This is a genomic window from Alkalibacterium sp. MB6, assembly GCF_009935905.1.
In the GTDB taxonomy this organism is placed as follows: domain Bacteria; phylum Bacillota; class Bacilli; order Lactobacillales; family Carnobacteriaceae_A; genus Alkalibacterium.
On sequence record NZ_PREX01000005.1, the window covers coordinates 1 to 57,671 of the forward strand.

Consider the following 57,671-nt stretch of genomic DNA (forward strand, 5'->3'; position numbering starts at 1 on the left):
GATATGATTCCTCCTGTGTGATTGCTTACGTATTATCACACACCTTATCTTTTCTGTCTAGCTAAGTGTAACCTATCCATATTGATCAAAAAAGAGATAAAAAGGAGTCGGACTAACATGAACCCTTATGATGAGTATCAGAAATTATTGCGCTATAAATACGGCTTTCATTCCTTTTTAATCGTTGTGGTATTATCCGCTTTTAATTTCTCTATGAGTAGTATTTGGAGTATTCAATGGGCCGAGACAAAAGAAGCAGAATATTTATTTTTACTTAGCATCGCAGTCTTCTACTCTTTTATTATGTCCATATATAAAGGGGCCTATTTTCATAAAAATGAAACGCCTGCTTTGATTATTCCCTTGTTCTTATTATCTAGCCTTCTTTATCTCGTTACCTCTCTCTCTTCGCCTCTTCTATCAGAGGGTAAATTAACGATGCGAGGACTTAACCTTTTGTTTGGAATCATGTAGTTGTCCGGAGCTATTCTATATATAGTTAAAGCCATAATCGATAAAAGAAGAGATAAAAAAGATCTGGATTAACTTTTAAATAGAAAAAACAGCCTCTAAACGTGAATTTCATTCGACGTCTAGAGGCTGTTTCTCTTAACTGCCAATGTGATTAAAAAAAGCGGGGACACCTTTACAGGGTTGGTCACGAAAAAACGGCCGATGAAAGCCAAGTTGCTTCTCCAGACAACCGAACTCCCCATCAGTTCCATTCACCAAATGGTTGGGATTTTAAATAAAACCTTCTTTTATAAGAAGTTCAAAGAAGAATATGGCCAATTGCCTTCTGACGTTCGAACATCCAATACAACTCATTGGGTATGTTTATTATTATCCATTAACACTATATAAACATCCATGTGGTTGAAATCTCTTATTAGGCGAACCACATGGATGATGGTGTTTCTCAATAGTGTGTCATTAAGCAAATGATAACGCTTGTTGTCTCCATCTGTGAAAACTATAATCGCTTTCTAATTGATTTAAGTTATTTAGTAGTGTACCTTATATAATGTTGGTTCATTTTCATTGATTAATCGTGTTCTTGCAAAAGTGAAGATTACGAAACCTTTTTCTTTACATTTACGTCTTGTAAGAGACCGGTTACATAGATAATCACTAAGGATAAAAGCCAGCTCGTCGTCGTTTAGTTTAAACAATTATAGAAAGATGGAGGGATTTACATTGAATAATCAATTATTCAATAAGTTACAAACACTGGGAAGAACATTTATGCTACCGATAGCACTTCTTCCAGTAGCAGGATTGTTCCTTGGATTAGGTTCTGCTTTAACAAATGATGCATTTATTGTGCAATACGGCTTAGAAGCGCTTATGGGCCAAGGCACATTTTTAAATGGTATTTTAAGCGTCATGACAGATGTCGGAGATGTTATCTTCGGAAACCTGGCTCTCTTATTTGCTATCTCTGTAGCTTTTGGGTTAGCTAAAGACCGTAAAGAAGTCGCTGCGCTATCTTCAGTCGTTGGATACTTTACCATGTATGCTTCTATTACGAGTTCAATTCATCACTTTAGAGATATGGATAGTTTAAGAAACATCGATGGATTGATTGGCAGCGTATTAAGTTTTGAAGAAACGCTTAATACCGGTGTTTTCGGCGGGATTATTATTGGATTAGTTGTTGTGTATTTACATAACAAATTCTACCGTGTGAAATTCATAGACGCTTTGTCCTTCTTCCAAGGGACTCACTTTATTCCTATTATTTCCACAGTTGCTGGTACCGTTGTCGGATTCTTATTCGCGTTCGTCTGGCCATACGTTGGTGCGGGTATCGCAGCACTAGGCGGTTTAATTGTTGAGTCTGGAGCGATTGGGTCATTCTTCTACGGATTCATTTACAGAGCGTTAATTCCATTTGGGTTACACCACGTGTTCTACTTGCCATTCTGGCAAACGGCATTAGGTGGATCAGCAGAAATCGCTGGTCAAATGGTTCACGGCGCACAGAACATTGTCTTCGCTCAAATTGCTGCTGGTGAAGCCGTCGCACCTGAATTTGCTAAATATTTCTCTTTCCAATTCCCACTAATGATTGGTGGTTGGCCAGCAGCCGCTTTAGCTATGTACCACGCTGCTCGCAAAGATAAAAAAGATGACGTCAAAGGATTACTATTTGGTTCATCTATTACCTCTATCATTACAGGAATTACTGAACCAATCGAGTTTACTGTATTATTCGCTTCACCATTCCTATTCTATGGTGTGCACTCCATCTTAGCAGGTTTGTCTGTTATTATGGTTGAATGGTTAGGCGCTGGCGTTGGCTTTACATTCTCTGGTGGTTTAATTGACTTTATTATCTATGGTATCTTACCAGGTAATGACCGTACAAACTGGACTAGTTTGATTTTACCGATTATTATTTGGGCCGTTTTATACTACCTCATCTTCCGTTTCAGCATTAAGAAATTTAACTTGAAAACACCTGGAACAGAAGAAGATGCACCGGTTGAATTGCGTTCTAAAAATGAATACCGTGAGAAACATGGTATTGGTATATCAGCTAAATCTTCTGGTTTATCAAAAGAAGACGAGTTATCTTACCAGATCACTAGAGGTCTTGGTGGATCGAATAACATTGATACATTCACTAACTGTGCGACACGTTTACGTGTAACAGTAAAAGATGGCAGCAAAGTGAACGAAGGCCTTCTTCGTCAAACAGGGGCTGCTGGTATCATGGCAAGCGGTCAATCTGTTCAAGTGATTTACGGAACAAAAGTTGAAGGCATTGCTGGAGATTTAAATGATTTCTTAAAAGCAAACCCTGACAGCGGAAACGAAACAACTCAAGAAGTTGAAGCTGTTCAAGAAACGGCTTCAGTCGATACCATCGCTGATTCTTCCGATGACATTGTTGAAATGAACGGTGAAATCGTTGTGTCTCCAATGACTGGTCAAGTGGTGACATTAGAGAAAGTTAACGATAACGTGTTTAGTTCTAAAATGATGGGAGAGGGTATTGCCATCTTACCTTCTGACGGAAAAGTTTACGCACCAATCAACGGGGACGTAACAGTCATGATGGATTCCAACCACGCTGTCGGTTTAACGAGCGAGAATGGAAGCGAATTGTTGATTCACGTTGGGTTAGACACTGTCGAACTTGCTGGAGAAGGATTTGTCAGCCATGTTAAAAAAGGCGACAAGATCTCAGCAGGTGACTTACTCATCGAAGCAGACTTAGACTTTATCAAATCAAAAGGCTACGATACAACAACCATGATTATCGTAACCAACACTGCGGAATATAAAGAAGTTAAGCCAACGAACAGTGAGTCAATCTCACATTCTGACGAACTACTCGAATTAATTCCTTAAGCGAATTGAAAAAGAAGACTCCCAATTTTTGGGGGTCTTCTTTTTTGGTCTGCTGACCACAAGCTGTTTTTATCTTGACTTAATTCTTGTTTTACCACGATGGTTTTCTTCTGGTACTTCTACTCTGGTATAATTATCTTCGGACACTTCCACCCTAGTTTGACCATCATCAGGTACTTCTACCCTAGTTTCATTCTCCGGTACGTTTCTATTTCTATCTTGGTTTGAAGCTAATTTTGCATTTAGTCGTTGGATTTCAGCTTCTTTTTTCTGTAGTTCGATTTGAGTATCTGCGTCTTTTCTCACTTTGTCAACCGATTCTCTTCTTTCTGCCTCAGCACGTTCCATTTCTTTATCTTTATCTCTTAAAGCTTCTTTGTTACGCGCAATTACAGTACTTGCTAACAGCCCGGCTATAACCATACCTAACAACAGTGTACCGACAATCACCAACCATAATGGAATATCAAAGCTCGTTAAATAAAGATCAAGCATGACCATTTCCATATTTAAAAATGCTACGACACCCACTAATAACAATAAAACTATCGCTACTATTATCATTTCATACTCCTCCAAGAATTATAATGAATTGCAAATGTTTTACAAATTAATTATAAATCTTAACTATAGAAATAGATACTGATACGCATGAAACGCATGCATCACGTTACCAATAACTTATTAAAGACAGAACAAAACACCAAGATAATGGCATGTATATGAGTGAGTTGGACGGATCAGACGTTCAGCAAGTAGCACTCGGTCAGCTCACGGACAGGCTGATTACAACCGAGGAAGCCATATTCTATAATACTGGTCAGGAAAGCTTTCATAATTTTGAAATAATCGATTTGGGTGACAATCAGAAGTAATCGATTTTTTTAATTTAGATTATAAAATAAAATAGAATATACAAGTAAGTCTATCTAAAAACCCTCAGATAAGTGGTGAATCCACAGTTCGGAGGGTTTTTTGATGGGTATCAGTGGCTAAATTTATATTTAACTCAAGTTTCGCACCCTAATCAGACCTTGGAAAGCCTATCGGCTTAAGGTTAATCAACGAGATCAAACAGTGCTGTATGCCTGATTGGGCTGGTTTCCAGATAAAATTTCTTTAAATGAAGTCGGTAATGTCTCAATTAATTGATCCAGCACCTTCGTCACCTGTTGTTCAGATAGTACAAATTCACCTTCTAACAGCTCTTTTAACGCATGCAATAAAAGAGAGAGGGATTTTGTGAAGCGAATATTTTCGAGTTCATCGCATTCCATATAAAACAGATCTCCGATCGTTCGTGGATCCTGTTCATTTCGTGAAGCAAGGGCGAAGAATATATAGCGCATAAAGACAATAGTAGTGTGAGCGATCATGATATCATACTTTCGTCCGTATACTTCTTTTCCGAGCTGCAGGTAGGATTTACAGTATTTAAAGAACGTTTCAATGTCCCACCGTTTGCCATATAAACGAATAATTTCTTCATTTTCCAGTTCAGTGTCGGTAGAAAGTAACGCTAACCAATTACGCTTACCTTTACTATTTCGGTTTTTAACAAATATAATTTTGGCATGAATCTCATCACCCTTATCATTTAGCCCAAGGCTAACGATAGCTTCTGCTTTGATAATGGCGCGTCCCCGTTTTTTCTTCAAATGGGCATAGAGCTCTTTAAGGGTATAGCGCTGTCCTTGATAGCCGTAGGTTGCACGCATGGGTTTGATCATGCAGATGACCTGTAAGGGATAGTCTGTTACAACTTGCTTAATGACTGCAGCGTGACCAAACCAGCTATCAAAGAGAATCGTGCTTGCCTTTAAACGGTTTAAAGGTAGAGCATTTAGTAAATCAAACATTGTTTCTGTTGCTTTCTTTTGAGCTTCTTGACGGCGTTTATATCCAACGGTCCGTTTGTCTACTCGCTCATCTGCTTCACTTAAGCGATTGGCTTTCTTTTTGGAGCTGAGAAAAGATTTTGCCAACGGAATAAAGGTGAGACCATCACTCCAACCTAGAGTCAACATACGAAAGCCTTTCATATATTTTCCGCTCGCATGATCATAGTTTTTAGCTAACAACTCGACTTTTTTGCTTCGATTACGGCTAAACATGGAATCATCCAGAATAAGTACCCGTTCATTGTCCTCTTGGACATAAGGGATTAACGTCGCAATCACTTTTTCAGATAGTAATAGCAGGAAGGTTCGCCAATTGAATCGTTCATTCTTCAAGAATCGATTCACTGTATCTTTTCCAAATCCCGGCTGTCTTTCAGAATCATTCACTAATTGATTCATACTTTTTCCACCATGAAAGGCAACAGTAAATAAGAAGGTAACGATAGCGGTCACACTTACTCCTTCTTCTTTTTTGATATTGGACCGATTTAACAGGGTTCCGACTGTGAATTGTTTGATAAAGTGATCAATACTCGAATAAAACTCGTTTTTTTCTGAATTATTTGGTAAAATGTTAGCCATAAGACAACTCTCCTTGGAATGTTGGTAGTGGTACTCACATTTTACCAAAGAGAGCTGTCTTTTTCTTTACTTTTAAGCTGATTAATCTAAATAATCCTTATAATGTAAAGGATAGAACGGAGTTCTTAAGGGTGCGAAACTTGAGTATTTAATCTAAATGAATAAATTTGAAATTCATAGTACTCAATTTATAAATTATTTGCGACCCTATTATAAAAAAAGAATGCGGGGTTCATTTTATAATGGATGATTAACTTGACACAGTAAATTTTAAATCTTATAATTAGTTCAAAATAAAACTGTTCTGTAGTAAACTAATTTCAAAAAGGAGTAATTCAATGGATCGAACTAACTTATTATTAAATGGGCACTATCTTCGCAAACTACATGACAAATATATACAAGTGGTATGTGAGAAATTTGACATGCCTAAAATTGAAATTGACATTCTTCTTTTCTTACACTATAACCCCACGCTTGATACAGCTAAAGATATGGTCAAATATCGATTTTTTTCTAAATCTCACATTTCAAAAGCACTGGATCATCTACAAGAAAATGGTTATGTATCTACCCAAAGGGAGGAAAACGATAGAAGAAAAGTACACTTAACGATACGCTCCGAAGCCCATCCGATTATCGAAGAAGCTATAAATCGTCAAGAGATGCTTAAAAAAAAGCTATCAGAGAATTTTACAGATTATGAAAAAAAACTTATTAATGAATTGATAGATAAATTTATGCTCAATGTACAAAAAGCGTTAGAAGAGTCTGAAGAAAGCGAAATGAAATAATGAATTGAAAGGATGAATGAGATTGAAAAAGTGGATTATATCTACATTAATTAATATAGGTGTTGTAGTGACCATTTCATTTTATATAGAAAGTATAGGTATACTATTTTTTCTGATAGGCAAGTTGATGTTAGCAGATGTAATGAAAGAGAAAATATTAAAAAGAGTATAATAGTTGTTTTAACTAGTACTTATTACCAAGTTTAAAAGGGAATAGGACGAGCAGGGATATAATGATTACATGCGATTATAATAGCTAAATACCCTTTTCCTTATGCTCACATAACAGCTGACTTTTTATATAGATGATGTCTTAAAACTATTGTGAATATGAGAATGAGTCGATTAAAGGAAGTTCTTCGTCTGAGTAGAACAAAGTAATTTAAGAATATAAATAATGTTAGTACAGTTGAGTCATCAAGATAGACATGTTATGATTAGGTCACCAAAAAAAGGGAGGAATGAAAATGGCTTCGATGAGATTGCGACTTGTGGCTTTGAATCGTTAATTAAATAACTATTCAAGGTCCTGTTTATATGACAGAAACAAGGGAGCAGTCCGTCCATTTTATTCCACAACGGAAAAGCTTATTTGTCGAAGAGATAGCAGGTCTATCTCTTTTTGTTTTGCAATAAAATAGCGAGGATGCTTCCTCTGATATATAGAACACGGCCTGTAATAAAGGAGTGTTCACAAATGCAAGAACTAGTATTAGAGTTAAAAAATATTGAAAAGTCATACAACGGAAAAACGATTCTTTCCATAGATGATTTGAAAGTATATCAAAATGAAAGGATCGGTATAGTAGGGGATAACGGGCAAGGGAAGAGTACGTTGCTGAAGCTTATCAACCAGTCCATTGAACCGGATAAAGGTCAAGTCAGAATGTTGACTGATTTTCAATTTTACAGCCAGATCGAAGAGGAAACTGGACTCTTTAGAGACCAAGTTGATCCTGAGATGCTGTCCAGACTGAACGTGCCAAAGTATAGTACAGATGTCTTCAGTGGAGGGGAAAGAACGCGCGCCAGACTGGCCAGATTGTTCTCCCGTTATACACTGGGGATGCTGATGGATGAACCAACGACTCATTTGGATTCAGAAGGCATCCAGTTTCTGATAGACGAACTGACTTACTATTACGGCACGCTTTTAATTGTCAGTCACGACCGGTATTTTCTTGATCAAGTTGTTGAAACAATTTGGGAAGTGAAAGATGGAACAGTTGCCGTTTATCCGGGAAACTATACAGAATACGTGGAGCAGAAAGCACAGAATAAATTAGAAGCTGAACGGAAACAGGAAGCTGTTCGAAAAGAAAAAGCTCGACTGGAATTGGCTGTTAAAAAGAAGCATGAACAAGCTCAGAAGATGAGCAAAGTCAGTCACAAGCAGAAAAACAGGAATATAAGGCCGAGCCGCCTGTCTTCTTCCAAACAGAAAGATACCGTTCAGAAAGCGGCGCATAAGACGGCTAAATCGATTGAAAAGCGAATGGAACAAATCGAGGACGTCGACTTGCCTGCTGTACAGAGAACGATTCAGTTTCCTGAAGTTAAAACGGTGGAAATTCATAACCCCTACCCAGTGATGCTTGAAAACGTCACGATTATCAGAGGGGATCAGATACTGTTAGAAGAAGTAGATGCTCAGTTCGAACGAGGAAAACGTATTGCAATTACCGGGCATAACGGAGCTGGCAAGTCGAGCCTGCTCTCTCATATACTCAACAAGGAAGAAGGGGTTCGTTTGTCTCCAAAAGTGCGCTTTGCTGTGTATAGACAAATGGACTATAAGTTGGCAGAGTCAACAGGTATATTGGATTATCTACTGTACGAGTCCGAGTATTCAGAACCACTCGTTCGGGCCGTATTGAATAATTTAGGTTTCGATCAGTCAGATACAGATCGAGCTGTGTCGAACTTGAGTGGGGGAGAAGCTACTCGTCTGGCGATTGCCAAGCTGTTTACTGATCCGAGCAACATCATCGTGCTTGATGAACCAACCAATTTTATCGATCTCTCGACAATCGAGGCACTAGAACATTTATTGAGAGATTATAAAGGCACCGTGTTTTTTACCTCTCATGATAAATACTTCGTGGATAGAGTAGCGGACCAAGTATGGGAAATTAATGACCAGAAGCTGTATTTAAAATAAAGTGAGAATGTAAACAATTATTGTCTGAATAAAATTAAAAAAAGCTCGGGCAAAGCCCGAGCCCTTTTAGTTCCCACTTAGCTTTTTCTTTTGAGGTGCCTATTGTCATAAGTGATTCCTTGTAACCCTTCATAATACAAAGGGACCATTGAACCATCACATTGTTCGCAACTGAATCGTGGGGGATCCATCGGATCTCCACTATCCATAAAATCTAATTGTTTGACGACATCTTTTGGTATTTTTTCTGTTACTTTACACTTCTGGCAGATAAATGCTATGTTGTTTTCTTTCGATTGCTTTTGCGAGTGCGTCCCAACTGAACCCATATTCCTTAATAGCTTCTCTCGTTGCTTCTTTTTTCTTAACTTTATACGCCCTTGATTCAATTTTATCAATCTCCCGTCGTATATATTGGTGTGCTTCTTTATCGTTCGCATATGCCACTTCTAAACTTCCGTTTTTGCGCACAGCTATCCCTCTGAACTCTAAGTAGTTCCCGCATTCCGAACATTCCAATGGATCCCTATCAAAGGTTTCTTTTATTTGCTCTCGCCACTTTTTTCCTTTTATTATCTTTTGTGCATTTATCAATAATCGTTTTATCTCTTTTTGGAAATGTTCAACGACTTTTTTCATGACCTTCTTTGTTCGACGAGAATAGATGCCATAGTGACGAATCATTTTAAATTGGTCATCGGGAATATGACGAATCAATCGTCCAATAAAATCCTCTACAGAAAGTTCTTCTATCTTCCACTCGCCATCACGCTTATCTTGATAAGCAAAGGCCACAAGCTCTCCATCATACATTTTTATGCGATGTAAGGCGATTGGTCCTCGCTTCATATACCGACCAATGTAGCTTAGAGTAGCTTTTACATCTGTTCGACTTTGATTTGGCGCATGGATGTAGAATCCGTCCGGATTATTTTTGAAGGCAGCTTGAAGCAAGGGTTGCACTTTCGCTTTCGCTCGTTGCGACAATGTGCGTCGAATCAATTTTAAAACCACTGTCTGCCAAACCTTGCGTAATTTTACAAAGGGTAAAAAATTATACTCTTCCCATTTCCCATCTTTTGTAATGCCACCCATCGTTACTAAAAGATGGACATGCGGATTGAATTCTAACTTTGATCCGAAGGTATGCAAAGCGACGATAGCCCCAGCTTCTTGTTTACGAAAACAGTTTGTGACAACCTTAGCGGCTTCATCCATCAATCCCTTTAACAAAGTTTCTCGATACTGATGATGCGCGAAAATCGGACGCAACCCTTCATCTATTGTTAGGATGACATGTCTATGCATGGTGTGATACATATCGTTTGCTTGAACCTCTGCCCACTTTTGTGCTTCACCAACCGCACAGGTTGGACAAAACTTTCCCTTGCATCGAATAGGGAATCTCTGCACGTTAGGACAAGCTTCGCATTTAAACACGCGAAAACCATTCGATAAATCGCCACAGTGCAAAAACTTTTCTACCTCTCTAATAACGATTGGCCGAATCTTTTTCTTATGTTTCTTTTTGAATCTTTCCCAATTGTGATTATCAAGGAAGATTGCTTTTAGTTGATCCATATGAATACGAAGTTTATCTTTCATATAATCAAACCTTTACCGTTTAATATAGTTTCACTGTACCCAAACTATCCTTGTCACGTCAACTCTTATCCACATTAAAATCTTATACTTTCCTATACGATAAAAAAAGCCCCATTTAAGGGGCAAATCTTTCAATATGAGTAAAAACGTACGTAAAACCAAACCTAAAAAACCTTTAGTACACAAGACGTTAATGTAGTGCAATGGTCCCTACTGGGCTCGAACCAGCGACCCCTACCTTGTCGAGGTAGTGCTCTCCCAACTGAGCTAAGGAACCGTTAATGGGGTGTTTCCTTTAATAGTATACTAGACTAATCTTCTTTTGTAAACATCATATTGGCTTATTCAGGTCTTCCTTTTCTTTTCTCCTCTAATCCGTCATAATAGAGGAGAGAGAAACAGGAAGGAACGAGTGAAATGGATACGAGTCAATTAGCTAAATTTTACAAAAAGAGTCATTTAGAAAAGATTAATGCTTTGGAAGCTGCTGGAGTGATTAATGCGGAAGATGCGGAGAATTTGAGACGTGATCAGCTTGATCTATCTAAAGAAACGGGCGATCATATGATTGAAAATTACCTCGCCAACTACTCCCTTCCTTTTGGAGTGGCCATGAATTTCATTATCGATGAGCAAGAAATGGTTGTGCCTATGGCAATTGAGGAACCTTCCGTGATTGCGGCCGCCAGTTTTGCGGCTAAAATTATTGCGTCGTCTGGCGGGTTTACGACTGCCGTGTCCGACCGCTTGATGATTGGTCAAGTCACGTTGAAAGGCATCGATGATTTGCCTGCTGCAGCTGAAACAGTCCTATCGCACAAAGAAGCCATTTTAAGTCGAGCAAACGAAGCTCACCCCTCCATTGTTAAGCGAGGCGGTGGAGCGAAGAATATGGACGTCCGCCTATTATCAGAAGACGATTCGGACTCACCTACTTTCTTGTCTGTTCACCTTCATGTTGATACGAAAGAAGCGATGGGTGCCAATATTATTAACACGTTGATGGAAGGCATTGCTCCTTATATAGAAGAATTAACCCGCGGAACAGCTTTATTGCGCATTCTTTCTAATTACTCGACAGAATGTTTAGCTACTTCAACATGCACGATTCCTGTTAGTAAATTAAGCACGCCTCAATTTTCTGGTGACGTAGTAAGGGACCGCATCATTGAAGCGACCCAAATTGCGACCGTGGATCCTTACCGTGCGGTGACTCATAACAAAGGCATTATGAACGGAGTTGATGCAGTCGTTGTCGCAACTGGAAACGACTGGCGAGCTGTTGAAGCTGGCGTTCATGCTTATGCTTCACGGTCGGGGCAATACCGCTCGCTCACCAAATGGACCAAGAATGAAGCTGGTGACTTGGTCGGTACATTAACGCTCCCTCTTCCCATCGGAACAGTAGGTGGATCAATTGGTATCCACCCTGGCGCAAAGCTAGCACACGCCATATTAGGCCATCCAACAGCTAAACAGTTGGAGAGTGTCTTAGCCTCCGTTGGATTGGCTCAAAACTTTGCAGCTGTCAGAGCCTTAGTAACGGAAGGAATTCAAAAAGGTCATATGGGACTGCATGCCCGTTCCCTTGCGATTAGTGCCGGTGCTAAAGGCGAACAAGTCCAACGGGTTGCTGATCGATTAAAAGAAGCACCTCATAAGAATTTAGCCGCAGCTAAAGACATATTAAACAATCTAGATAAATAGTAAAACGAACGACCATCATTGAAAGTGAGAGCTTCTTCTCTTCTTCGATAATGGCCGTTCATTTTTTTAGTAGGTTAATTGACGACTCAGATACTCAAACCCTTGCGAGTGGGCAGTTAAGCCCAGTTAATTGACCACTCAGATGCTCAAACCCTTGCGAGTGGGCAGTTAAATCCAGTTAACTGACCACTCAGATGCCAAACCCTTGCGAGTGGGCAGTTAACACAATCGTCCCTACTTAAGCCACTCAAAATAAGAATCTCATTTCAAAGTTTCCTACTCTTTATCCGTTTATTCGGATTCATTCGCCACACAATAATGACCAATACAATCAACTCGGTGAGGACAAAGGATAGCCAGACACCGGTCATTCCAAACAATCGGCTCAACACTACGACTAGAGGCAGGATAATGATGCCTCCTCTTAAAAGGGAGAAAAACAAAGCGCGTCTAGGCTGATCGGTAGCACTGAAGTAAGTAGTCAGTACCGTATTCATGCCTGCGAAAAAGAAGCCAAAGAAATAAATAAGCAGGCCAATCGCCGCCATTTGAGCGACATGTTCACTTTGTTCTGTATTAAAGGCGGAAATAATTTCATCTGTAAAGAGGACCGTAGTCGTATACACAAGGATACTTAACAAGCCAGACGTCAAAAGGGAGAGCTTCAAGACTTGTTTCATTTGTTTTAAATCGTTGTAGCCGTAACTTTCTGAAAGCAGGGGCTGGGTTCCTTGGGCTATACCGGTAAAGAGTGACAACACCACAAATCCTATGTTTGCGATGATGCCGTAAGCCGCAAGTCCAGCATTTCCTTCCAAAGAAAAAATAATGATATTGAAAGTAAAGATAACGAATGCCGCAGCTACTTCATTGATAAAGGCTGTGGAACCTAAATACATCACATCTTTTAACACTCGACTCTGAAAAGCTTGTAAGGTCAACTTTAACTGGTTGTACGGTTTAAAGTAATGAATGGACAAGATGGAGATACTGATAATTGGCGCAATACTGGTCGCCAAGGCGGCCCCAAACATTCCCATTCCCAGGAGAAACATGAAGACATAATCCAAGAGAATATTTAATAAACTTCCTACAACCATCGCTGCCATGGATAAAGACGGATCTCCATTGTTTCTGACAAATGACTGCAACACACTATTCAAAATGAAGAATGGTGCAAAGGTCAGAATCGTTCTTAGATAAATGGCCGTATTGGAAAACGTCTCTGCGTCTGCACCGGATAACCATGCCAACTGATTGGAGGCTACCAATCCTAACAAGACAAAAACTAAACTGAGTAATATGGCGAAAAGAAGCGTTTGTGAATACACTCGTTTCGCTTGTTCTTTATTTTGTTGAGACAGTAAGATGCGAAAACGAGTCGCTCCACCAAGTCCTAGCATTAAGCCAATCCCTTGCATGACTCCAAAGGCAGGGATACTTAAATTAAGAGCTGCTATGCCCGCTTCTCCAAGGTCTTGGGCAATAAATAAGGTATCTGCCAAAATATAAATGGATAACCCCAACATGCCGAGCATATTTAAACTCACATACTTTATAAATGATTTCGTGCTTTGCCTCATAATAATCCTCCATACTAACGATTAAACTCTAAACCACTTTACTGAATGGAACCCGATTAGTCAAACCTCTTCTCGCAAAAAGACCCTTTTCCCTATTGCACAGAAGCGGCAATGAAGAAAAGGATCTTCTATATAGTATACTTACCCTTTAACCAGTCTAGAGCGTAATCTATTGGAGAAGAGTTCAACGATTAGAATCAAGACGACCAGTCCAATTAAAATGGACCCGACTTCACTCCACCGGTATGAATTCATTGCAAAGATTAAAGGTGCTCCAATCCCCCCGGCTCCTACTAAACCAAGGATAGAGGCATCACGTAAATTCATATCGTAGCGGTAAATAGTTGTTGATAAGAAACTTGAGAATAGTTGCGGTAAAATACCGTACCTGATTTTTTCAAAGGTGGTACACCCCATAGACGTCATGGCTTCTAAAACGCCTCTGTCTAAATTCTCTATCACATCCACGTAGAGTCTGGAAATCATCCCAATCGAGGTCAGAGACATCGTTAGTACCCCTGCATAAGGACCTGGTCCGGATACTCGGATAAACATGAGACCATAAACCAATGAGGGAATGGTCCGAATGAAAATAACAATGAGTCGCGTCACATAAGCGACAGGTGCACTGACGACACTTGGTGACATCAAGAACGAAATTGGAATCGCTAAAAATGATCCGAATATCGTTCCTAAAAAGGCAATGGCCATGGTTTCAAATAATAAGTAAGGCACACCTGCAGAAGTCAGGTTAAATAAAAAGTCGAGGTCCGGATTAATGATTCCTCTAATAATGTTGGACGCAATTTGTGTTCCACGCTGATCGAACCCGCTTAAGTTCACTCCGTATACAGACCATACAAGAAGAGCAAGCAAAATCAGGGCAATCGTTGATAAATAAGCTTTGCGGTTAGGTGCTTTTTCCAATTGAAGTTGGATCGATTCATTCATTTTATACTCTCCTTTACGTCAATTTCATTCTGAAGTATTCACTGATGCGTTCAATGACAAACACAACGAGCATCAAGGTTAATAAAACCATCCCTACACTAGGGTAATCTCGCCATGACAAGCGCTCGTCTAGCAGCAAGCCGACCCCGCCTGCTCCAACGTACCCTAAAATAGAAGCGTGACGAATGTTTCCTTCAAAAGCATACAGGGAAACAGATAGATAAGTCGGTAAAATTTCCGGAACAATCGCATAACGGAAGGCTTCTACTTTGGTTAAGCCCATGGATTCGTGTGCTTCAAATGCGCCCATGTCCACGTTTTCGATGTGTTCATACATTAGTTTTCCGATGTATGAAAGAGTAAAGAGGAAGATTGCCACCGTTCCAGCCATTGTTCCTAAGCCAAAAAGGAAAGTCGCAATTAAAGCCATGACGATAGTAGGCAAAGTTCTCAAAACACTTAAAAAGAACTTGAACAGGCCGTTGATGAAGACATTGCGAATGATATTACTTGACGAAAGTAATGCTAACGGGATAGCCAGCACTGCGCCAAGAATTGATCCAAGCAGAGACATTTGAATCGTATCAAACAAAGGTCCCCATATACTGCTGAAAAAATCTGCATTTGGCGGAAACATAGCCAATAAGATAACAAAGAACTGATGGCCTCTCGTTCTTAATAGAGATAAATCGACACCAGTTACCTCAAAGGAAATAATCGTGACAAGCAAGACAACCACTAGCACAATCGGCGTGCGAGAGGCGCGTTGCTTCACTTCTTTTCCATTTGACAAGGTATAGGTTTTTGGTTTAAATACTTTGTCATACCAAGTTAATTTCATGATTCTCTCTCCTTACACATCGGCTTCTTCTGGGTCATCCATACTAGGTACATTCTCTGGACTACCATAAATCATATCCAACTCTTTTTGAGTGACGTCAGTTGCTTTGCCGTCAAAGACGATTTCCCCTTTGCGAATGCCAACCACTCGATCAGCATATTCTAAAGCCAACTCGACGTGGTGAATATTAAGTAAAATAGACATATTGGTTTCTTTATTAATTCGTTTAAAGTCATCCATGACGACTTTAGCTGTAACTGGGTCTAGTGATGCGACCGGCTCATCCGCCAAAATAATATCCGGGTTTTGAGCGAGTGTTCGAGCAAGGGCTACCCGTTGCTGTTGCCCACCTGATAATTGATCTACTCGGTTATAAGCTTTGTCTAAAATCCCCACTTTATCCAGTGCTTCTAAAGCATCTACTTTATGTTGCTCTGGGAAAAGACCCAATAATTTTCTCCACCATGCCAAATCAGGCACAGCTGAAATCAACACATTATTCAAGACACTGGTTCGAGTGACCAAGTTAAAGGACTGGAAGATCATCCCTACTTTACGACGAAATGCTCTGATTTGTTTGCCTCTTAATTTACTGACATTCACTCCGTTGACATTTAATTCTCCATCGTTAATGTCATGCATACGGTTGATGCATCTGATAAGCGTTGATTTTCCGGCTCCGGATAAACCAATAATCGCAACAAATTCACCTTGTTCAATGCTTAAATTGATATTTTTTAAGGCGGTGACACCATTCGGATAAGTTTTATTGACCTGTTTAAATTCAATCATTCTTTCTGCTTTCCTTTCTCAGCTCTAGCTTGACTACATAAAGAAAGCCGGGAGAGTTTAGCTCCCAGCTTTTCATTTTAAACTAACAAATTAATTCGATGCATCACGTAGGATTTGTTGGGCTTCTCTTTCTACATCATAATCGGCACTTGTTGCTGGCTCATAGCCTTCGTGATTGTAGATAGAAATAACCTCTTGTCCTTCTTCCGTTTCTGCAATGTTCATAAATGCTTCTTGTAAAACATCTCTCAGTGCATCGTCTACCACATCTGAAGCCATACTCACACTGATGGTGTCGTTATAAATACCTGGAGTCACGCCGACTACGTTTGTTTCATCCCAGATGCTTGCATCGCGGCCATATTCACTTTCCCAAATATCTTCGTAGTCACGACGAGCATCTGCGAAAGCAACAACCAAGTCGACTTGTTCTGAAGCTAAGCGGGCAAAGGAGTTGGCATAAGAGTCTGCTTGTACAATCTGGCTTAGATCAGTTAAAGACTTGCCGAAACGGTCTTGAAGCCAAATCGTTGGATAAATGTATCCTGCAGAAGAAGATGAATTCATCACACTCCACGAAGCAGAGTCCAAATCTTCCCACGTCAATTCTTCTCCATTGTTTACTTTATCAGCTAATTCTTGTCCTTTTGCTGACGGTCCAGCAATAATTAGTGAACGATAGTAAGTTACTTGATCATCGGTTGGTTCCGTTGGTTTGTTGGCATTCCAGTCTGCTGGGTCTTCTGAATCGTTATTCAATCCAGCTCGAGTAGCGGTTAATATAACTTCTGCTGAGTCGTCATATAAGACATAGGTTCCGCCTGGAATAAATCCAACGTCTAATGTTCCAGCGGACATCGCTTCTCCGACAGCTTCATAACTCGTTCCGACAGAAATGTCGACCGTGCCAACGTCATAGCCATGATTAGCTAATTCATCAATTAACAATTGTTCTAAAGGTTCAGTTGCTGTGACAATTTCGTCGGGATCTCGTGAAGGCACAAACCCTACGGATAACTCATCAATCTGTATCATTTCGCCATCTGCTGTTCCACTATCGGTTGCATCATCTGAACCTGCATCACCATCTCCACAAGCGGCTAGCACCAATACAGAAGCAAAAGCAATTCCTAATCCTTTAAACCATTTTTTCGACAACGTAACTCCTCCTAATTATGTTCAAGCACACAGTCGTGCACTCAAAAATTATGTAACTTTAACTCTATTAACGATAATAACATTCGTCATTAGACCTGTCTATTCTTTTTTTGTCATTTTATTTAATAAACAGTTGAAAACACGAACATTAAACTCAATCCCTTACACCCCTTGATGTGGAACCAGTTACAAGTATACCCTCTAGTATGTTGGATTTTCATTGACTTTATGTAAAGATAGTGTAAATGTTCATTTTCTTCTCCCACAAGTGTATTTGTTATATAATGAATATATAAAAATTAAAGTAGAGAGGATTTATTATATGATTAAAGAATTTAAAGAATTTATTATGCGAGGAAATGTGATTGAATTAGCCGTTGGTATTGTGATGGGAACTGCCTTCACTGCTATCGTTACTGCTCTAGTCGAACACATTATTACCCCTATTATCGTTGCTGTATCAGGAAACGCCAATATATCAGATTTAAGTGTGCAAATCGGTACGGCTACTCTTACTTATGGAGCTTTCTTACAAGCTGTCATTGATTTTCTTATTATTGCATTGGTGCTGTTTATTATTATTAAAGCTTTAAATACAGTGCTCCGCAGAAAAGAGACCGAGCCTGAGGTCGAAGTGGAAGCCCCCACAGTTGAACACTATTTAGAAGACATTCGGGATCTACTTGCTAAATCTGCTACTCTTCCGTCTGAAGAGTTGAATCAATTGGACAAATCGGAAGAGTATTAATCGAGTGATAAAACACGACCTTCTTGTATACAGCGGGTCGTGTTTTTATATTTAACAAAGATTGTATCTTTATGCACCGTATTACTCACTACTTGATTGCGCTTTCTCGTTTTCTATTATATTATTAAGTAATACACAAATTATACTCGTTTTTTAGCAGTATTCAGGAGGATGTTATGCAAATTGAACAAATTCAATACACCGTGGATGTTCATCATTTAGGGTCATTCACTAAAGCAGCAGAAAAAAACAATATTACTGTTTCAGCTATTAGTATTTCCATTAAGCGCTTAGAAAAGGAACTCAACTGTCAATTGTTTATTCGAAGTAATAAGCGTGTGTCCTTGAGTAAAGACGGTCATAAAGTCATTCCTTATCTTGAATCGATTTTAAAAGAGATTCACTTATTGGAAAAAGCGGTTCAACGGCATCAGTTATCTGGAAAAGAGATTATTAGTATTGCCACTACCCCAGGTATCACGGACTCTATACTAGATTATTTTAATGATACAATAGACGAACCGATCCATTGGCAAATTATTGAAGGCAGCGCAGAAGAGTCAATTAAACGAGTCAATTCCAAACAAGCACAAGTAGGGTTTTTACTTTCTAATGACCCGGTTAAAGATCCGACATTGAATTGGGAGCACATAGGACAAGAGGCTATCGTCTTTATTACCTCTAAATGCGCTCCAGAAATGGATTGTGATGACATAGAAGGATGGATGAGCAAATTCCCTTTGGCGCTCTATAACGAGCCAGGAATTGATAAGTTTTTATCTGAAACGTTCTCTTACGATTATGCATCAACCATTCTTTTGAGAACCAACAATATCAATGCCTTAATCAGAATGCTCCGTACGGAAAACGCTCTGACTATTGCTACACCAGCCATTGTCCACTCTTTTTCGCCAGAGGTACTCGATGAGTTAACTGTCCATACATTGCCGGCTGAACTATCCGGATTTTCTTCTTTATGGAAAGTAACACACAAGACGGTATCCCTTTCACCTGGCTTGGATGAGTTCATAAAGTATGTCATTAAACAATGGCAACAAGCAAACACGGTGTCTTTCTATAGTGAGACTTCAAACTAAATATGATTTGTAAAGGAGTCGTCATATGTTTTTGGGAGTGATTGTTAACGCGCTAGCTATTTTAACAGGCGGAACGATTGGCCTAGTTGTCAATAAAGGCACCCCCGTTAAAATAGAAGAAGCGATCATGAAAGCATTGGCATTGAGCGCCATTTATATAGGGGTAACCGGACTCTATTCGGGTGGGAATACCATTGTGATCATTTTATCCATGGTTATCGGAACCGCAGTCGGTGAGTGGATAGATTTAGATGACAACATTATTCGTCTAGGCAATGCCTTAGAAAGCCGCTACCCTAGTAAAAAAGAGGGAGCTTCCTTATCTAAAGGTTTTGTCATGGGTAGTTTAATTATGGCTGTTGGTGCCATGTCTATTGTCGGATCCTTGGAAAGTGGCTTGTCAGGTAATCATGAGATTTTATTCACCAAAGCAGTGATGGATGGCATTACAAGTATTATATTGGCCTCCAGTCTCGGTGTAGGGGTCATATTTTCTGGCATATTGGTCTTTATTTACCAAGGAGCTATCACCTTATTTGCTGGCGGCTTAGATTTAATTTTGACTGACGTGATGATTCAAGACATGAATGCTATTGGCTCTTTATTAATTGTCGCACTAGGTTTGCACATGTTGGATGCCGCTAAAATAAAAGTCATGAACTTTGTCCCTGCTTTATTTATCCCTATATTATTTTTCTTTTTATATTAACTGACCAAAACCCTACCCCAGAGTATGTTTATCCGGTGGGGTTTTATTGCATGACTCAACTATATTCTTCTCTTGAGTATAGAGATAACCGACCTTTATCTATAGACTCACCTGTCTTTTTCTGACGAGTATAGAGAATACACAGGCACAAAAAAAGAAGCGACATGTTTAGCCGCTTCTTTTTAACTATTATTTAATTGACATACTCTCGAATGTGGGACTTAACGGCTGCTAAATAGATGGTGCCTTCTTTGACTTCTTTATGATCGATGTCGATGTCTGTGCCGTCTTTTGGCAAGGCCAATTCTAGTATCTCTTCATATTCTGAAATGCTCAACTCAGTTCTGCTTTCTAGTAACGCTTCATGAGCTTCTGTTCTAACCTGTGACTTGTAGCCTTCTTTCAACGTACCGCTGAAGAATTCGCCAACTGCGCCTGATCCGTAACTAAACAGACCAATTCGTGCGCCAGCTTCCAATTCTTTTCCTTGTTCTAAAAGAGACAACAAGCTCAAGTAAAGCGAACCAGTGTAAATATTTCCAACTTGCTTATTATAGTAAACACTGTCTTGGTAATAACTCATCAAACGCTCTGTATCGGCTTCGTCAGCGTCTTCAGTTAAAACCATAATCGCTTTTTTACCCATTTTTGTATAAGGGACGTGGAAGCACATCGCTTCAAAATCTCTTAAGTCGCGATTTGTTTTCTCTTTATAAATTCCCCATACATCACTTAAGAATTCAAGGTAAGCTTGATTTGAGAACTTTCCGTCTACAAAGGCGTAATCTGAATAAAGAGGGCGCCAGAAATCCGAAATGTCTTTTGTTAAGGCCGCACTGTCGTTATCTAATGAAAGAATGCGCGGGTTTTGAGACAAGAGAATGGCTACAGCTCCTGCTCCTTGAGTTGGTTCTCCGCCAGTGTGTAAGCCGTACTTAGCAATATCCGTACCTAAAACCAATACTTTACTTTCTGGATTTAATGCAATGTGGCCCATTGCCATTTTGATTCCCGCTGATGCCCCGTAGCAAGCTTGTTTTAATTCTATGCTTCTAGCACCTTTTTGAATGCCTGTTAATTGATGGACCCATACGGCCCCTGATTTCGAGTGGTCAACGCCTGATTCTGTTCCAAAAAGAACAAAATCGATCGCTTGTTTGTCTTCTTCATCTAAGATGGATAGTGCGGCATTAGCTGCCATGCTGACTGCATCTTGATGAAGAGGAGCAACCGCCATTTTTTCTTGGCCAATACCTATCGTGTATTTCGCAGGATCGACACCTCTAGCTTCTGCTAATTTTTCCATATCTACATATACATTAGGCGTGTAAAAACCTATTTTATCTATTCCAATATCCAATCGCTAGTCCTCCTAAGCATTTAGTCTCTTCTGATTCTACTTCAGTATAAATGAGCATGTTTAAAAAAGAGTTAAGAATCATCTCATTCTTTTATTTTTATAATGATTTTCCCTCTCACATGTCCTGTTTCACTTAATTCATGAGCGTCCCTTACTCCTTCTTCTGTAAAAGGAACGACTTTTGACAGAATTGGTTTTAACTTTCCATCGGTTAACCAGCGATTCAATGCTTCTAGTCCTTCTCTCGTCGGACTCATGGAGAAGAAGTCAGCATTTATCTGTTTTTCTTCAGCACGTTTTTGATCAGGTTCTTCTGCAATAGATAACAGGTGACCCTTCTCTTTCAATACCGAAACGCTTTGTTTTAAAACATCTCCTCCGAGCGTATCCAAAACGAAATCGATGTCGGAGAGTTCTTTCGCAAACTCTTTTTCTCTATAATTAATCGGGTGATCGACTCCAAGCATCTTTAATAATTCTTGATTGTCCGGCCCAGCTGTCGCTGATACATAGGCTCCTTGTATTTTTGCCAGTTGAATAGCTAGAGATCCGACTCCCCCGGCTCCTGCATGAATGAGAACACGATCACCTTCGGACACCTGACCTCTTTTAATAATGGCTTCATAGGCTGTTTGCCCAGCTAATGGAATTGCCGCAGTTTCTTCAAAAGAAACGTGATCAGCTAGTTTAACTGCCCGATCAGGATTAACCGACACGATTTCAGCATAGGTGCGGGCGCCGTTGGCCATGATTCGGTCGCCAACTGTAAAACCGGTCACTTGTGAACCGACTTCTACAACGACACCAGCTACGTCGCCGCCAACAATCATAGGTAATGTTCCACCAAATAAGCCTTTTCTGCGTTTCGTATCAACCGGGTTAACTGATGTTGCATGAACCTCAACCAACAGTCGATTATCTTTAAGCACGGGTCTGTCTATTTCTGTCATCACTAATTGATCAACCGTTCCAAACTCTTCAATCACTATTGCCTTCACATTCTCGCCTCCTTACCAGATTGACCTTCAATTATATGGTATCACAGTACTGAGGTAATTACTTTCTCATATGCTTTTCTCTTTTTGATGAGAAAATCCGCTTGAAATAAAGTCTGTAAGCTATTCTCTTTTCAAATTCTAGAAAAGTGTTCTATAATAGAGAAAGCAACGACATTCATTCATTAATGAGGAGGAAACCAACATGGGATTTATTAAAGGCGTATTAATCGGTGCAGCACTAGGCGTGTTATTTGCACCAAAGAGTGGGAAAGACACTCGCGAGGATTTATCTAAGAAGTTTGATGATTCAAAAAAATCAGCTTCACACTATGCGGGTAAAGCAAAAGAGAAGTCCGGTGAAATGTATCAGACAGCAGGAGAAGCAACTGAAAACATCAAAATCACGTTAACAAAAACAGCTTCAGAATTACGTGACCAGTTGCATCATGCTTCCGATGAGATCAGAAAAGACGCAATGAATCTTAAAGACGAAGTGAAACACACTGCAGAAGATGCGTACCTAGATGTAGCAAGTGAAGTTGAAGGCGCTTCTTCAAAGATGCGTAAAAGTGATGACTCTTCAGAAGACCAGTCAAGCGGTTCTGAATCAACAGTATAACCACACTATCCCTTAAAGACGTCACTGTCTTTAGGGGGTTTTTTGCCTTTACCCCTAAAGGGTTGACATGCTTACATATGTAGGTTACTATATTAATGCAAGTATCTCGAAATAGAGATACACGAATCAAAACTATTCAAAGGGAGACGATTGATTATGACTAAAGTCAAATTAGCCATTATTTACTACAGTTCAACAGGGACAAACTACACGTTAGCTCAATGGGCGAAAGAAAAAGCTGAAGCAAACGGTGCAGAAGTCCGTTTAGTAAAAGTACCTGAATTAGCTCCAGAAGTAGCTATTGCAGCTAACCCTGCTTGGAAAAAGCACTATGATGAAACACAAGACGTTCCTGAAGCAACGTCTGATGATATCACATGGGCAGATGCTTTATTATTCAGCATGCCATCACGCTTTGGTGTCATTCCTTCTCAATTGAAACAGTTCATCGATTCTCAAGGTGGATTGTGGGCAAGTGGAGCAACGGTAAACAAAGTTGTCAGCGGAATGTCTTCAGCACAAAACCCACATGGTGGACAAGAAGCAACGATCCTTTCTCTTTATACTCAAATGTTCCACTGGGGTGCGATTATTGCAGCACCTGGTTACTCTGATCCAGTATTATTTGGCGCAGGCGGAAACCCTTATGGTACCTCTGTAACAGTTGACCAAGACGGTAACATGCTTGAAGACGTTAGAACTGCCGTTGAGCACCAAGTGACTCGTACACTTGATATTGCGTCAAGAATTGTTAAAGGGAATGACTAATTCACTTTAACCAACCATTTTTTGGATAAAAAAACACGAACCGTTATGAAGAGATGGGTTTTTACCTGTCTCTTTTTAACGTGTTCGTGTTTTTAATTTTCCGCTTCAAATGTATCTGCTTTTTTTGTTTGCTTTTTTAAATTGGCTTGAGCAATTTTCAATAAAAGGGTGAACTTCTCGTTTTGCTGAATATCAAATAGAGTATAGGCTTTTTCATAGGCATCTATTGCTTCTTCTTGTTGATACAAGTGCTCCAAGCAGTGGCCTTTGTAATAGAAAAAATCCCCTAATAAATAAAGCATACCGTGATTAACTAATAAATCTAAGCCTGAAAAGACAATTTCCAAGCTTTTCTCATACTTAAGCTGGTTGAACAGACACATCACGTAATGCAAAAGCAACAGGGCTTTGGTTTTGACATCCATCCAGTCTGTGAAGGATAGTACCCCTTCTTTATAGTATGTTTCTGCTTTTTGATATTCTTTTTTCCTCATATATAGTTGACCAATACTGTCAATAATTTCCAGACGTAAATCCCCGTGTTTAACGCCCTTTTCAATTTCTACCAATCGAAGGAGTGACTCTTCTTCATCCCCATCTTGGTAACACAGCAGCAACGCATCAATCCAATTAAAAAAATACTTATGCTCACCTGACGACTGTGCAATCACTGTCTCATTCTCTTTCATTAAGTAAGAGACACTGTCGTATTCTTTTCTTTCCATGTGCTTTCTTATCATCTTATTCAATTGATCAAGCTTGGAATACCGACTGTCGACTGAATCTTCTCCGTAGAAGTAGTGGACTGACACGTCAAGACGTTCAGCTACTTTCTCGATTAAGTCGCGGCTCGGTCGAACTTTCTTTTTTTCAATTCGACTTATCATTGCTTGAGTACAAATCCCCTCAGCAAGTTCAGCTTGAGTCATCTTGATTTCTTTTCTCCTCTTTTTTATCTTCTCCCCTAATCGCATACCCTATTCCTCTCATTATATTGCCATTATAATTTTAGTTATACCACCACATTATACACAAGTAGGTAGGCTATTGCTATAGCTTATCATCGAAAACCCTCTAATCTTAACATAAACAATGAAAAAAAGACTAGAGAATGTCCACTCTAGTCTTTAATCTCTTTATCATATCCTTCTCATTAATCAAGGTCATGATGTGTATTTAATTCTTTTATCTCACCTGTATTAAAATATAAAATCCATTCAGATATATTGGTTATATAATCACCCATGCGCTCTAAATATGTGCTAACTAAAATGTAGTCGGTCGCTCCAAGAACCAAATCAGAATCTTTCTTCATTTCTTCGATACTGTCTTTTCTAATCTGAGTCGCCAGTTCATCAATGTCATTATCGCGTTTAGCAATTTCTAACGCTTTTTCAGCATCGTACTGAATATAAGCATCAATAATGTCTTGCCCCATTTGTTTAATTTTATCCCCTGCTAAGGAAATTTTATCTTCAATTGGTTTGTGCCGTCTCGTTCCTTTTACTCGAATCGTTGATTTAGCAATACTGACAGCATGGTCACCAATTCGCTCTAAGTCAGCACAAGCTTTCATTACTGTAATGATTTTACGTAAATCTCCCGTAACCGGCTGCTGTAAAGCAATTAACTCGATACTGTCCTGCTCCAACTGGTGTTCGATTTCATTGATTTTTAAGTCTTCCAAGATAACTGTCTTAGCCAACTCTTTGTCATGCGTCACAAAGGCTTTAATTGATTTATATATTGCTTCATTAACCATATTCCCCATTTGAGAAAACAGGCGGTGCAGTCGTTCCAACTCTTCATCATACGCTCTTCTCATTCTATTTCCCCCTTATCCGTTTTAATGGTTTAACCAAATCGACCTGAAATATAATTTTCTGTTTCTTCTTGATTTGGATTAGTAAAAATTTTTCTTGTCTGATCGGTTTCGATAATGTGCCCATTTAAGAAAAAGGCTGTTCGATCTGAAATCCGAGAGGCTTGTTGCATATTGTGAGTAACCATGACGATAGTATACTCTTGTTTTAATTCAGACACCAATTCTTCGATTTTTGCTGTTGAGATGGGGTCTAAAGCACTTGTCGGCTCATCCATCAACAACACTTCCGGTTCAACTGCCAAAGCACGAGCAATACAGATACGCTGTTGCTGTCCCCCAGAAATCGATAAGGCATTACGGTCCAAGTGATCTTTCACTTCATCCCAAATAGCCGCTTGTCTTAAACTTCTTTCCACAATCTCATCCAGTTCGCTCTTCTTTTTTACCCCATGCGTACGAGGCCCATAAGCAATATTGTCATAAATACTTTTTGGAAAAGGGTTCGGCTGCTGAAACACCATTCCGACTTTTTTACGCAAGTTATTTAAGTCCATTTTTTTACTGTAAATATCTTGACCGTCAAGCTCCACTTTCCCTTCTACTCGGGCGTATGGAATCAAGTCATTCATTCGGTTCAATGTTTTGATAAAGGTTGATTTCCCGCACCCGGATGGTCCGATAAAAGCAGTGACTTCATTTTCATTAATATCCAAATCCACCCCATGTAAGGCTCGGAAATCACCATACCATAGTTTTAAATCTTCCACTTTAATTTTTGGTTGAGTAACCACTATTATTTTCCTCCTTTAGATAACCGTTTACTGATAAAGGTTGAAAGGCCGTTTATCACTAAAACGAATAACAATAACACAACGGCTGTAGCATAGGCTTCATTGACATTGTGCCCTTCTCCAGACAGAATAAACATGTGAAGAGACAAGGTTCTTCCTGAAGCGAGTAAACTTTGTGGCAATAACGTAGCGGTACCCAATGTAAACATCAAAGCCGCTGTTTCACCAATCACTTTACCTGTAGCCAAAATGACACCGGATAAAATACCGGGCATAGCCATAGGTAGAACAACTTTAAATAAGGTCCGTAATTTGCCGGCACCTAACGCATAACTGGCTTGTCTAATCGGCATACCTGTTGCAATTAGCGCTTCTTCCGTTGCACGAATAATCACAGGTAGAGTCATAATCGTAACGGTCAGAATCCCTGCAAGTAAAGAGAACTGCAAGCCTAAAAAGATAACGAAAAATAACATACCGAATAAGCCGTAAATGATTGATGGAATACCAGCTAAGGTATCAGTTGCCATACTGATGGCTTTAACAATTTTATTATCTCTGTTAGCATAATCGACAAGGTAAAAGCCGGTAAAGACACCAATGGGAGTCGCTATAAATAAGGTTCCCAATACAACATACAGTGTCGTAATCAAAGCGGGCATCATCGATACGTTTTGAGTTGTATAGGTCCATTCAAACAAAGAAGGCGTTAAATACTGAACACCATTAAAGAGAATGTAAAGAACAAGAAAACCCAGAGCTCCAAACGTTAAAATGGTTGATAGATAGACTAACCCGTTTAAAATCTTACTTCCCATGTTTATTTGGCCTCCTTATTCTTAATATACAAAAAGATCCCGTTGATGAGCATGACGAAAACAAAGAGAACGACACCTGTTGCCACTAAAGCATCACGGTGTTGACCTGAAGCATAAGCCATTTCCATCACAATATTGGTTGTCAGCGTTCTGACCCCTTGCGTTAATCCTCGAGGCATAATCGGCTGATTTCCTGCAACCATCACAACAGCCATCGTTTCACCAATGGCACGTCCCACGCCTAAAACCACACTGGAAAAGATACCAGATTTTGCAGCTGGCACTAAAACAGCAAAAATACTTCTTTCTTTACTTGCTCCCAATGCGATACTGCCTGAGTAGTAAGAGCGCGGAACAGAGCGGATGGCCGATTCAGACAAGGAAATGATAGTTGGTAAAATCATAATCCCTAACAGCAAAATAGCTGCCAACATACTGTTTCCTGGCCCGCCAAATGTATCCCTTACCCAAGGAACAATGATACGTAAAGCAAAAAATCCATACAAAATAGACGGTATCCCAGCCATCAAGTTCACTGCCGGTTTTAAAAATCGATAGACACTTGGCGGGCAAAATTCAGCCATGAAAATGGCCGTGAATATTCCTACCGGCACACCTATTAACACAGCTCCAATGGTGACTACAATCGAGCCAACTATCATTGGTAAAATACCAAAGGTTGTTCGATTCCACGTTGTACCAAGTAAAAAGTCAAATACGCCATAATCAATCATCATGGGTAAGCCATTTGTAAAAATAAAAATGACGATGACCACTAAAGAGAGTATAGAGGTGATGGCGGCCAGTAAAAACACACCATGCGCTACTTTTTCTTTTAAATCATTCATATATGCCTTCCTTCCTACGCTTTATAATCAGATAAATGGGGCAAAGAATGTCTACATCCTTCTTTGCCCCATCTCTATTTATTTAGTTAGGTTAAATTATTTTCTATTAATTAGATACGTCGTCCCACGTGCTGACGTTTCCGCTGAAGATGTCTGATACTTGATCAACTGTTAACGATTCAAGCGGGTTGCTTGGGTGAACAATAACGGCAATACCGTCTAATGCAATAGGAGCCACTTCTGTTACTTGGTCGACTTCATCATCGTTTAAGTCACGAGATGCCATACCAATATCAGTTGTTCCGTCAATGGCAGATGTGACACCTGCTCCTGAGCCGGTTGAGTGGACAGAGATTTGAACATCAGGATGGATATCGCCGAACGCTTCAGCCATCGCTTCGACTACCGGATAAACAGCTGTCGATCCGTTCACATCGATATCGCCAGACAAATCAAGATCGCTTCCTTCATACGCTGGAGCTTCCGTGTCAGATTGGATATAGCCTACTTCTTCTACGACTGCTTGTCCTTCCGCAGAAAACATGAAGTCCCAGAAAGCTTGAGCTTGTTCGCTTAACTCGTCGCCTCTGATAACGTTGAAGTTACGGGCAATACTGTAATCACCAGCTAAAATGTTTTCCGCTGTTGGATCGACGCCATCAATTTGAACCGGTTTGATGTCATCATTTAATGCACCAACTGATGTATACCCAATCGCATACTGGTCATCAGCAACCGTTGTGTTGACAGCATTGGTTCCTTGTTGAGCTGTTGCAGCTGGATCAATTAAATCGTTATCTCCATCAGTTAAGTTAATCATTTCTGCAAAAGCATCACGAGTTCCAGATCCTACCTCACGGGTAACCAAGTGAAGTGAGCTAGATGTATCAAACTCTTCAGATGCAGAATCGTTCGACCCAGTTCCCTCTGCGTCCCCATTTCCACAAGCCACCAAAGTAGCAGTCGTTCCTAAAATAGCTCCCCATTTAAACAATGTATTCATGTAATAGTCTCCTTTTAACAAGTGTTAGACATCTCCTGTCTTCAGTACTAACTATAGTCTTGTTTTATTAGGGTATTATATATTTCATGTATGGAATACGTAAAGGAATGTAAATTTAATGTAACGGGGGCAGATTGATGCACGTTCGTTGGCTACTTTTGCTTTAAGTTGTTACTAAGTCGGTTTGGGTACAACTTACTTCTCGTTTTTCGATTTAAGTTGTTACTAAACCGATTTGGGTACTAGTTACTGAACAAATTTCATTTTAACTTGTCACTAAACCGATTATTTCTGGATAGTCTTCTCTTAGATAAGGTAAACTAGACTTAAACACTATTAAAAGAAGGTGCTTATCATTTTAGCTTTATTTATTTTAATGCTCGAGCGTGCGGGATTGATTATTATTCTGGCATACTTATTAGTTAATATTCCACACTTCCAAAACTTACTCAATCATCGCCAGCGTATGAATGCAAAGGTTCAACTCATCATTGTCTTCAGCTTATTTGCCATCATTTCTAATTTTACAGGGGTAGAAATTTTTGAAAATGATATTATTATCGAGCAATTGTTCTCTCCTCTTTCTCCCGGATCGTCACTTGCCAACACACGTGTGTTAACGATCGGTGTATCAGGTCTTGTGGGTGGCCCATTTGTAGGTGTTTTTGTAGGTGGTATTTCCGCAATCATTCGGTATACCCAAGGTGGGGCAGAGCCGTATATTTACGTGGTCTCCTCTTTACTAATAGGGTTACTTTCCGGTTTATTTGGAAAACAATTTATCCGCAAAAACCAGTTCCCGAATTTTAAAGAGGGAGCTATTGTTGGGGTATTGATGGAAGGAGTTCAAATGTTTTCTATCTTGCTACTAGGAAGTCAATTTCAGAACGCCCTTTCCTTGGTTACTTTTATCGCCTTGCCGATGATTTTGATTAACAGTTTAGGAACAGCCATGTTTTTATCTATCATAGAGTCGACTCGTAGAAGAGAAGAACAAACTCGAGCTGTGCAAACTCACGACGTTTTAGAATTAGCCAATAAGACTCTACCCTTTTTTCGACTAGGCCTACACGAACAATCGACAAAGGAAGCCGCCACTATTATAAAGGAATTTATAAAGGTCGATGCCGTTTCCATTACTAATCACGAACGTATTTTGGCCCATGTTGGGGCCGCAAGCGACCACCATCAATCAGGCGAAGAAATCATCACTGATTTATCAAGGGAAGTCATCAAGTCAGGCCAGACAAAAGAGGCCCATTCTCATGAGGCTATTGGCTGCCAAGTTCCTGGTTGTCCCTTAGAAGCAGCTGTAATCATTCCTTTATATACCAAAGATCGAATCGTTGGCACATTAAAATTATATTTTACTGATAAAGAGGCGCTAACGTTTGTTGAGAGGCAGTTGGCTGAGGGTTTGGGGAATATTTTTTCAAGTCAGCTTGAACTGGGCCAGGCGGAAGAAGAGGCACGATTGCTTCAAGATGCTGAGATTAAGTCACTCCAAGCCCAAGTGAATCCTCACTTTTTCTTCAATGCTTTAAACACGATATCAGCTTTGATTCGTGTAGATAGCGAACAAGCTCGCTCCTTACTCATTCATTTGAGCCATTTCTTTCGAGCCAACTTGCAAGGGTTTCGGACCAACTTGATTCCTTTGCATAAAGAACTGCATCAAGTCACGGCTTATTTGCAAATTGAACAAGCTCGGTTTCCTGAGAGAGTGAGTGTTCAAGAACAGATTGATGAGTCTTTGAAATCTGTTTTGGTTCCTCCATTTTTAATTCAGGTATTAGTGGAAAATGCGTTTAAACATGCCTTTAAAGAGCGAAAAACGACTAATGAGATTGTGATTTCTGTTTGTGAGGAATTAAATCATATACTTATAAGCGTGAAAGATAATGGGGCAGGAATTGTTCGGGAAGACAAGTCGGATTTAGGGAAAACCCCTGTCACTTCGACTGAAGGGACTGGCTCTGCTTTGGAAAATTTAACTAAGCGGTTAGTTAGTTTGTTTGGTGAAGAGGCCAAGTTACATTTTGAATCTGACGAGAATGGCACACTCGTTTGGTGTCGACTGCCCAAAAAGGAGGACAACTAGATGACATTACGCATTTTAATTGTGGATGATGAACCGCTAGCTAGAAATGAATTAACTTATTTACTGAAGCGAAATGAAGAAGTTGGCACAGTGGAGGAGGCTGATTCGATAGAAAGCACTCTGGAGCGATTACTTCGACAATCTTTTGATCTTATTTTTTTAGACATTCACTTAACTAACGAAAGTGGGTTAGATTTGGCAGAAAAGATAAATCGAATGCCAAACCCACCCCTTATCATTTTTGCCACAGCATACGATGACTATGCGATTCAAGCTTTTGAACGCAATGCTAGAGATTATGTATTAAAGCCTTTTGAAGAGGAACGAGTGAAACAAGCGGCCAAACGCGCAGCAGAATCTCTGAAGTCTACAGCTTCGTCTTTAAGTGAGAGTGAGATAGAAGACCGAACGGTTCCCATTCAAGCAGAAGAACGTATTTTTATGGTGAAACTCACTCATATCTTAGCTCTTGAAGTGAATCAAGGCGAAACGACCATTTACGGGAAATTAAGAGAATACACCGTTCCCGACTCTCTTGCTTCTTGGGAGGAGAAACTCAATAGTCCCTTTTTTATGAGAGTCCACCGATCTTATGTTGTGAATATAAATGAAATAGTCGAAATCCAACCGTGGTTCAATCAGACCTATCAATTAACATTAAGTAACGGTTTAAACGTGCCGGTCAGCCGATCTTACATGAAGGCCTTTAAAGAAAAGATGAATTTGCTTAACTAATCTCTTGTATCTTAGCCCAAGGAAAAAGCAACTGAGGTGATGTATCCGGCATCTCGGCTCCTTTTTCCTCTTTTTTGCCTAGTATTTCCTATAATGAACCTATAGAAAACGATTACAAATGGAGGAATCATTATGGTGACATTATTAGGCGGTATTGCGCTATTAATTATTGGGTATTTCACTTACGGTAAGTTTATTGAAAAGAACTTTTCGATTGAACCTGATAGAGTAACACCTGCAGTGGCATTAAAAGATGGGTATGACTTTGTGCCAATGCCTAAATGGAAAAATTCACTTATACAATTATTAAATATTGCAGGCACCGGACCTATTTTTGGTCCCATTATGGGAGCCTTATATGGCCCCGTTGCTTACCTTTGGATTATTTTTGGGTGTATTTTTGCTGGTGCCGTGCATGATTACATGATTGGTATGATCTCTTTACGTAATGATGGGGCACATTTGCCCGAGTTAGCCAGTCGTTACTTAGGCAAACCGGTTAAACATGTGGTAAATATATTTTCAATGCTATTATTGATATTAGTTGGGACCGTCTTCGTCACAACGCCTGCCAACCTGATTGCTAGTATCACGCCTAGTTGGATGACGATCGGCATTGCGATAGCCTTAATTTTTATTTATTATATTATTTCCACTATTTTACCTATTGATAAAGCGATGGGTAAAGTCTACCCACTCTTTGGAGCAATCCTTATTACAAGTACGGCCGCAATCGGAATTTCCTTACTGTTTGGCGGCTATTCTATGCCTAATTTAAGCATCGATACATTGCAAAATTTCCACCCTGGCGGTTTAGCTATCTTCCCAGGTTTGTTTTTCACCATATCTTGTGGAGCGATGTCAGGATTCCACGCTACTCAGACACCAATGGTTTCTCGTACGAGTACCAATGAAAAAGAGGGCCGCTTCACTTTTTACGGTATGATGATTGCAGAAGGTGTGATTGCTATGATTTGGGCAGCAGCTTCAATGGCTCTATTTGGTGGTCAAACATTGAGCGAAATGATTAATGCCGGAACAGCATCATTGGTAGTAAATGAAGTATCCATTATGCTCCTCGGCAGTACTCTTGGAACAATTGCCATTATGGGTGTTATCGTCTTGCCTGTATCTTCTGGCTTATCAGCTTTCAGAAGTTTACGGACTATCTTGGCTGACTATATCAAAGTGAAGCAAGATTCAATTCCAAAGATTTTAATGCTTACTATCCCCTTGTTCGCTATCTCTTTAGCTTTAACCTTTGTCGATTTTAATATTCTATGGCGATACTTCAACTGGGCTAACCAGGTCACTGCAGTGATTTCTTTGTTGGTATCCACCCGTTACTTGTATTTGAAAGACCGTAACTACTATGTGACCTTGCTCCCTGGAGTCTTTATGCTATACGCTGTATCGGTTTATATTTTCAGCGAACCGATCGGCTTCGGTTTAGGTCTGACCCCTGCCGCTTACATTGGTGCAATGGTTATTTCACTCATCATCTTAGCAGTCTTTTGGGAAACAGGTAAAAAACAAAAAGCTCGTCTTTCTCCTGGCGATTCATTATTAAATGACCAATTGCCAATAGAAGTAGCCTCTTATTCAAATTAACGCATAGAAAAACGACCTCTATCAAAAAATGATAAGGGGTCGCTTTTTTTGTTCTTCGTTATGTGCTGAGTGGCAACCAAACGCTAAAGGTAGAGCCTTTTCCTTCTTCGCTTTCGAGTTCGATTCGGCCTCGACTGGTTTCAACTAGCCATTTAACAATAGATAAACCGAGTCCTGTGCCTCCTGAATTGCGGCTCCGTGCCTTGTCTACTCGGTAGAAGCGTTCAAAAATTCTTACTTGTTTGTCAGCGGGTATACCAATACCGTTGTCTTCAAAAAGGATTAATGCTTCATTCTTATCTTTTTTTATTCTAACAGTTACTTGTCCCTCTTCAGGAGTATAAGAGACGGCATTCCCAATGAGATTCAATGCAATCTGTTTGAATTGATCACGGTCGACTTCCGCTTCTACACTGCCTTCTTCATGAATAGTGAACGTAATGCGTTTCAAGTCCATTTTTTGATGCAGAATATTGGCAACTTCCGTGATGACATCTTTTACTCGAACAGCTTCCACATGAGTGATCGCCTGTCTTTGTTCTAATTTAGATAGATGCAAAATATCTTCCACCATCCGGTCGAGCCTGATGGATTCTTTGTAAATGATTTTCAAAAATTCAACAAGGACATCTTCTTCATGCATCGCACCGTCTAATAAGGTTTCGCTAAAGCCTTTTAACGCCGTTATGGGTGTGCGCAACTCATGAGAAACATTCGCAACGAAATCTGACCGTACTTTTTCCAATCGCCTAATTTCTGTAATGTCGTACAGTAACACGATAAAATTAATCGGTTGCCTGAATTGACCAAAGATGGGCACCACATTCGCATCCACGATCTTTTCTTCAGGATAATACATGGTGATTTCTCGGTTTTGAAGGGTTTCTTCTTCAAATGCTTTTTCAATCATTTCAACCAGACTAACACTATGAATGACCTCATTATAGGGCTTACCAATGTGCCCATAAAGATTATCTTCCAACATTTCATTCATGGCTAAATTTACCATATCAATGTTTCGATCATTATCGACAACCAGTACACCGATGACCAAATGATTGATTAGCTCACGCAGTCGGGTATCATTTTCTTGAATTTCTTGCATTTGATTATCCAAATTACTAGCTAAGGTATTAATCGACATACCCAACTCATCGATATCGTCAAATGAACTTAAATAATAGCGGGTATCATAATCTTGCTTGGACAGCTTTTCCGTTACGTCTTTCATATAATCCAGCGGTTTGCTTATTTTTCTCGTCCAATAACTAATAAATAGAAAGGCAAGTCCAATGGAAATCGTCATAAATAAGGAGATAATGAGCACGGTTTGTGTTGTCAAACCGGCCATATCTTCTACATTTTTCGATAAACGCAAGTACCCCAGTAGGTCGTCAGTTTCAGAGAAAATGGACGTGGCAACATAATATTGCGTGTCACCGGTGCTGGAACTGCGTCGGTTAAAAGAACTAATCTCTTCTTCTTGTATCAGCTGCTGAATTTCCGGCCGGTTTATGTGGTTATCTAGTTCATTTATATCTGCATGAGAGTCGTACAAAACCTCTCCAGAAGGTAAGATAAACGTGAGACGTTCTGAAACAATCCTGGCTGTCCGGTCGAGCCGTTCTGTTAAACCCGCCTCGTTAGTGTCGCTTAAATCTGTCAACTGACTGGATAGCGTTAAGAGTTGCGATTGCAAATGCTCACCCTGTTGGTCGACTGATTGATTTTCAAGCGTGGATGATACGATCATAAAAAACAGTAAATTAAATAAGATAGTCATGATAGTAAAGAATACCATGATTCGGCTTCGTAACTGTTTCATTTTGGCGCCTCAAATTTATAACCGAAACCTCGAGCCGTTTTAATATACTTCGGTTCTTTTGGATTGCTTTCAATCTTTTCCCTTAAGTGACTGATATGCACATCAACAATTCTCGTTTCTCCTGCGAAATCAAAGTCCCATATGGCTAAAAGGAGCTGTTCTCTGCTGAGGATACGGTTGCTGTGGCGGGCAAGGTAAAGCAAGAGTTCGAATTCTTTCGGTGTGAAATCAACTTTTTCTCCTTTGACAATGACTTCATACTTGTCAGGGTAAATAGCTAAATCCTCGAATAAGAGTTTCGTTTCCTGTTCTTCTTGTTTGGTGTCTGGCGAGGACTGCTTGCTCAAAAGTCTAAAGATAGCTTTCATTCGAGCAAGTACTTCTCTAGGACTAAAGGGTTTTGTAATGTAATCGTCGGCACCAATTTCAAGACCAACAATTTTGTCTATTTCAGAATCTTTTGCGGTTAACATAATAATCGGCGTCTCTATTTTTTCCTGTCTTAACTCACGGCAAACATCCATGCCGTCTTTTCCAGGAAGCATAATATCCAACAGAATAATATCGTAAACACCTTCTTTAGCCATGTCAAAGCCTTCTTGGCCGTCCATGGCGACATCAACTTCATAGCCGTCTTTTTCAAGATTATATTGAAGGAGCTTTGCGATTGACAGTTCATCTTCCACTACTAAAACTTTTTTCATGTGATCCTTCCTTAACTACTACATTTTATTTTGACTCTCTTTGCTATCATTCTAACAGATTATTTTCTGTTTAACGACTGGCCATGAAAAGTTACGTGTCTAGAATGATGAAATGAACTTATTTCGTATGGGGGTCTCATCATACTCTATTTTGATTACAGCTCATTCAATAATTTCCTTCCGAGTCGACATCATCTGCCGTTTTGATTACAACTCATTCACCAGCTTCCTTATGTAAAAGGGGCTGGGAAATAACTAGCTGAATTAGAAGACACCTTCAAATCTAGGAAAAATGATCCTTGATTTGAAGGTGTTTTTAATTACTCAGATTTATAAATTATTACTAAAAGGTGACTTTTTTCCCAGCCCCTCCTTCTATGATTTAGTTCTTCACTCGTTTGTGGTCGCCTTGTTCTACGTAAACCATCAAGATAGAAATATCAGACGGGTTTACCCCGCTGATACGGCTAGCTTGGGCGATGGTTTCCGGGCGAATTTTAATGAATTTTTCTCTTGCTTCAGTTGCTAAGCTATTAATGTCATTGTAATCAATGTCTTCAGGAATACGTTTGTTTTCCATGCGTTTTACTTTTTCAGCTTTACGGATGGACTTGTTGATGTACCCTTCATATTTGATATGAATTTCGACTTGCTCTTTCACGTCTTTTGGCATCGGTTCTTCTGTTGGCGCATAGGGAATAATGTCGTTGTACTTCACATATGGGCGTTTGAGGAAGTCATAGAGTAGCATGCCGTCTTTTAATTGAGATTCGCCTTTTTCTTCCAAATAGGCTGCAACGTCTTTTGGTGTCACTCGAATGGTTTTCAAACGTTCCAATTCTTTTTCGACTTGTTCTTTCTTAGTCAAGAACGTTTGGTAACGGTCTTCAGAAAGTAAGCCAATATCATAACCCGTCTGGCTCAATCGGAAATCTGCATTATCGTGACGTAAAAGCAAACGGTATTCTGCACGAGACGTTAGTAAACGGTAAGGTTCGCTTGTTCCTTTCGTAACCAGGTCATCGATCATCACGCCGATATACGCTTCATTACGTTTGAGAACAATCGGCTCTTCGCCTTGAACCAAACGCGCCGCATTGATACCAGCCATTAATCCTTGTCCACCTGCTTCTTCGTAGCCTGATGTCCCGTTCATTTGACCCGCTGTAAATAAACCGCCGATGCGTTTTGTTTCTAAAGACGGACGCAACTGATAGGGTTTCACGACATCATACTCGATTGCGTAACCCGTACGCATCATTTTGGCATTTTCCAACCCTTCAACTGATTGTAAAACAGCTAGCTGAACGTCCTCTGGTAAAGAAGAAGACAGACCTTGGACATAAATTTCATCTGTGTCGCGGCCTTCTGGCTCTAGGAATAATTGGTGACGCGGTTTATCGCTGAAACGAACCACCTTGTCTTCGATAGATGGGCAGTAACGAGCCCCTACCCCTTCCACAATTCCTGTAAACATAGGCGCACGGTGTAAGTTTTCACGGATAATGTTGTGAGACACTTCACTGGTATACGTCAACCAGCAAGAAATCTGCTCATCCAAATAGTCTTCGTCTGGGGTTTCAAAACTAAAGTGATGAGGCTCCACATCGCCTGGCTGCTCTTCTGTTACAGAGTAGTCAATGGATCCTTTGTGAATTCTTGGAGGCGTTCCGGTTTTGAAGCGCTCCAGTTCAAAGCCTAATTCAAGTAAGTTTTCAGATAATTTGATGCTCGCCTGCGTGTTATTCGGTCCGGATGAATACTTCAATTCACCAATAATAATCTCTCCACGAGAGGATGTGCCTGCCGTTAAAATAACAGCTTTCGAACGGTAAATGGCACCAGTATTCGTTATAATGCCCTGAACTTGGCCCTGTTCTACAACCAATTCTTCAACAATACCTTGTTTTAAATCCAAGTTCTCTGTGCGCTCAATGGTTTTTTTCATTTCATTTGAATACATGTACTTGTCAGCTTGAGCTCTTAACGCACGAACAGCTGGCCCTTTCGCTGTGTTTAACATGCGCATTTGAATATACGTTTTATCAATATTCCGGCCCATTTCTCCACCGAGAGCATCGATTTCACGTACAACGATGCCTTTTGCCGGTCCGCCGATGGACGGGTTACATGGCATATGAGCAATCATGTCTAGGTTCATAGTGATAAGCAAAGTGCTGACGCCCATTCGAGCTGCAGCCAAAGCCGCTTCTGATCCGGCGTGTCCCGCTCCTACTACAATAACGTCGTATTGTCCAGATTCATAAGTTTGCATAGCGTGTTCCTTTCTATTTCGATAGTCAGTTTATTTTCCTAAGCAGAATTGGCTGAATAATTGAGTAATCAGTTCGTCTTGCACACTGTCACCCGTTATTTCACCCAATAGATCCCAAGCTCGCGTCATGTCAATTTGTACCAAATCAACTGGCATGTCCATTTCAACGCCTTCGATGACGTCGTTAAAGGCATCAATCGTTTCATTTAATAAAGCGATGTGGCGGACATTCGATACATATGTTGCATCTTTTTCGCCGGTGTTTCCAGAGAAAAAGAGATCTGCGATTTTCGCTTCCAACTCGTTTAGTCCTGCTTGAGTCACTAGAGACGTTTGGACAATGCTGTCAGGATCTACTTTTGTTTTCAAATCATTTAAGTCTAGCTGATTGGCTAGATCTGTTTTATTTAAAATAATAATGCGGTTAATGCCGTTTGTTGCTTCCAAAAGAAGCTCGTCTTCTTGTGTCAGCGGTTCGCTTTGGTTTAATACCAATAGAATTAAATCTGCTTCGCCTAATGCTTTACGGCTTCGCTCAACCCCAATGCGTTCAACGATGTCTTCCGTTTCACGAATACCTGCTGTGTCAATCAATTTTAACGGAACGCCTTTAACGCTGACGTATTCTTCAATCACATCCCGTGTCGTTCCAGCAATATCTGTTACAATCGCTTTTTCCTCTTTTAACAAGACATTCAGTAAACTTGATTTTCCAACGTTAGGACGGCCGATGATAGCTGTCGCTAAGCCTTCTCTTAAAATTTTACCTTGGCTGGCTGTTTCAAGTAAAGCCTCTACTTGCGCTTTAACATGACTGGCTTTTTCAATTAACAAGCGAGACGTCATCTCTTCCACATCGTCGTATTCAGGGTAATCAATATTCACTTCCACTTGAGCAAGGGTGTTCAGTATATCCTGGCGCAACTGTTTAATGAGTCGGGATAAATTTCCGTCCAGTTGCGTCACAGCCATATGCATCGCCTTATCGGTTTTAGCACGAATCACGTCCATTACTGCCTCGGCTTGAGACAAATCAATGCGTCCATTTAAAAAGGCACGTTTAGTAAATTCACCCGGTTCAGCTAGTCGAGCACCATTGTTTAAGACGGTTTTCAAGACTTTATTAACCGACACAATGCCGCCGTGTGTATTTATTTCAACAACGTCTTCTCTTGTATAGGTTTTTGGTGCACGCATAACCGTGACCATCACCTCATCAATCGGTTCATTCGATTTCGGGTTAACCACTCGTCCATAATGAATCGTGTGAGTCGGCTGATCGGATAGCTTTTTCGTTCCGAGTTGGTAGATGCGGTCGGCAATCTCCAACGCTTCATCTCCACTGATTCGAACAATCCCAATCCCGCCTTCTCCCGGTGGGGTAGAAATCGCTGCAATCGTATCAAATTCAATAGCCACTTGTTTGTCTCCTTTCTTATTCCATTAACGGAATGCGTTCGTTTCGTGTGTTTTTCTCCATAAAAAAAAGCGCCCGGTCCACTCCACAAAAAGTATACACTGCTACTGTTCGGGGTGGAAAAGCACTTTCACTACTTTTACCATAATAGTAATTTTGAGTTTTCTTTATTTCTTCAACAAGTAAAATAATATAAGTAATAGCTTGAAATGTCAACCTTTTCCCACTTATTTATTATAAGTAAATTTGAACAAAACGTTACAAGAACCGTTTTCTTGAGCTGTTACAGGGACAAATACAGAAAGATTAGTTAGTTTTACATTTTCAGCATTTAAATAAAGCGTTTCATTAATGAATATGATAGACTATTGAGTATGATTAAGTAGGTGTTTTTTAATTTATTTGGACTCAAGGAGTTGGAAAGATGTATAGGATAAAAAAAGCTAGCGATCAAGACATCAAAGACATTACTCAACTCGCTTTATTGTTATGGCCAACGGAGGATTTAAAGGCTTTGCAAAAAGAGATGCACCATTACCCTTCTGACAGTACGGCCGAACTATTTATTTGCGAAGCAGACAATCAAGTCGTCGGGTTTGCCCATGTTCAGCTGCGTTATGATTATGTCGAAGGAACTGAATCGAGTCCGGTAGGTTACCTTGAGGGCATATACGTCAAAGAGGATTACCGCACCAAAGGAATCGGCAAGGACTTAGTCTGCGTTTGTGAAGATTGGGCAAGATTTATGGACGCCAAAGAATTTGCCAGTGATGTCGAACTGACGAATGAAACAAGTGCTCATTTTCATCACTCCCTCGGTTTTAAGGAAGTGAACCGCATTATTTGTTACGCTAAAAAACTAGATTAATTAGTCTACATACTGCTCCCTTTTCAATAAATAAAGCGAGCTTTTTTGTGTCATCTTCGTGTAACATTTGTAACTTGTGTGTTATAATTAGGTGAAGATAATTGGCCTCTTTTTTACATAGCTCAGTTGCTTTTGAAAGAGGTGAGTTCAATGAAACGTCAGACTAAATTATCTCTTCATAAAGCTGTGATCAGCTTATTGATTGGTTTATTGCTTCTTTTCACTGCTGGTTTTTCTGCCGTATCCGCTGCACCTACTCAAACCGTTACCAAAGGTCAGACAACTGAAAAAGTTGTTGCTTTAACTTTTGATGATGGCTCAGATGGCACCAATATCACATCTATTCTTAACACGCTTGCGACTCATAACGTCAAAGCCACTTTCTTCTTAACAGGTTCTGGAGCAGCTAATCATCCTACTAAGATTCGAGACATTGCCAATCGTGGTCACGATATTGCTAACCATTCCTATTCTCATCCTGATTTTACAACGATCTCATCTACCAAAATGAAAAGTGAATTACAGCGTACGGAAGATCTCATTCGTCAATTGACCGGAAAATCAACCAAACCTCTCTTCCGACCACCTTTTGGAGCTTATAATTCAACTGTTTTGAAGCATATTGGAGACGCTGGCTACCGCTATAATATTATGTGGACCATTGATACAGTTGACTGGACCGGTAATTCATCCAATGATATTGTTCAGCGTGTGATGAATCGAATCACACCGGGAGCCATTATCTTGATGCATACTGGTGCTGGCGCATCCGGTACACCAAAAGCCTTGCCTACTATCATTTCACGACTCAAAAATATGGGCTACCGTTTTGTGACTGTCAGACAATTATTAAATTTAACTTCTTCTACTCAACGAACTTATACCGTTCGTTCCGGAGATACCCTTTACCGTATTGCTTTGAGACATGGAACAACTGTCCAAAAACTAGCTGCTGCCAATAATATCACTAATGTTAACCTCATCCGTGTGGGACAAGTGCTTGTCATTCCTGGAAGTGGTGGATCAACTCCTGCCCCAACCCCACCTCCTTCTACAACCAGACGCTATACCGTCAAAGCTGGAGATACACTTTACTCTATTGCACGACGATACGGAACCACTGTTCAAAAAATAGTTTCCGCAAATAAACTTTCCAACCCTAATCTCATTCGTGTCGGTCAGGTTCTTGTTATTCCTTAAATGTAAAACAAAAAAGGCTCAGTCAGACTGAGCCTTTTTGCGTGTCCCCTTATACTTAGCCAATTTCTTTTTCTAATTGGTCTATTAATCGCTTATTCACTTCTTTATCAGCTAGGTTGGTCGAGTGTTTTAAAGCATGTCTCGCTTTTTCGATCCATTTGACTGCTTCTTTTCTGTCGTTATCCTTAAACCAAGCTAATGCTGCTTTCATACGGTTAGCTTCTGTATTAGTCGCTTTAAGGTAGTTTTGGAATACTTTGCTCTCTAAAGCCTCGTCAATTAGTCGCTCGTCTACATTTCCAAGAATCATATTGCAAAAGATGTATTCTCTTATGACTTCTGTTTGGTAAGGGCCAATAATATCTTCTTTGTTTTCCCATAAGGGCTGAAGGCAAAAAAGAGCTTCTGAGTACATGTCTCTATCCAAATAATGGTACACCTCTATGAGAGTGGCATACGTATTGAATTGCTCTGTTATTGGTTCTTTAGGGTTATGAATAAATTCTTCTGGGTTAACCTCTTTGAATGTCAGCCCCGTTATAAATTGATCGCTATAGTCTAATTGTTGCATCAACTGTCTTCTTGCTGTCACGCTTTTAGTTAACTTTCTAATTGTCATTCCATCATTAAAGCCGGCTGGATAAATATTTATAACAGCTGATATAAAGCCTGCAATAGCAAAAATAAGCCATAAACTAGATGGACGACTAATGTAAAATAAAAGTGCCGGGATAGCTGCAACCACATTTGCCAATGCCCCTCCGGATAAATACAAGCGGTAAGGTGGGTTATCATTGTTTTCCGGCGGCAACATCAAGCACTGACCTCCCGTGCCGGCGATAGAGAGTTTGGTAAATCGCAACTTGCCGTTATCATTAACCACTGTCCATTGGAATATGCGAAATAAAGAAAAACGGTAGCCGGAGATCAAACCTGTTATTAAGTGACCTATTTCATGGATGATAATATGTAAAAATAAAAAAAGGAGTAAGAAGAACATAATCAGTCCTGTTATAAGAATAAAGGTAAATACACTACCTGTATAACCGCCGTATAAATCCAGTTCCATTTGATAAAAAACAACAGCCATCGCTCCTACTAATAATAAATAAAGCCCGAGCATGCCCATCTTTTCGCCAAACGATTTTTTTGCCATGTCACCCTGCCCTCTCTACTAACTAATTGATTCTAATATACTTTAGTTTACTCTTTAATCTTTTTTTATCAATAGGTTAAGGCACAATAAATACTGAATAGATTGCAAGAAAGTTGCATGCTTTTTTATTGAGAAATCTGGTATAGTGGGAATAGAGAATGTGTTGTTCACGCTTTTGACTAGGACAACCCATTAAGAATGTATAGATAAAGGACTGTATAAACATGAGTCGATTTCAAGAGATTTTTTTGGACATTGAATCTGATATTTTAAATCAGCACTATAAGCCCGGTGATTTGCTCCCCAGTGAAAATAAATTGGCTCAAGAGTATGATGTCTCTAGAGAAACCATTCGAAAAGCCCTGACTTTACTTACGGAAAGTGGCTACATTCATAAAAAACAAGGAAAAGGTTCCATTGTGTTGGATGTAAAGCGCTTCGACTTCCCTATTTCTGGCTTAACCAGCTACAAAGAATTGCAAGAAGCACAAAACATTAAGAGTGAAACCATCCTTGTTGAAAATAAGGTCATGACAATCCCTGAATACATTGCAGAGTTTTTGAAAGTATCAAAAGAAACTGAAGTGCATTGTGTTATCCGAGCAAGAAAAGTGGATGGTGAAATCATTATTTTAGATAAAGATTACTTGTTTACTTCCGTTATTCCAGACCTGCCTGATGAAGAAGCTAAGCATTCTCTTTATCATTACATTGAAAAAAAACTAGGTATTGAGATTGGCTTTGCCCGTAAAGAATTTATTGTAGAACCTGCCACAAAAGAAGATAAGGAGATTATGACCCTTCACGGCGATACCCATGTGGTGGTCACACGTAGTGAAGTTCATTTGGAAGACACCACCTTATTTCAATTCACTGAATCCAGACACCGATTGGATAAATTTAAGTTTGTTGATTTTGCTAGACGTCGGGGACCAAATGGATTCTAAAAATATAAAATTGGTTTAATGACCTGAAAGGAATAATTATATGGAAACAGGGCAATTAATAAAGGAATTGAGAAAAGCCCGCCAATTAACTCAGGACGAGCTGGCTAAAGACATTACTTCGCGCACAACTCTATCAAGTATCGAAAATCGTAACCAAAACATTCCCTTTTACTTACTAGAAAAATTATTAGATCGATTAAACATAAGACTAGAAGAATTCAGTTTTTTATTAAATGAAGGACTGCCAAACGGCATGGATAGTTATCAAGAATTTAAATCCTACGGTGATTATGCAATTCCTACGAATTTAGGCCAATTGAAAAATAAGGTAAGTGATATAGTTTATGTCAAAATGATTGAAAACAATGATAATTACTTTCGAAATTTTAAGGAAGATGTAGAAGAATCTTAAAGATATACAAAAATACATGAAAGTCCTTGCAAAACCTAGCAAATAGTATATAATAAAAGTGTATAAATATAACTGTTTTAAATAATATGGATGTAAATTTCAAGTGGCTAACTTAAACTTGAAATTTACATAAACTAATTTTTATATTATTAGATAATTTAATCACAAAAAAGCTGCCATTTCTCCATAACGGCAGCTTTTCATCTATTCTTTTTTAATTGTTAGTTTAACAAAAACGCGGCGGTTTCAAAGGGTCCCATTTTAAAAGTAGATGTTAATTCTCTGTCACCACTGTTTCCGATGAGGTAACTTGACTCCATATCTAGCAATTCTTTAGGGATATCAATCGAGTCCTCTTCAGCATAGAAATGATTCAAGACAAGTAGTTTCTCGCCTTTGTAGGTTCTTACGTAAGCAAAGATGCTTGGGTGATCCAACTCTACTGCTTCGTAATCCCCTTCTTGAATAATTGGCATGTCTTTGCGTAACTGTATCAGTTTCTTGTAGTAGTCTCTAATTTTCTTACTGGTTTCTGAAGTGGTTGTGTTGATTGTCTTATAATTTTCAGGCACTTTCAACCAAGGTTCGCCAGTGGTAAAGCCAGCATGTTCAGAGTCATCCCACTGCATCGGTGTCCGCCCATTATCTCTGGATTTTTCTTTAATAATTTCGATGGCATCGTCTTCTGACAGACCATTTTCCAGTAGTGACTTATACGCATTATGCGTTTCAACGTCCACGTAATCATCAATCGTAGCGTAATTCGGGTTAGTCATCCCTATTTCTTCACCTTGATAGACATAAGGGGTTCCTCTTAGCAGATGAATGGTTTGAGCTAACATGGTTGCTGTTTCGACTGGATAATTTTCTGGATCACCGAAACGATTATTGGCTCGCGGTTGATCGTGGTTGTTCCAGAACAAGGCATTCCATCCGCCGCCTTCAGCCATGCCTGATTGCCATTCATCTAAAATAGTCTTCAGTTCGTTGAAATCAAACGGCATTGTAGTCCACTTGTCTCCATCTTTGTAATCCACTTTTAAGTGGTGGAAACTGAAAATCATGGACATTTCTTTTCTGTCAGGATTTGAGTACTTCACACCGTGTTCAACCGTAGTCGAACTCATTTCCCCAACGGTTATAATGTCCTCGTACTGCCCATAAGACTTCTCATTCATCTCGCGAATAAAGTCATGAACAATAGGCGTATCGGTATAATGAGCTTTTCCTACTCCATCTTCGGCGTCTTTCAGTTCTTCATCTTTACCAATAACGTTTATCACATCAAAGCGGAAGCCTTTGACTCCTTTTTCAAGCCAAAAATTGACGACTTTAAAGAGTTCTTCTCTTACTTCAGGGTTTCGCCAGTCTAAATCCGCTTGCGTAACATCATATAAGTGAAGGTAATACTTATCCGTCTCTCCAAATTTAGACCACGCTTTACCGCCGAATTTCGATTCCCAGTTAGTCGGTAAGCTACCATCTTCCTGTGCTTCTCTTAATATATAAAAATCCTGGTACTTTTTTTCTCCAGCGAGAGCTTTTTGAAACCAAGTGTGTTCAGTCGATGTATGATTCAATACCATATCAAGCATTAACGATATGCCGTGTTTATCTGCTTCTTCTACTAAAGCATCAAAGTCATCCCACGAACCAAACATCGGATCAATATCAGTATAATCAGCTACGTCATAGCCGTTATCATTTTGAGGTGATGGATAAAAGGGATTCAACCAAATCATATCGATACCTAAATCAGCTAGGTAAGGCAGTTTCTCCCTTACTCCATTTAAATCACCAATCCCATTTCCAGTCGTGTCTTTATAAGACTTCGGATAAGCTTGGTAAATGACTTTATCGTGAAAGTTATTCATTATCTTCTCCCTTTCTTTTTTTATTACTATCAACAGAAAAAGGGTCTTCCACTAATTAGTTCCTTTTCCAGTCTTTTCAGTCTAGAAATGTACAATTAAGTGGAAATACCCTTCCCCCATAGAGTAACCTATTTCGTTTAATTAATTAGCTGATCCTTAACGTCCCAATTTTGGAATCGGTAAGTTATCATTTTCCCAACTCGTCATGATATTGTTTTTCTCAAAGACAATAACTAAAACGATTGGAACCACTATAGCAACGGCCATAGCCACTAAGAACCATAGCATGCCAGACTGGATACTTAAGAATCCAGGTAATCCCCCAACACCAATATTAAAGGCTGTCACATCCATCGCAACGGAAATCATGCCTGCAAATGCAGAACCGATCATGCCTGCAACAAATGGGTAAACGTATTTAATATTGATACCGAATAAAGCGGGCTCTGTTACACCAAGGTAAGCAGAAATGGCTGCTGGTACAGATACAGCTTTTTCTTTTTCATCTCCACGGTGCAACCAAATGATACCCATAACGGCTGATGCTTGCGCAATGTTGGATAGAGCAATCATTGGCCACAAGTTTGTTCCGCCAAAGTCAGACACTAACTGTAAGTCGATCGCGTTAGTCATGTGGTGCAGTCCGGTGATAACAAGCGGTGCATACAAGCCACCAAACACAAAACCAAATACCCAGTTAAAGGTTCCGCTTAATCCCCAGTTTACGCCTTGTGATAACCACGTACCCAACTGCCAACCGATTGGCCCAATAATAGCGTGAGCAATAAAAATAGTTGGAATTAATGCAAATAATGGAACGAAAATCATAGAGACGGCTTCCGGTATCACGCGGCGCAGCCATTTTTCAAGGAAGACGAGTAAGAAACCGGCTAACATCGCTGGAATAACTTGAGCTTGATACCCAATCATATCCATTTGGAAGAAACCAAAGTCCCATACAGGTACATCTCCGGCTATAATATTTTCTACACCGTAAGCATTTAGTAACTGCCCAGATACAAGAGTTAACCCAAGAACAATACCCAGTATTTGGGTAGTTCCCATTTTTCTAGTGACACTCCATGTAATCCCAACTGGGAGCATGTGGAATATCGCTTCACCTGGGAGCCATAAGAAGGAGTTTACTCCTGCCCAGAACTGTGAATTTTCAACAATGGTTTGGTCATTCAAGAATCCCATCGGTACGGCTTCTAATATATTCCTAAATCCTAAAATCAAACCACCGATAATGATTGCTGGAATTAATGGAGTGAATATTTCTGCCAAAGCAGCCATTGTTCGTTGTAGAGGATTCATGTGCTTTTTACTTGCACCTTTTACCTCGTCTTTTGAGACGCCTTCCAAACCTGAAACACTTGAAAATTCATTGTAAAAATCGCCTACGCGGTTTCCTACAATGACTTGGAACTGTCCAGCCTGTGTGAATGTCCCTTTTACAGATGGAATATCTTCAATTCGATCTGTATCAGCAGCTGACGGATCATCTAACACAAAACGCATACGTGTTGCACAGTGAGTTACGGCATTGACGTTTTCTTTACCGCCTATGGCTTCTAGTAACTCTTCTGCATCTTTTCTAAAATCTGCCACTTGTCTTCTCCTCCTTCATTGTACTTGTCTATACAAGTTCTTTCGTTTTTACTATATACTATTATATTAAAAAATGCAAGCGGTTTATTCTATATTTTATCATCCTTTCTTTTGATGTCCCCAAAATAAGTAACAGCCACTTAATCTTTATGTGTTTATCTTACCACTCAAGGTTTCTGACTTGATAATAAAAACCCTCATACACCGAATTATCTTAGTGAGGAGCCCTTGCTTAGTCTATATAAATTCCTTATACTGGTAGATAGTTGTCTTAAACACTGACTATAAAGGAGGTACACGCAATGAAACAATTGGCTTACTCTGATATTAATGAACAGCAACTCATCGATTGCCGCTCACAACATGATTTCCAAGGTGGTCATCTGAAACAATCACTCAACCTCACTGCAAGTAACTTTAAAAAGTATGCGACTTATTATCTAGACGTCGATCAACCCCTCGTCTTTATAGTGGGTTCCAAAGAAGAAGCAGAACTGGATAATCTGTCTGATTCAGCTGACGACTTGGGCTTTAATCAAGTGAGTGGTTATATTCATGTAGAAGATATCCCTGCGGAAGCATTAGAAACGCTTGGGACAACCGCTCCAAAAGACTTTTTAAGCAAAGAAGATGATTATATCTTGCTTGACGTGAGACACCCTGACGAAATCACTCGTCCAGCTCCCAAGAAGAACTTGATTAACATTCCCTTTGAAGATTTAATCACTGACTACTGCTCATTGGATAGTGAAAAAGTGATTTACACCCTATGTGGATCCGGAGGGCGTAGTACTGCCGCTGCTTCTTTCCTTAAAGCAAAAGGATTGAACCCTCATGTGATTGAGGGTGGAATGAAAGCCGTACAAGAACTAACCGATTAATTATCATAATGAAGAAGAACCCGAGGAGAGATGTTATCCTCGGATTCTTCTTTTATCTATTCCACCCTGTTTTTATGTCCCCTATTAAATACAAAGAACCAAACACAATCACTTTATTAGAAGGATTGTCATTCTCTTTCAACTTGATGATAACTTTTTCTACTGAGTCAAAAGCTTCTGCTTTTACCTGTTTGTCGCTTATCTGCTCAGCAACTGCTTTTGCATCGAATCCTCTATACGGATCAGGGGAAACAGTATACATGGCATCGGCGAGCGGTAGCATCTCATCTATCATGGCCATATAGTCTTTATCTTTCATCATACCAACGACAAAGGTAAAGGTCTCATTAGGGAAAAGAGCTTGAATGTTGGCTTTCAAGGTTTGAACCCCTTCAGGATTGTGTGCCCCATCGATTAATATGAGTGGCTCGTCTTGAATCCTTTCCAATCTGCCAGGCCAATAGGCTTCTTTCAGCCCGTTTCTTATATGATTTTCTTCAATCGCATAGCCTTTTTCTTTAAGTACCCAAGCGGCCTCAATAGTCAAAACAGCGTTCATAATTTGGTGCTCACCTAACATGTGTAAGGTCAAGTCAGTTAAGTGCTTGTACGAAAAGTGTGACCCTTTATGGGACATAGCCGTGATTGCAATATCGTTTGGTTGAATGTTTATTGCTTTAGCCTTTACAGTTGCGGCCCGTTCTTCAATGACCTCATCAATATCTTTACCCATTGAAGGATAAACAATAAAGCCATTTCCCTTTATAATTCCCGCTTTTTCATAGGCAATATCTCGTTTCGTGTTGCCCAGGACTTTCATGTGATCCATACCAATAGACGTAATAATTGCCACTTCTGGAGTCGGAATTGCGTTAGTCGAATCCAATCTGCCTCCAATCCCTGCTTCCAGTATGACCAATTCGCATCCTGCCTCCGCAAAATAAAAGAGCGCTAAAGCAGTCAATATTTCAAAAGAATAAAGACGCTCATCCAATTCTTTTTCTACTTCCTGAACAAACGGTTCAATGAATTTTGCTAAACGAATAAAGTCTTCGTCTGAGATGTCTTCAGAACCAATGCGAATGCGTTCATTGATTTTTTCCAAATGAGGTGAGGTATACAGGCCTGTTTTAATGCTTGTTTTTTTCAAAATAGCTGACATAAAATTGGCAGTCGAGCCTTTTCCATTCGTGCCAGCGATATGTACGACAGATAAGTTACGTTCTGGATTATCGATTTTTTCAAGTAATGCATTCATTCTATCTAAGCTTTCTTTTTTCCCATTGCCTCTATTGGTATTCACCAATGCAATGACATCATTCATATCCATCTTATTCCATCCCTTAACCTTATAAATTTGAAGATCCTTACCCATTTTAACACTGCACGAGGGTTTTGAATAATGAAAAATGATAAACCGAAGGACTCAGTGGCGACTCACTCTATTCATGCTATAAAAAAGACCGCTACTGGCTATCAGCGGCGGTCTTCCATTTAGTGTTTATACAGTGAACTGATCTTCTTTTGAAGGTTCGACAACGAGGTAACGGTGTGGTTCTTTACCTTCGGAATGGGTTTGTACCCCTTTAAATTGATTCAAGTATCGGTGAATTTGTTTTCGCTCATGAGCAGGCATCGGTTCTAAAATGACTGGACGATTCGTACGCTTAACCTTTTCAGCTGTGCGGGTAGCTAACTGCTCAACTGTTTTTTGACGGCGGTCGCGGTAATTTTCGGCATCCACTTTAGCGTATAGTTTATTGGCTGCTTCTTGGTGCAATTGCACTTGAGCTAATGTTTGAAGACTGTTTAAGACTTTACCGTGACGACCAATAATCAAACCAGCATCTTCTGTCTCGATGGTATAGAGTACGCGTCGATCTTCTCTAGTAACCTCAATGGTCACATCGTCATCAACCATCTTCGACGTGATCGTTTCAAGGTAGCGACGCACTTTTTGAATGGCTTTTTCGTCTTTATCATTAGCTTCTTGACGAGCGGCTTTCGCTTCTTCTGAGTCGGTAACCACGTCTTCTTCTGTCACGTTACTACTTTTAAACTCATCTTCATCCGTTTCTTCTACTTCATTTATATCGGAATCAGCTTCTGTTTTATCTGGTTTCGACGGTTCAGACATAGGTTCGCTGTCTGTAGCTAAAAATTGCTCAATGCTTTCCGCAGACTCTTTGCGTGTCACAATCACGACGGCATCTTTTTGTCCAATACCTAAGAATCCTTTTTTGGCTTCCTGTGTAACCTCAATATTTGCTTCTTCTGTTTTGATTCCCAAGGCATTGAGACCCTTTTGAATCGCTTCTTCCGTTGTTGGGGCCTGTGCGGTATATTTCTCCATCATCTAACTATCCTCCGTTCACAATCTTTCAATCTCTTCTTCTTCATTTTACCAAATTACATACAGTCTGTCAGATGTTTATTATTTTTTGATATTTCTTCTTAAGCGCTGTGCTTTTTTAAGAGCTCGTCTTCGTTGACGTTCTTCTTCAGCTTGCTTCTCTTCTTTTTCCAACTTCTCTCTTCTTGCTTTGAATGGATTTTGGAATAGTAGCGTTTGTACAACTGAGAAGCCGTTAGATACAACGAAGTATAAAGCTAATGCACTTGATAATCTAAATGTAATAAAGACGATGAACAAAGGCATCACGTACGTCATCACTTTTCCGCCTGCTTGATCTCTTCCCATACTCATTAAGTAAGAGTGAGCAAAGGTAAAGACACCGGCTAGAATCGGTAAAATGAAATAAGGATCCGGCTCGCCTAAGTTAACCCATAAGAAATTACCTGTTACTAAGATTGGCGTACGGTTTACTGCCCCATATAAAGCAATAAAGACTGGCATTTGAATCAGCATCGGTAGACAACCCATGTAAGGATTAACCCCTGCTTCACTATACAAACGTGATTGTTCTTCTTTTAGTTTTTCTTGCGTTTCAGTATCTCTAGCAGAATAGCGTTCTCTCAATTCTTCTAATTGAGGATTCAATTCACTCATTTGTTGCATATTTTTTTGTTGAAAATGAGTAAAGGGAATGAGCAATGCCCGGATAATGATTGTTACAATAATAATACCTATACCGTAGTTGCCACCAAATAAATTGGAAACCCAGATAATCGCTTGCGCAAAGTTGTAAATGATATAGCGATCAAAAAAGCCTGTACTGTCTTCTGTTACTGCCCCTGTTCCACAGGCAGACAAGAAAACAACTAGTCCAAGCATGCCCAGGATTAAGAGCAATCGCTTACGTTTCTTTAAAAAATTCACATGTGTTCCCTCTCTTCTCTTCTTCATAAACAGTCACCCATTATGGATAACTGCTGTAGCACTTTAATTTAATTAAGTAATTTAGCTTTTCCTAATACATGTTGTAAACTTTTCTTTATTTCATGATAGCTCATTAGTTGAACCGGTTTTCTAGCAATGATAATGAAATCAAAGTCGTGTTTTAGTTCGTCCTCTTGATCAAATTCAATCAGCACGTGTCTTATTTTACGTTTAATGGCGTTTCTTTCCACCGCATTTCCCATCTTTTTGCCCACAGACAAGCCGACTCTGAAATGCCGTTGTTCAGGTTTATGGTACGCATAGACAACAAATTGGCGATTGGCCATTGATTCGCCTTGATGAAAGACTTTTTGAAAATCCGCTTCTTTTTTTACTCTATAAGCTTTTTTCATTTATGTCCCATCTTTCTATAAATCAAATGATCTCTATTTTAAACACTCATAGCAGATTAAGTACAAAAAAAAGGCAACGTGCTCTCACTATAGCTATCAGTAAGGAGCTTTCGTCGCCTATCGTCATTAAGCAGAAATTCTTTTTCTTCCTTTACGACGTCTACTTTGTAATACTCTACGTCCGTTTTTAGTACTCATACGTTTGCGGAATCCATGAACTCTTTGACGTTTACGTTTTTTTGGTTGATATGTTGTTCCTTGTGCCATCTGCAAAACACCTCCTGAATCTTTGCTTTGTCCTCTGTATCTCACAATAAAAAGTGAAAAACAATTTCCAATTTACTATATCTAGACAGACTATGTCATTTTAGAAGATTTATTCGTCAATGTCAAGCTTTTCAGAGGTAGCATAGACTAATTTATTCCTCATTTTAATTAAATGTGACTATTTTTTCATTTTTTTTATAAATGTTCACATATCTTTTACTTCTTGTATGAGACAAAGATAAAATTGGGGAAAAGATCGTATGTTGATTAAACATTATAAATTATCTTCATCCACAGTTAAAGTTGCCACTTCAAACTATCCACATACTTTTATAGTGAAACTATCCCATAAAGATATCCACAGGACGGGTATAATTTTTCTTTAAAGTGAACTGTGCACATCTTCTCCCCTGGATTGTCCACAGATTAACACCCTGTTCACGTAAGTCATACACACCCTCTTTTCAATTGTGAATAACTCTGTTTAGCATTGCAACCAAGCTGTTTGTGAGCAACAACTTATCCACATTACCTGTCTAAAAAGTATGCGCTAAAATAATTGTACACACTCTATTTTTGCCTGTGGATATCTTTATAGACAAGATGTTAAACATTTATCAACAATCATAACCTGTTGTGGAAAACTGTTTCGATACGTGATAAAATAAAAAAGCACACTTACCGGCGAGGAGGAACACTATGGAAGATTTACAAACGGTCTGGACTTATTTGCAAGAAAAGTTTAAAGAAACTCTGTCTAAAGTCAGTTTTGATACATGGATAAAAAGCGCGTCCCTCGTCAGGCTAACAGACCAATCGATTACAATAGAAGTTCCGTCTACCTTACATAAGGAATATTGGAAAAATAATTTATCAACTAAAGTAGTCGAATATTTATATGAACTGTTTCAGCGAGAGGTAACTCCTGTCTTTGTCACGTCTGAAGAACAGGCTGCTGCGGCCGATCAAGATACATTGTCATCCGTTAATTCTCTTAGTACCCCTACTGTTTCGAGTACACTTAATAGTAAGTACACCTTTGACACCTTTGTCATTGGTAAAGGCAACCAAATGGCACATGCTGCTGCGTTGGTTGTTTCTGAAGAACCCGGAACGATTTATAACCCCCTCTTCTTCTATGGAGGAGTTGGACTTGGAAAAACTCACTTAATGCATGCGATTGGCCATCAGTACTTGCAGATCAATCCCCATGCCAAAATTAAATATGTATCGAGTGAAAATTTTGCCAATGATTTTATTAATTCGATTCAAAACCGGACGCAAGAGAAGTTCCGCCAGCAATATCGAAGTGTGGACTTACTCTTGGTGGATGACATTCAGTTTTTTGCAGACAAAGAAGGAACTCAGGAAGAATTTTTCCATACCTTTAATGCGTTATATGATGACCGCAAGCAAATTGTATTGACGAGTGACCGCTTGCCTAATGAAATTCCAAAACTTCAAGAACGATTGGTCTCACGCTTTGCCTGGGGATTGTCAGTAGATATTACGCCTCCAGATTTGGAAACGCGTATTGCTATTTTGAGAAAGAAAGCCAATGCTGAACGGTTGGAAATCCCAAATGATGCACTGAGCTACATTGCTGGCCAGATTGATTCGAATATTCGGGAACTTGAGGGTGCTTTGGTGCGTGTTCAAGCCTATTCAGCCATTCAACGCAGCGATATTACTACAAGCTTAGCTGCTGATGCCTTGAAGAGCATGCTAAAAAACGATCAGAAGCAAAACGTCTCGATTGCATCCATTCAGCAAAAGGTTTCAAAATACTATCAAATATCACTAGCTGATTTAAAAGGCAAGAAACGCGTGCGTCAAATTGTCATGCCAAGACAAATAGCCATGTATTTGGCTAGAGAATTGACGAGCACTTCCTTGCCCAAAATTGGTAAAGAATTTGGTGGGAAAGATCACACCACAGTTATTCATGCTCATGAGAAAATCAGAAAAATTCTTGATAGCGAAACAGATGGCGAGTTACGAGAGCAAATAGCTGAAATTAAAAAGAGTCTATAAAAAAAAGACTGTGGATAAAATAAGGAGTCACCCACATCTTTATGCACAACTTGTCCACAGGTGGAAAACTTGTAGGTCTAACGTATTTATTCGTTATCCACAGTATACACAGGCCCTACTACTATTACTATAGTTCTTATATATAATATAATTAGGGTTCTGACTATAAATGATAATGGAGGATGTATATGAAATTCACTGTCAACCGATCAGCTTTTTTAAAGAAATTAAAAGATGTACAACTTGCAGTTTCCCCTCGTTCAACCATTCCTATATTGACAGGGATTAAATTAATCGCTAATTCAGATGGGGTTAAACTGACGGGTAGTAATTCAGATATTTCAATTGAAACCTTTTTGAGTATTCATGATGAAAAAGCTGAATTAACCATAGAAGAAGAAGGGCAGGTTGTTTTGCAACCCGCTCGTTTCTTTAGTGATATTGTCAATAAATTACCTGATGATCAATTTACTGTTGAAGTGAAAGACCGTATTCAAACAGCAATTACATCTGCTTCATCTTCATTTTTGATTAATGGATTAGATGCTGATAATTATCCACACTTACCTGAAATTAATACAGATCAAGCCTTTGTCTTACCAGTTAATTTGTTAAAAAAAATTGTCAGACAAACCGTTATAGCTGTTTCGACTCACGAAAGTCGACCAATTTTAACAGGAGTCCATATGACAATTAAAGAAGGTAAACTAAAAGCTGTTGCCACAGACAGTCACCGATTAAGTCAGCGCGTCATTCCTATTGAAGGAACAGAAGGTTTGTCTCACAGTTTAGTTATCCCAGGTAAAAGCTTGCAGGACTTAAGTCGCTTACTTGATGATTCCTTAGACGAAGTTCAAGTCGCTGTTGCTGAGAACCAAATACTCTTTAAAACAGAAGACACGTATTTCTATTCACGGCTCTTAGAAGGTAACTATCCGGAAACCGATCGATTAATCCCTCAGCAAGCCACAACAACAGTCACACTCGATGCCCAGAGTCTACTTGGTGCGGTTGAACGTGCGTCGCTTTTATCTCATGAAGGTAAAAATAACGTGGTTAAATTGTCTGTCAAAGACAACCATATCGAAATAACAGGAAACTCACCGGAAGTCGGACGAGTGAATGAACAAGTGTCTTATAAAGATATTAGTGGGGAAGAGATGGATATTTCGTTTAACCCGGACTATTTAAAAGCAGCTTTAACTACATTTGGTCCAGTTGACGTCACGATTAAACTGATATCAACTTTGCGTCCATTCGTATTGGTACCAACTGAAGATACGAATGACTTTGTTCAATTGATTACACCGATTCGTACATCAACGTAAAATCACAACCTTTATAATAGTCAATCCCACAAAGGACTCTTTTAATAGAGCTTTTGTGGGATTTTTATTTTTTAAGTGATAAATAAACTTGAAAAATCTTAAAACAAGTAAATTTCACGTTTTTAAGCTCATTTGTATAAAACAATCTATTTAATCAAAAAGGACCTAAAAACGATGAGAGGCTATTTTTCCCTATAAAAATTTGTTTTATCCTTCAATTTAAGGTATAATATTAAGAGGAGAAACTAGTTTAACGTGGATTCAATTATCCACGTCTTTACTTTTTTAAGGAGTCGATTTAAATGGCCGAAAATATAAAAATTGAAGAGTCTTATATTACTTTAGGGCAGTTCTTAAAACATGCCAACATTATTTCAAGCGGTGGAATGGCTAAACCGTTTCTAATGGACGTTCCCGTTTGGATAAATGGCGAACGGGATAACCGTAGAGGTAAGAAATTACGCCATGGTGACATCATTGAAGTGGAAGATGCAGGAAGCTTTGTCATTGAATCCAGTCATGCTGGAGATCAGTAATGTACTTGAAAGAACTGAGCTTAAAAGGGTACAGGAATTATGATATAGCAGAGGTCCCGTTTTCTAAACGCATTAATGTGTTCTTGGGAGAAAATGCACAGGGCAAGACCAATATGATGGAAAGTATTTACGTTTTAGCAATGGCCAGAAGTCATCGGACAGCGAATGATAAAGAGTTGATAGGGTGGAATAAAGACTTTGCCAAAGTCAGTGGCACCGTTCAAAAAACCAATAGCTCTTTCCCTTTAGAAATTATTTTGTCTAAAAAAGGCAAGAAAGCAAAATTAAATCATTTGGAGCAGAAAAAGCTAAGCAATTATATTGGCCATCTGAACGTTATTTTGTTCGCACCTGAAGACTTGTCCCTTGTCAAAGGGTCACCATCTGTCAGGCGTAAATTTTTAGATATGGAAATGGGCCAGATGAGCACGCTGTATCTGTATCATTTGGTTGAGTACCAAAAAGTATTGAAACACCGTAATGCTTACTTGAAGCAGCACCGTCCGAATCGTTCACTCGATGAGACATATTTAACCATTTTAAACGAACAACTAGCGGCTGAAGGGGCTGAGGTATTGGCTCAGCGCTATTTTTTTGTGGAACGCCTTGAAAAGTGGGCTCAGCCTATTCATCAGGCTATTTCACAAGGAAAAGAAACATTGACCATGACTTACGCGTCAAGCATACCGGTGACCTCTCAGACCGATAAAGAAGTCATCATGTCTGATATTTTAAACCAATATGGCCATCACAAAAAAAGAGAACGCGAGCAAGGAACCACTCTGATTGGTCCTCATAGAGACGATGTGCGTTTTTATGTCAATGAAAAGAATGTTCAAACCTATGGATCGCAAGGCCAGCAGCGAACGACGGCTTTAAGCTTGAAATTGGCTGAAATTGAATTGATGAAAGAGATGACGGGGGAGTACCCCGTTTTATTATTGGATGATGTGTTGAGTGAGCTGGATGATGACCGACAAACCCACTTGCTGCAATCAATTCAAGATAAAGTTCAGACGTTTTTAACAACAACTAGCCTTGACGGTGTAAAAAAGGAATTGCTTGATAACCCCCGAATTTTTAGAGTAACCAATGGACAGATTGAAATGGAGAGTGACTAACTAGTGGCAAATGAACAATTAACACCAAAAGAAATTGAACAATTAAGAGAAGAATA

General features: G+C 39.5%; 52 protein-coding genes, 1 tRNA gene and 1 pseudogene. 24 read left to right on the plus strand and 30 right to left on the minus strand.

The features are described 5' to 3' along the window. The first annotated feature begins 117 nt into the window (after nt 1-117). The 3 genes from C3945_RS03100 (at nt 118) to C3945_RS03110 (ending at nt 3,360) form a co-directional block, all read left to right on the plus strand. Nucleotides 118-474: a hypothetical protein gene (locus C3945_RS03100; RefSeq protein ID WP_161878230.1), complete on the plus strand. Its 357-nt coding sequence runs from the start codon at nt 118-120 to the stop codon at nt 472-474. Nucleotides 475-621: 147 nt separating this feature from the next. Continuing rightward, nucleotides 622-864 (plus strand): helix-turn-helix domain-containing protein, encoded by a 243-nt coding sequence (locus C3945_RS03105; protein WP_272928077.1) that lies wholly within the window; start codon nt 622-624, stop codon nt 862-864. Between the two features lie 333 nt (nt 865-1,197). Further along, nucleotides 1,198-3,360, plus strand: a complete 2,163-nt coding sequence (locus tag C3945_RS03110; protein ID WP_161878231.1) for a PTS transporter subunit IIABC — start codon at nt 1,198-1,200, stop codon at nt 3,358-3,360. A 69-nt stretch (nt 3,361-3,429) separates the two neighbouring features. On the opposite strand, the gene C3945_RS03115 is transcribed toward C3945_RS03110, so the two are convergent. Continuing rightward, entirely contained in the window at nt 3,430-3,924 is a 495-nt protein-coding gene (locus C3945_RS03115) for a LapA family protein (protein WP_161878232.1), read from the minus strand. Between the two features lie 152 nt (nt 3,925-4,076). Here C3945_RS03115 and C3945_RS03120 point away from each other — a divergent pair, with 152 nt between their 5' ends. Further along, complete coding sequence (locus C3945_RS03120) at nt 4,077-4,235, plus strand: hypothetical protein (protein ID WP_161878233.1); 159 nt, start codon at nt 4,077-4,079, stop codon at nt 4,233-4,235. 195 nt (nt 4,236-4,430) lie between these two features. Here C3945_RS03120 and C3945_RS03125 read toward each other — a convergent pair whose 3' ends face one another. Further along, nucleotides 4,431-5,843: an IS4 family transposase gene (locus C3945_RS03125; RefSeq protein WP_202623278.1), complete on the minus strand. Its 1,413-nt coding sequence runs from the start codon at nt 5,841-5,843 to the stop codon at nt 4,431-4,433. Between the two features lie 338 nt (nt 5,844-6,181). On the opposite strand from C3945_RS03125, the gene C3945_RS03130 reads away from it, so the two are divergent. Continuing rightward, nucleotides 6,182-6,637, plus strand: coding sequence for a MarR family winged helix-turn-helix transcriptional regulator (locus C3945_RS03130; RefSeq protein WP_161878234.1), 456 nt, complete (start codon nt 6,182-6,184; stop codon nt 6,635-6,637). A 697-nt stretch (nt 6,638-7,334) separates the two neighbouring features. Continuing rightward, nucleotides 7,335-8,798 (plus strand): ribosomal protection-like ABC-F family protein, encoded by a 1,464-nt coding sequence (gene abc-f, locus C3945_RS03135; RefSeq protein ID WP_161878235.1) that lies wholly within the window; start codon nt 7,335-7,337, stop codon nt 8,796-8,798. A gap of 255 nt (nt 8,799-9,053) precedes the next feature. Here the strand turns inward: abc-f and C3945_RS03140 are convergent, their stop codons facing one another. Continuing rightward, nucleotides 9,054-10,385 (minus strand): IS91 family transposase, encoded by a 1,332-nt coding sequence (locus C3945_RS03140; protein ID WP_442862160.1) that lies wholly within the window; start codon nt 10,383-10,385, stop codon nt 9,054-9,056. Between the two features lie 222 nt (nt 10,386-10,607). Next, nucleotides 10,608-10,680 (minus strand) — tRNA-Val (locus tag C3945_RS03145). Between the two features lie 128 nt (nt 10,681-10,808). Between C3945_RS03145 and C3945_RS03150 the strand changes: the two are divergent. Continuing rightward, a pseudogene (locus C3945_RS03150) lies at nt 10,809-12,110 on the plus strand (hydroxymethylglutaryl-CoA reductase, degradative); the annotation flags it as partial. Nucleotides 12,111-12,376: 266 nt separating this feature from the next. Here C3945_RS03150 and C3945_RS03155 read toward each other — a convergent pair. The 5 genes from C3945_RS03155 to C3945_RS03175 form a co-directional block, all read right to left on the minus strand. Further along, a complete protein-coding gene (locus tag C3945_RS03155; protein WP_161878237.1) occupies nt 12,377-13,693 on the minus strand; it encodes an MATE family efflux transporter in 1,317 nt (438 codons plus the stop codon). Between the two features lie 141 nt (nt 13,694-13,834). Then, nucleotides 13,835-14,644 (minus strand): phosphonate ABC transporter, permease protein PhnE, encoded by an 810-nt coding sequence (phnE, locus tag C3945_RS03160; RefSeq protein WP_161878238.1) that lies wholly within the window; start codon nt 14,642-14,644, stop codon nt 13,835-13,837. Between the two features lie 13 nt (nt 14,645-14,657). After that, the gene (gene phnE / locus C3945_RS03165; protein WP_161878239.1) at nt 14,658-15,485 is read right to left on the minus strand and encodes a phosphonate ABC transporter, permease protein PhnE; all 828 of its coding nucleotides are present in this window, start codon (nt 15,483-15,485) and stop codon (nt 14,658-14,660) included. 12 nt (nt 15,486-15,497) lie between these two features. After that, the gene (gene phnC / locus C3945_RS03170) at nt 15,498-16,277 is read right to left on the minus strand and encodes a phosphonate ABC transporter ATP-binding protein (RefSeq protein WP_161878240.1); all 780 of its coding nucleotides are present in this window, start codon (nt 16,275-16,277) and stop codon (nt 15,498-15,500) included. Between the two features lie 90 nt (nt 16,278-16,367). Beyond that, nucleotides 16,368-17,435, minus strand: coding sequence for a phosphate/phosphite/phosphonate ABC transporter substrate-binding protein (locus C3945_RS03175; RefSeq protein ID WP_161878241.1), 1,068 nt, complete (start codon nt 17,433-17,435; stop codon nt 16,368-16,370). Between the two features lie 322 nt (nt 17,436-17,757). Between C3945_RS03175 and mscL the strand changes: the two genes are divergently transcribed. The 3 genes from mscL to C3945_RS03190 all read left to right on the plus strand — a co-directional run bounded on the left by mscL (nt 17,758) and on the right by C3945_RS03190 (nt 19,989). Further along, the gene (gene mscL, locus C3945_RS03180; RefSeq protein ID WP_161878242.1) at nt 17,758-18,183 is read left to right on the plus strand and encodes a large-conductance mechanosensitive channel protein MscL; all 426 of its coding nucleotides are present in this window, start codon (nt 17,758-17,760) and stop codon (nt 18,181-18,183) included. A 176-nt stretch (nt 18,184-18,359) separates the two neighbouring features. Next, nucleotides 18,360-19,280, plus strand: a complete 921-nt coding sequence (locus C3945_RS03185; RefSeq protein ID WP_161878243.1) for a LysR family transcriptional regulator — start codon at nt 18,360-18,362, stop codon at nt 19,278-19,280. Nucleotides 19,281-19,305: 25 nt separating this feature from the next. Further along, nucleotides 19,306-19,989 (plus strand): DUF554 domain-containing protein, encoded by a 684-nt coding sequence (locus C3945_RS03190; RefSeq protein WP_161878244.1) that lies wholly within the window; start codon nt 19,306-19,308, stop codon nt 19,987-19,989. Nucleotides 19,990-20,182: 193 nt separating this feature from the next. On the opposite strand, the gene C3945_RS03195 is transcribed toward C3945_RS03190, so the two are convergent. Further along, a complete protein-coding gene (locus tag C3945_RS03195; protein ID WP_161878245.1) occupies nt 20,183-21,349 on the minus strand; it encodes a hydroxymethylglutaryl-CoA synthase in 1,167 nt (388 codons plus the stop codon). A gap of 83 nt (nt 21,350-21,432) precedes the next feature. Continuing rightward, on the minus strand, nt 21,433-22,347 hold the full coding sequence (locus C3945_RS03200) for an NADP-dependent oxidoreductase (protein WP_161878246.1): 915 nt from the start codon (nt 22,345-22,347) through the stop codon (nt 21,433-21,435). A 202-nt stretch (nt 22,348-22,549) separates the two neighbouring features. On the opposite strand from C3945_RS03200, the gene C3945_RS03205 reads away from it, so the two are divergent. Together C3945_RS03205 and wrbA are read left to right on the plus strand one after the other, a co-directional pair. Next, nucleotides 22,550-22,966, plus strand: a complete 417-nt coding sequence (locus tag C3945_RS03205) for a YtxH domain-containing protein (RefSeq protein ID WP_161878247.1) — start codon at nt 22,550-22,552, stop codon at nt 22,964-22,966. Between the two features lie 156 nt (nt 22,967-23,122). After that, a complete protein-coding gene (wrbA, locus tag C3945_RS03210; protein ID WP_161878248.1) occupies nt 23,123-23,734 on the plus strand; it encodes an NAD(P)H:quinone oxidoreductase type IV in 612 nt (203 codons plus the stop codon). Between the two features lie 92 nt (nt 23,735-23,826). On the opposite strand, the gene C3945_RS03215 is transcribed toward wrbA, so the two are convergent. The 6 genes from C3945_RS03215 to C3945_RS03240 form a co-directional block, all read right to left on the minus strand. Continuing rightward, nucleotides 23,827-24,708, minus strand: coding sequence for a helix-turn-helix domain-containing protein (locus C3945_RS03215; RefSeq protein WP_272928078.1), 882 nt, complete (start codon nt 24,706-24,708; stop codon nt 23,827-23,829). A gap of 179 nt (nt 24,709-24,887) precedes the next feature. Continuing rightward, on the minus strand, nt 24,888-25,559 hold the full coding sequence (gene phoU / locus C3945_RS03220) for a phosphate signaling complex protein PhoU (protein ID WP_161878250.1): 672 nt from the start codon (nt 25,557-25,559) through the stop codon (nt 24,888-24,890). 29 nt (nt 25,560-25,588) lie between these two features. After that, entirely contained in the window at nt 25,589-26,350 is a 762-nt protein-coding gene (pstB, locus tag C3945_RS03225; protein ID WP_161878251.1) for a phosphate ABC transporter ATP-binding protein PstB, read from the minus strand. Between the two features lie 2 nt (nt 26,351-26,352). Next, a complete protein-coding gene (gene pstA, locus C3945_RS03230; protein ID WP_161878252.1) occupies nt 26,353-27,168 on the minus strand; it encodes a phosphate ABC transporter permease PstA in 816 nt (271 codons plus the stop codon). Nucleotides 27,169-27,170: 2 nt separating this feature from the next. Beyond that, a complete protein-coding gene (pstC, locus tag C3945_RS03235) occupies nt 27,171-28,016 on the minus strand; it encodes a phosphate ABC transporter permease subunit PstC (RefSeq protein ID WP_161878253.1) in 846 nt (281 codons plus the stop codon). Between the two features lie 106 nt (nt 28,017-28,122). Continuing rightward, nucleotides 28,123-29,019 (minus strand): substrate-binding domain-containing protein, encoded by an 897-nt coding sequence (locus C3945_RS03240; protein WP_161878254.1) that lies wholly within the window; start codon nt 29,017-29,019, stop codon nt 28,123-28,125. A 346-nt stretch (nt 29,020-29,365) separates the two neighbouring features. Between C3945_RS03240 and C3945_RS03245 the strand changes: the two genes are divergently transcribed. The 3 genes from C3945_RS03245 (at nt 29,366) to C3945_RS03255 (ending at nt 33,466) form a co-directional block, all read left to right on the plus strand. Continuing rightward, the gene (locus tag C3945_RS03245) at nt 29,366-31,120 is read left to right on the plus strand and encodes a sensor histidine kinase (protein ID WP_337249270.1); all 1,755 of its coding nucleotides are present in this window, start codon (nt 29,366-29,368) and stop codon (nt 31,118-31,120) included. Further along, on the plus strand, nt 31,121-31,855 hold the full coding sequence (locus tag C3945_RS03250) for a LytTR family transcriptional regulator DNA-binding domain-containing protein (protein WP_161878255.1): 735 nt from the start codon (nt 31,121-31,123) through the stop codon (nt 31,853-31,855). Nucleotides 31,856-31,987: 132 nt separating this feature from the next. Continuing rightward, nucleotides 31,988-33,466, plus strand: a complete 1,479-nt coding sequence (locus tag C3945_RS03255) for a carbon starvation CstA family protein (protein ID WP_161878256.1) — start codon at nt 31,988-31,990, stop codon at nt 33,464-33,466. A gap of 58 nt (nt 33,467-33,524) precedes the next feature. On the opposite strand, the gene pnpS is transcribed toward C3945_RS03255, so the two are convergent. The 5 genes from pnpS to C3945_RS03280 all read right to left on the minus strand — a co-directional run bounded on the left by pnpS (nt 33,525) and on the right by C3945_RS03280 (nt 39,903). Continuing rightward, nucleotides 33,525-35,291 (minus strand): two-component system histidine kinase PnpS, encoded by a 1,767-nt coding sequence (gene pnpS / locus C3945_RS03260; RefSeq protein WP_161878257.1) that lies wholly within the window; start codon nt 35,289-35,291, stop codon nt 33,525-33,527. After that, nucleotides 35,288-35,995 (minus strand): response regulator transcription factor, encoded by a 708-nt coding sequence (locus C3945_RS03265; protein WP_161878258.1) that lies wholly within the window; start codon nt 35,993-35,995, stop codon nt 35,288-35,290. Before C3945_RS03265 ends, pnpS begins: the two co-directional genes overlap by 4 nt. Nucleotides 35,996-36,377: 382 nt before the next feature. Beyond that, nucleotides 36,378-38,270, minus strand: coding sequence for a tRNA uridine-5-carboxymethylaminomethyl(34) synthesis enzyme MnmG (gene mnmG / locus C3945_RS03270; protein ID WP_161878259.1), 1,893 nt, complete (start codon nt 38,268-38,270; stop codon nt 36,378-36,380). A 30-nt stretch (nt 38,271-38,300) separates the two neighbouring features. After that, complete coding sequence (gene mnmE / locus C3945_RS03275) at nt 38,301-39,689, minus strand: tRNA uridine-5-carboxymethylaminomethyl(34) synthesis GTPase MnmE (protein ID WP_161878260.1); 1,389 nt, start codon at nt 39,687-39,689, stop codon at nt 38,301-38,303. A 16-nt stretch (nt 39,690-39,705) separates the two neighbouring features. Then, on the minus strand, nt 39,706-39,903 hold the full coding sequence (locus tag C3945_RS03280; protein WP_161878261.1) for a hypothetical protein: 198 nt from the start codon (nt 39,901-39,903) through the stop codon (nt 39,706-39,708). Between the two features lie 208 nt (nt 39,904-40,111). Here C3945_RS03280 and aac(6') point away from each other — a divergent pair, with 208 nt between their 5' ends. Beyond that, on the plus strand, nt 40,112-40,555 hold the full coding sequence (gene aac(6'), locus C3945_RS03285) for an aminoglycoside 6'-N-acetyltransferase (protein WP_161878262.1): 444 nt from the start codon (nt 40,112-40,114) through the stop codon (nt 40,553-40,555). Nucleotides 40,556-40,705: 150 nt separating this feature from the next. Next, nucleotides 40,706-41,755 (plus strand): LysM peptidoglycan-binding domain-containing protein, encoded by a 1,050-nt coding sequence (locus C3945_RS03290; RefSeq protein WP_161878263.1) that lies wholly within the window; start codon nt 40,706-40,708, stop codon nt 41,753-41,755. A gap of 55 nt (nt 41,756-41,810) precedes the next feature. Here C3945_RS03290 and C3945_RS03295 read toward each other — a convergent pair whose 3' ends face one another. Beyond that, the gene (locus C3945_RS03295; RefSeq protein WP_161878264.1) at nt 41,811-42,911 is read right to left on the minus strand and encodes a hypothetical protein; all 1,101 of its coding nucleotides are present in this window, start codon (nt 42,909-42,911) and stop codon (nt 41,811-41,813) included. A gap of 224 nt (nt 42,912-43,135) precedes the next feature. Here C3945_RS03295 and treR point away from each other — a divergent pair, with 224 nt between their 5' ends. Continuing rightward, the gene (gene treR / locus C3945_RS03300; protein WP_161878265.1) at nt 43,136-43,858 is read left to right on the plus strand and encodes a trehalose operon repressor; all 723 of its coding nucleotides are present in this window, start codon (nt 43,136-43,138) and stop codon (nt 43,856-43,858) included. A gap of 40 nt (nt 43,859-43,898) precedes the next feature. After that, nucleotides 43,899-44,270 carry a helix-turn-helix domain-containing protein gene (locus tag C3945_RS03305; protein WP_161878266.1) on the plus strand — a complete coding sequence of 124 codons (372 nt, stop codon included), beginning with the start codon at nt 43,899-43,901 and terminating at the stop codon, nt 44,268-44,270. 221 nt (nt 44,271-44,491) lie between these two features. Here the strand turns inward: C3945_RS03305 and treC are convergent, their stop codons facing one another. Beyond that, nucleotides 44,492-46,144 carry an alpha,alpha-phosphotrehalase gene (gene treC, locus C3945_RS03310; protein ID WP_161878267.1) on the minus strand — a complete coding sequence of 551 codons (1,653 nt, stop codon included), beginning with the start codon at nt 46,142-46,144 and terminating at the stop codon, nt 44,492-44,494. 156 nt (nt 46,145-46,300) lie between these two features. Further along, entirely contained in the window at nt 46,301-47,755 is a 1,455-nt protein-coding gene (gene treP, locus C3945_RS03315; protein WP_161878268.1) for a PTS system trehalose-specific EIIBC component, read from the minus strand. A gap of 302 nt (nt 47,756-48,057) precedes the next feature. Between treP and C3945_RS03320 the strand changes: the two genes are divergently transcribed. Beyond that, the gene (locus tag C3945_RS03320; RefSeq protein ID WP_161878269.1) at nt 48,058-48,636 is read left to right on the plus strand and encodes a rhodanese-like domain-containing protein; all 579 of its coding nucleotides are present in this window, start codon (nt 48,058-48,060) and stop codon (nt 48,634-48,636) included. A gap of 52 nt (nt 48,637-48,688) precedes the next feature. Here C3945_RS03320 and C3945_RS03325 read toward each other — a convergent pair whose 3' ends face one another. The 5 genes from C3945_RS03325 to rpmH all read right to left on the minus strand — a co-directional run bounded on the left by C3945_RS03325 (nt 48,689) and on the right by rpmH (nt 52,596). Beyond that, the gene (locus tag C3945_RS03325; RefSeq protein WP_161878270.1) at nt 48,689-49,966 is read right to left on the minus strand and encodes a bifunctional folylpolyglutamate synthase/dihydrofolate synthase; all 1,278 of its coding nucleotides are present in this window, start codon (nt 49,964-49,966) and stop codon (nt 48,689-48,691) included. A gap of 171 nt (nt 49,967-50,137) precedes the next feature. Next, complete coding sequence (jag, locus tag C3945_RS03330) at nt 50,138-50,992, minus strand: RNA-binding cell elongation regulator Jag/EloR (protein WP_237585460.1); 855 nt, start codon at nt 50,990-50,992, stop codon at nt 50,138-50,140. 78 nt (nt 50,993-51,070) lie between these two features. Continuing rightward, complete coding sequence (locus C3945_RS03335; RefSeq protein ID WP_161878271.1) at nt 51,071-51,943, minus strand: YidC/Oxa1 family membrane protein insertase; 873 nt, start codon at nt 51,941-51,943, stop codon at nt 51,071-51,073. Between the two features lie 41 nt (nt 51,944-51,984). After that, nucleotides 51,985-52,329 carry a ribonuclease P protein component gene (gene rnpA / locus C3945_RS03340; protein ID WP_161878272.1) on the minus strand — a complete coding sequence of 115 codons (345 nt, stop codon included), beginning with the start codon at nt 52,327-52,329 and terminating at the stop codon, nt 51,985-51,987. A 126-nt stretch (nt 52,330-52,455) separates the two neighbouring features. Further along, on the minus strand, nt 52,456-52,596 hold the full coding sequence (rpmH, locus tag C3945_RS03345; protein WP_161878273.1) for a 50S ribosomal protein L34: 141 nt from the start codon (nt 52,594-52,596) through the stop codon (nt 52,456-52,458). A gap of 699 nt (nt 52,597-53,295) precedes the next feature. On the opposite strand from rpmH, the gene dnaA reads away from it, so the two are divergent. The 4 genes from dnaA (at nt 53,296) to recF (ending at nt 57,615) form a co-directional block, all read left to right on the plus strand. Further along, nucleotides 53,296-54,630 (plus strand): chromosomal replication initiator protein DnaA, encoded by a 1,335-nt coding sequence (gene dnaA, locus C3945_RS03350; protein WP_161878274.1) that lies wholly within the window; start codon nt 53,296-53,298, stop codon nt 54,628-54,630. A gap of 188 nt (nt 54,631-54,818) precedes the next feature. After that, nucleotides 54,819-55,958 carry a DNA polymerase III subunit beta gene (dnaN, locus tag C3945_RS03355; protein WP_161878275.1) on the plus strand — a complete coding sequence of 380 codons (1,140 nt, stop codon included), beginning with the start codon at nt 54,819-54,821 and terminating at the stop codon, nt 55,956-55,958. 302 nt (nt 55,959-56,260) lie between these two features. Beyond that, nucleotides 56,261-56,494, plus strand: a complete 234-nt coding sequence (yaaA, locus tag C3945_RS03360) for a S4 domain-containing protein YaaA (protein ID WP_161878276.1) — start codon at nt 56,261-56,263, stop codon at nt 56,492-56,494. Continuing rightward, entirely contained in the window at nt 56,494-57,615 is a 1,122-nt protein-coding gene (recF, locus tag C3945_RS03365; protein ID WP_161878277.1) for a DNA replication/repair protein RecF, read from the plus strand. The genes yaaA and recF overlap by 1 nt, the downstream gene beginning before the upstream one ends. Nucleotides 57,616-57,671: the final 56 nt, after the last annotated feature.

What these genes read in the sequence shown, in the direction of transcription:
- C3945_RS03185 (WP_161878243.1), top strand. Translation starts at nt 18,360, where the DNA reads ATGCAAATTGAACAAATTCAATACACCGTGGATGTTCATCATTTAGGG.
- C3945_RS03320 (WP_161878269.1), top strand. Translation starts at nt 48,058, where the DNA reads ATGAAACAATTGGCTTACTCTGATATTAATGAACAGCAACTCATCGAT.
- pstC (WP_161878253.1), bottom strand. Translation starts at nt 28,016, where the DNA reads ATGAATGATTTAAAAGAAAAAGTAGCGCATGGTGTGTTTTTACTGGCC.
- mscL (WP_161878242.1), top strand. Translation starts at nt 17,758, where the DNA reads ATGATTAAAGAATTTAAAGAATTTATTATGCGAGGAAATGTGATTGAA.
- pnpS (WP_161878257.1), bottom strand. Translation starts at nt 35,291, where the DNA reads ATGAAACAGTTACGAAGCCGAATCATGGTATTCTTTACTATCATGACT.
- phnC (WP_161878240.1), bottom strand. Translation starts at nt 16,277, where the DNA reads ATGATTGAATTTAAACAGGTCAATAAAACTTATCCGAATGGTGTCACC.
- C3945_RS03305 (WP_161878266.1), top strand. Translation starts at nt 43,899, where the DNA reads ATGGAAACAGGGCAATTAATAAAGGAATTGAGAAAAGCCCGCCAATTA.
- C3945_RS03130 (WP_161878234.1), top strand. Translation starts at nt 6,182, where the DNA reads ATGGATCGAACTAACTTATTATTAAATGGGCACTATCTTCGCAAACTA.
- phnE (WP_161878239.1), bottom strand. Translation starts at nt 15,485, where the DNA reads ATGAAATTAACTTGGTATGACAAAGTATTTAAACCAAAAACCTATACC.
- C3945_RS03335 (WP_161878271.1), bottom strand. Translation starts at nt 51,943, where the DNA reads ATGAAGAAGAGAAGAGAGGGAACACATGTGAATTTTTTAAAGAAACGT.
- C3945_RS03100 (WP_161878230.1), top strand. Translation starts at nt 118, where the DNA reads ATGAACCCTTATGATGAGTATCAGAAATTATTGCGCTATAAATACGGC.
- jag (WP_237585460.1), bottom strand. Translation starts at nt 50,992, where the DNA reads ATGATGGAGAAATATACCGCACAGGCCCCAACAACGGAAGAAGCGATT.
- C3945_RS03205 (WP_161878247.1), top strand. Translation starts at nt 22,550, where the DNA reads ATGGGATTTATTAAAGGCGTATTAATCGGTGCAGCACTAGGCGTGTTA.
- phoU (WP_161878250.1), bottom strand. Translation starts at nt 25,559, where the DNA reads ATGAGAAGAGCGTATGATGAAGAGTTGGAACGACTGCACCGCCTGTTT.
- C3945_RS03190 (WP_161878244.1), top strand. Translation starts at nt 19,306, where the DNA reads ATGTTTTTGGGAGTGATTGTTAACGCGCTAGCTATTTTAACAGGCGGA.
- C3945_RS03325 (WP_161878270.1), bottom strand. Translation starts at nt 49,966, where the DNA reads ATGGATATGAATGATGTCATTGCATTGGTGAATACCAATAGAGGCAAT.
- recF (WP_161878277.1), top strand. Translation starts at nt 56,494, where the DNA reads ATGTACTTGAAAGAACTGAGCTTAAAAGGGTACAGGAATTATGATATA.
- C3945_RS03155 (WP_161878237.1), bottom strand. Translation starts at nt 13,693, where the DNA reads ATGAGGCAAAGCACGAAATCATTTATAAAGTATGTGAGTTTAAATATG.
- C3945_RS03125 (WP_202623278.1), bottom strand. Translation starts at nt 5,843, where the DNA reads ATGGCTAACATTTTACCAAATAATTCAGAAAAAAACGAGTTTTATTCG.
- C3945_RS03215 (WP_272928078.1), bottom strand. Translation starts at nt 24,708, where the DNA reads ATGCGATTAGGGGAGAAGATAAAAAAGAGGAGAAAAGAAATCAAGATG.
- abc-f (WP_161878235.1), top strand. Translation starts at nt 7,335, where the DNA reads ATGCAAGAACTAGTATTAGAGTTAAAAAATATTGAAAAGTCATACAAC.
- pstA (WP_161878252.1), bottom strand. Translation starts at nt 27,168, where the DNA reads ATGGGAAGTAAGATTTTAAACGGGTTAGTCTATCTATCAACCATTTTA.
- rnpA (WP_161878272.1), bottom strand. Translation starts at nt 52,329, where the DNA reads ATGAAAAAAGCTTATAGAGTAAAAAAAGAAGCGGATTTTCAAAAAGTC.
- C3945_RS03265 (WP_161878258.1), bottom strand. Translation starts at nt 35,995, where the DNA reads ATGAAAAAAGTTTTAGTAGTGGAAGATGAACTGTCAATCGCAAAGCTC.
- C3945_RS03115 (WP_161878232.1), bottom strand. Translation starts at nt 3,924, where the DNA reads ATGATAATAGTAGCGATAGTTTTATTGTTATTAGTGGGTGTCGTAGCA.
- C3945_RS03290 (WP_161878263.1), top strand. Translation starts at nt 40,706, where the DNA reads ATGAAACGTCAGACTAAATTATCTCTTCATAAAGCTGTGATCAGCTTA.
- phnE (WP_161878238.1), bottom strand. Translation starts at nt 14,644, where the DNA reads ATGAATGAATCGATCCAACTTCAATTGGAAAAAGCACCTAACCGCAAA.
- wrbA (WP_161878248.1), top strand. Translation starts at nt 23,123, where the DNA reads ATGACTAAAGTCAAATTAGCCATTATTTACTACAGTTCAACAGGGACA.
- C3945_RS03240 (WP_161878254.1), bottom strand. Translation starts at nt 29,019, where the DNA reads ATGAATACATTGTTTAAATGGGGAGCTATTTTAGGAACGACTGCTACT.
- C3945_RS03295 (WP_161878264.1), bottom strand. Translation starts at nt 42,911, where the DNA reads ATGGCAAAAAAATCGTTTGGCGAAAAGATGGGCATGCTCGGGCTTTAT.
- mnmG (WP_161878259.1), bottom strand. Translation starts at nt 38,270, where the DNA reads ATGCAAACTTATGAATCTGGACAATACGACGTTATTGTAGTAGGAGCG.
- C3945_RS03255 (WP_161878256.1), top strand. Translation starts at nt 31,988, where the DNA reads ATGGTGACATTATTAGGCGGTATTGCGCTATTAATTATTGGGTATTTC.
- C3945_RS03120 (WP_161878233.1), top strand. Translation starts at nt 4,077, where the DNA reads ATGTATATGAGTGAGTTGGACGGATCAGACGTTCAGCAAGTAGCACTC.
- dnaN (WP_161878275.1), top strand. Translation starts at nt 54,819, where the DNA reads ATGAAATTCACTGTCAACCGATCAGCTTTTTTAAAGAAATTAAAAGAT.
- treC (WP_161878267.1), bottom strand. Translation starts at nt 46,144, where the DNA reads ATGAATAACTTTCACGATAAAGTCATTTACCAAGCTTATCCGAAGTCT.
- treR (WP_161878265.1), top strand. Translation starts at nt 43,136, where the DNA reads ATGAGTCGATTTCAAGAGATTTTTTTGGACATTGAATCTGATATTTTA.
- rpmH (WP_161878273.1), bottom strand. Translation starts at nt 52,596, where the DNA reads ATGGCACAAGGAACAACATATCAACCAAAAAAACGTAAACGTCAAAGA.
- C3945_RS03250 (WP_161878255.1), top strand. Translation starts at nt 31,121, where the DNA reads ATGACATTACGCATTTTAATTGTGGATGATGAACCGCTAGCTAGAAAT.
- yaaA (WP_161878276.1), top strand. Translation starts at nt 56,261, where the DNA reads ATGGCCGAAAATATAAAAATTGAAGAGTCTTATATTACTTTAGGGCAG.
- dnaA (WP_161878274.1), top strand. Translation starts at nt 53,296, where the DNA reads ATGGAAGATTTACAAACGGTCTGGACTTATTTGCAAGAAAAGTTTAAA.